Below are 55,414 nucleotides of genomic sequence, written 5' to 3'. Positions count from 1 at the left end.
GTGCTATTGCCGGGCTTCCTCGACGCCGACGTGCGCGCGCAGGGGCTCGCGCGGACCGCCGAACAGGCGCGATTGAAGGCGATGTATCCGGGCGACCCCACGGCCGCCGATGCGGCGCTCAAGGCATGGGACGCGGCGAACCCGGCGCCCACGACCGATGTCGCCAAGGTGGCGGACCATATCGACCATCTCAAGAAGACGATCGGGGTCGATCATATCGGGCTCGGCGGCGATTATGACGGGATGGATTCGGCGCCCGTCGGCATGGAGGATGTGTCGGGTTATCCCGCGCTGTTCGTCGAACTGGCGAATCGCGGCTACACCCAGGCCGAGCTCGAGAAGATTGCCAGCGGCAATATGTTACGCGTGCTGAAGGCGGTCGAGGCTTATGCCGCGAGCCAGAAGGGGCAGCCGCCGATCGAAACGCCGGTCGCGAAATAGGGGATCAGGCGCTGCGGCGGAACGGCCAATCGGTCGCGCCGCTTGCCCACAGCGCCCACCAGATGATCAGCGGCTGCGCGGCGAGGCGCGGGCCGTGATACCACCAGTTGAGCCTCTCGCCGCCGATCGCGATATTGGCGAACGCGTGATGGAAATTGGCCGGCCAGACGCACAGGGCATAGAGCGCGAGGCCCCAGCCGGCGGCCTTCCGCGCCCATGGGATCATCAGCCCGATCGCGCCGGCAATTTCGGCGACGCCGGTTGCGGCAACGATCAGCCCGGGCGCGGGCACCCATGGCGGGGTGATCGCGAGAAAGGGTGCAGGCCGCACGAGATGGCTATAGCCCGCATAGCCATAGGCGAGCGCGAGTAGCCAGCGCAGCGCAGGGCGAAATCGTTCGCTCACCGTCCGATCGCGGCGAGCATCGCCTCCACGCTGGTGAATTTCTCGCGCGGATGGCCGTCGAGCGCGGCAGCAACCTCGGCCTCCTCGATCCGGCGCCAGTCGCGGAAGGTGACGGGCGCGATGTCGCGGCTGGCGAGCAGCGCGTCGAGACCGGCGCGGCCCGCCTTGCCCGCGCCGCGCCCGATATCCTCGAGCACCATTTCGCCGATGCGCGCGCCGTCGGGCTTGTTGGTGCCGATCGTCCCCGACGGCCCGCGCCGCGCCCAGCCGACCGCGTAGAGGCCGGGCAGGATGCGCCCCTCGTCGCTCGCGAAGCGGCCGCGGCCATGTTCGTAGGGCACCCCAGGGATCGGTGGGGTCTGGTATCCGATGCAACTGATCACGAGGCCCGCGTCGACCGCATAGGTTTCGCCCGTGCCATGGCTGCGGAGGTCGGCGTCGAGCGTCGTGCGCTCGACGATGACGCGCTGAACCTTGCCGTCCCCCTCGATCGCCACGGGCATCGCGAAGAAATCGAAGTCGATCGTCACGGGCTTGGCGACCGGATTGGCGGCAAACTGGCGGAGGTGGGTGACCGACTTGCGCATACCCGGCTCGAGCAGCGCATCGTCGCCTTCGCTGGGCAGGTCGGCGGGGTCAACACGCGGGCTCGCGCGGTCGAGATGGCCGAGTTCGCCGAGTTCCTTCGGCGTCATCGCGATCTGGTGCGGGCCGCGGCGACCGAGGATATGGATATGGCGCACCGCGCTGTGCGACAGCGCTTCGCGGGCATGCGCGACGATGTCGCTGCCGGCGAATTCCTGCGGAGTCTTGGCGAGGATACGCGCAACGTCCAATGCAACATTGCCGTTGCCGATCACCGCGACGCCCGGGGCTTCCAGCGGCGGATAGAGATCGGCGAAATCGGGATGGCCGTTATACCAGCCGACAAAGGCGGCGCTGCCGATCACGCCGGGAAGGTCGGCACCGGGGATGTCGAGCGGCCGGTCGTTCGGCGCGCCCGTCGCGAGCACAACCGCATCGTAGAGATATATCAGTTCGTCGATCATCACGTCGCTGCCGACCGAGACATGGCCGACGAAGCGGACATTGTCGGTGAGCGCGGTACCCTCGTAGCGGCGCGACACCGCCTTGATCGACTGGTGGTCGGGGGCGACGCCGGTGCGGATCAGGCCATAGGGGACGGGCAGGCGATCGATGACGTCGACCGCGATATCGTCGGCTTTCTGCAATGTTTCGGCGGTATAATAGCCCGCGGGACCCGACCCGACGATTGCGACATGACGCATCAGCCCACTCCTTGCGGGTGTCCTGCGCCGGGGCGCAGCCCCCTCTGTTGTTGGCGCGATGCTAGCGGCGAATTGCGTCAGGGCAAGCGGACTTGTTCGGGCCGTCCCAGCGGCCTTGACAGCAGCCGCTCGCAATCATATTGCGCCCGCCTCATTGCCCCGTCGTCTAATGGTAAGACTACGGATTCTGATTCCGTCTATTGAGGTTCGAATCCTCACGGGGCATCCATTTCCTCCTTTTCGATTCGCAACGATGAGCGCGGCGCTGCGCTCGAAATTCATCGCTCCTGCCTCCGCTGCGGAAGGAAGGAAGCCGGACAGGTAGGATGCTCGCCTGCTAATTCGTCGGCCATAGGGACAAACCGGAAAAACCCTTATGTTCATCATCCCTGTCGCGTCCGATTGACGGCTTCGCAATTCCGCCGCGGGTCGCGGCGCGGTCGGGAGATGGCCTGCGCGGGGAAGGGGGCGCAATCCGTCTTCGCCGTCCTTTGGGTGAAGGGCGCACCGCCCGTAAGATGCGAGAGCTGACCAGGGCGTTGTACCAAGCCGGCGCTTGCGCGCCAATGGTACATTGGCATTCGCATCTCTCGGGCCTGCACCGCGGTGCGGACGGCGCCTAGCTTTCCCACGACCGGACGCGATCCGCGCCCGCAGATAGGGAAAGGCAAGGCCATGAAGATCGTCGTGATCGGTGGAACGGGGCTCATCGGCTCCAAGGTCGTGAGCAAACTGGGCGAGCGCGAACACGAGGCGGTCGCGGCAGCGCCGAACACCGGCGTCAACACGCTGACCGGCGAAGGCCTGGCCGACGCGTTGGCCGGCGCCGATGTTGTCGTCGATCTCGCCAATTCGCCGACCTTCGACGAAGCCGCAATCGGCTTTTTCGAGACTGCCGGGCGCAATATCGCGGCGGCCGAAAAGGCCGCACGCATCCGCCATCATATCGCGCTGTCGGTTGTCGGCACCGAAAAAATGGGCGTAAGCCCCTATTTCCTTGCTAAGCAGGCGCAGGAAAAGCTGATCCGCGAAAGCGGCATTCCCTATACGATCGTCCACGCGACGCAGTTCATGGAATTTCTTCGCGGTATCGGCCAGTCGGCGGTCGTCGGCGACGAGGTTCATCTGTCGCACGCCTATATCCAGCCGATCGCGGCCGAGGATGTCGCCGACGCGGTGACGGCGGTCGCGCTGGCCGAGCCGGCCAACCGCATCGTCGAGATCGGCGGGCCTGAGAAATTCCACCTCGACGAGATTGTCGGCAAGGTGATGGCGTTCGACGGCGACACGCGCGCGATCGTGGCCGACCCCGAGGCGCGCTATTTCGGCCTGCGGCTCGAGGATGATTCGCTGATCCCTGGCCCCGACGCCAAGCTCGGTTCGACCCGTTTCGACTGGTGGCTTGAAAACGTCCCGCCCCCGCCGAAGAAATAAAAAGCGTCCGCAACCTTTGGGGAGAACATCATGCTCAAGACCATTTGCCTTTGGACGGCTGTCATCCTCGGCATCGGTGCCGAGGCGAACGGACTTTTCATGCTCTGGTCGCCAGGCGACTGGTATCTGGCGGTTCCGGGCGTCACGACCACCGGCCCCTTCAACCAGCATTTCATCCGCGACATCGGGCTGATCTTCCTCTTTGTGGGTACCGCGCTGCTCGTCGGGGCCTATCGCGCGGAGTATCGTGTGCTGCTGTGGACGACGGCCACGCTTTGGCTGTGGGGCCATGCGCTGTTCCATTTCTGGGAAGTGGCGGTCGGCATCTGCGGGGCCGACGCGCTGGCCCGCGACTTTCCTGCGGTCACCCTGCCCGCGATCCTGACCGCGCTGCTGTCGGTCTGGGCCATCGCCGACGCGCGCCGTCCGCCAGCCCCTGTTTGGGACGACATTCGATGAAATCTATTACTGCCCCTGGGCGTGTAGCCTTGTCGCCCATATTCGCGCTGCACGAGGCCGGCGTTCCGTTCGAGACCGAGATGTCGATATCCGGACGAAACTCACGGTGTGGATGAGCACCAGCCGCCCTTCCTCGTCCACGCGATAGAAGGTGTCCGCCGTCGAGCCTTCGGGCAGGTCGAGCTTGAAACAGCGCTTTTCGACATTGTTGATGACTTCGGCGTCCATGGTCGTTCACCTTGCACGAATGAGACGCAGACAATTTAGGCCGCGGATCCTTCGGCAACAGGGCCAAGCACTGTCGATATTCCGGTACCGTTGGCGCGGACGGGGGCGTCCCGCCGGCCGCCCGCCCAGTGTTCGGCGACGATCCTCAATTCGCGCCGGGCGCGGTCCAACGCCCTTTCGCGTTCGATTTCGCGGATGAATTGCAGCGGCTGTGCGTTGACGAACTGCGGCGCGGCGACGCCGATGAAGCCGAAAGCGGCGCGCAGCGCGGGGGTCAGCGCATCCATTGCGGCAAAAGGCGTGCCCGAACGAAGGTCGACGCCGCGCGTCGTCACGAACAGTATCTTCTTGTCGCCGAGCGTGCCGATATAACGCCCGTCGTCGGTCGCGAAATAGGTCAGCCCGCTCCGCACGATAACATCGACAAAGGCCTTGAACGCGGCGGGCATCGTCCAATTGTGCATCGGCATCGCGAACAGCAACGCATCAGCTGCGAGAAGGCGCCGGCACAGCGCGTCGGACGGCGCGAGCGCGGCGCGCATTTCGGCGGTCCGTTCTTCGTCCGGCGTGTAGGTCGCCGCCGTAAAGACTTCGGTCATCGGCGGTATCGTTTCGACCGCAAGGTCGAGATAGTCCACCGACAGCGCGGGAAGGCGAAGGCGCAATTGGTCGGTGAAATAGCGCGACAGCGCACGCGACTTCGACGTCGCACCCTTGGGGCTTGCATCGACATGCAGCAATTTCATCTTCCCTCTCCTCAGGCGGCGCGCGCGGGCGTGTGCGCAGCGGCCGGATCGTCGATCAAGGTGGCGAGCGCGTTGCACGCCTTGTCGAGCAGCTGGGGCCGGACATTGGTGACGCACAACAGCAGACCGGGACGCGCCACGGCCGGATCGGCGTGCCAGACCGACAAGGGACAGGGCGCGATGCCGAGGTTGGGCGCGCGCTGTGCCAGCGCAACGTCGTCGAAGCCGCGCGGCAGGTGCGCGACGATCGCAAGGCCCGCGAAGGCATCGACCGCGATCGACGGATCGAGCCGGGCGTGCAGGTCGTCGCGCCTTTGGCGATACAGCGCCTTCATGTGGCGCAGGTGACGCAGGAAATGTCCGTCGGCGAGGAAATCGGCCAGCGCCAGCTGGGTCGTCACATTCGGCGCGGGGTTCAGGCATCCCGCAATCTCGCCAAAGCGTTCGGCGAGACCCAGGGGGGCGACAACGAAGCCCAGCCCGAGCGACGGGCTGATCGTCTTGCCGAAGGTACCGATATGAATGACCCGCCCCGCGGGGTCGTCGGCGGCCATCGCCGGCGCGGCGCGCCCGCCGAGTTGAAGTTCGCTAAGATAATCGTCCTCGACGATCCACGCATCTTCGCGCGCCGCCCAGGCAAGCAACGCGCGACGCCGTTCGGGCGACAGGGTGACGCCCGTCGGCGCCTGCTGCCCCGGGGTGACGATCGCCAGCGCCGCGTCGGGCGCGGCGCGGATCCCGTGATCGACGCGAATGCCCTTCGCATCGACGGGTATCGGCACGGCTTTCAATCCCGCGAGGTCCAGCGCCATGCGCGTAACGGGATAGCCGGGATCTTCGACCCAAGCGGTCCGCCCCTGGACGCCCAGTGCGAGCAAGGTCAGGCTGAGGCCGTTCCTGTAGCCACTGGTGAGGATGATCTGGTCGGGGTGGCAGCAGATACCGCGCGTGATCGCAAGCTGCGCCGCGACCTGCGCGCGCAGTTCGGGTTCGCCGCGCGGGTCGGGCGGGCCGACGGGCGCCATCGCGTTGGCCCGCACCGCCCGCGCGCGAAGCCGGGCCCACAGCTTGTGTGGAAAGGCGTCCTGCGCGGGGACGCCCATTTGGAAGGGAAGCGGCTTGACCGAGAAGCCGCGTTCGAGGCTTTCGAGCGGGCGCCGGATGACGACCCGTTTGACCGCAGTCGGGCGCGGCGGCGCGCGTTCGGCGACGCGGGTGCCGGCGGCGCCTGCCGAATAGACGAGCAATTCGTCGGCGAGCGTTTCATAGGCCGCCTTGACCGTCCCGCGCGAAACGCCGAGTTGTGCGGCCATGTCGAGCCATGACGGGAGGCGCGTGCCGGGCCGCAAGCGGCCTTCGACGATCGCCGCGCGAAGCATGTTCGTGATCTGCACGGTAATCGGTGTCGGTTGCGACCGGTCGATGGTTATCGCGACCGGTCCTCCGTCCCATGGTGCACTCATCTCATCACCCCTTGGTACTGGCGAAACCTGTTTGGCGGGACGCAGGCTATGCCCCTGCCGCCGCCGCTGTCGAGACGGGGAGACCCTATGCGAAAGTAGGGGGTGGGCTGCCTTGCGGACTAGGGCTGCATGGCGTGGACGGCCCGGCTCGCGGCGTATTGGTACAATCGCCTTTTCAGCTCTCGCGTCTCAACGGCCGACGCGGCTTGGCCTAGGCTCCCCTTCATCGGCCAGCGCCGGGTGTGCGAGGAGCGTCAGAATGGAGAATGAAACCGCCGTCAGCCGCGAAAAGATCCTGCACGCGCAATACGAGGCGGCCGAACTCGAGCAGGATCTGATGTGCACCTATCTCTATGCCGCTTTCAGCCTGAAGGACGGCGGGGGCGAAGGGTTCTGCGCGGAGAAGCTCGAGGCGGTGGCGCGGTGGCGGCGCGTAATCCTCGACGTGGCGATCGACGAGATGAGCCATCTCGTCGCGGTGTGGAACGTCACCCCCGCGCTGGGCGGTGCCTCTCGGTTCGGACCGACAAACTTCCCGCTCGATCCCGGTTATTTGGCCGCGAATATCTTTGTGAAGCTCGCGCCGTTCGATGCGGCGGTCGTCCAGGATTTTATCGTTCTCGAACGGCCTGAAACATCGGACGGGCCGGACGGCGCGGGGTTTGCTCCCACCGCCGCGCCGGCCCGCACCCCCAACCCGCCGCCTGACACCCGCAGGCTACGACTACGCCACCATCGGTGCCTTCTACCGGACGATCGAGGCCGACCTGCGCGCGCTCGCCGCGCTGACCGAAATCTTCGAGGAGGGGGAGGGGGCGCCAGCGTATCGCGAGGGTTCGCATTTCCAGCGGTTCGTCGCGGTGCGGTCCTAAATGCGTCAGCCCGCGGACGCCAATCCCGATTTTGCGCCAGCGCATCCGGCGGCGGTCAACCCGGTGCTGCGCAAGCCGCCGCGGCCCGAAGGTCGCGTCTGGCTGGACGACCCCGATGCGGTGGCAACGGTCGATCTTGCCAAGGCAATTTGTGCGCTCGCGCTGCGCCTGCTCGCCGGGGCCTATACCGTGCCGCAGGCGCATCCCGACAAGGACCGGCGCGGCGGGGCAGAGTGGTTCGCAAGGGCAAAGGCTCTTGCTCCGCGAACCGCCGATTTGTATGATATCTGCCTCGCCCGCGCGGCGTTCCGAACCCCACAGATCTGAAGGCCCGGCCATGACCAGCACCGCCGCCAGCGAAGAAGCGCCGCTTGTCCTGATCGTCGATGACGACGCCGAGGTGCGGACGGCGATCAGCGAACTCATGCTGTCGGTCGGGATCGATTCGACCTGTTACGGATCGACGCGCGAACTGCTCGAATCGCCGCTGCTGGACCGCGCGGGCTGCCTTGTCCTCGACGTTCGCATGCCAGGGTCGAGCGGGCTCGACCTCCAGCAGCATCTCGCCGCAGCGGGCATTTCGAAGCCGATCGTCTTCCTGACCGGCCACGGTGACATCCCGATGTCGGTGCAGGCGATGAAGGCGGGCGCGGTCGATTTCCTGACGAAGCCGGTGCGCGACCAAACGCTGCTCGACGCTGTCGTTGCGGGGGTCGAGCGCGACGTCGCCGAGCGCGCGAGCGCGCGGATCATCCAGCAGCACGTCGAACGCTTCGCGACGCTGACCCCGCGCGAAGGCCAGGTGATGCGCGAGGTCGCGCGCGGGCGGCTGAACAAGCAGATCGCCTACGATCTCGGGATCACCGAGATTACGGTGAAGCTGCACCGCAGCAATGTGATGAGGAAAATGCAGGCTGCCTCGGTCGGCGAACTGATCCGCGCCTGGGAGAAATTGCCGGTCGCCCTGCGCGAAAACGGCGTGGCCTAGACTTTGGTATGGTTCCAATGCCTTACAAGCTCGGCAACTATGGCCCCGTTGACCAATCCGGTCGTGATGAAAAGGGCCGAACCGCTTGCCCCATATTCCTCTTGTCGCAATCGTGGACGACGATGAATCCATCCGCGAAGCGCTATGCGATTTGCTGATGGTGGCGGGGCTCGCCTGTCGCACCTTCGACGGCGCGCCCGCGTTCCTCGCCGATCGGGCCGCCCGCGGGGTCGATTGCCTTATTACCGATGTTCGCATGCCGGGGATGTCGGGGCTCGAACTGCTCGAACGCGTGCGGGCCGATGGCTCGAACCTCCCCGTCATCGTGCTGACCTCCGTCCTCGACCAGGGTGCCCGGGCGCGGGCGCTCGAGTTGGGCGCGCAGGCATGGCTGACCAAGCCGGTCGCCGATGACGCACTGCTCGATCAGCTGAAAGCGGCGATCGGCTCCGAACATTGGCCGGTTGAGCCCGGGCCGTGACCGCCGCCGCGTCCGACGAGCCGGCCCCGTCGGCGCCAACGGAGCCGCTCTACGTCGCGTCGCGGGCCTCTGAGCCCGATATCGCCGATTTTGCTTCCGAAAGCGTCATTATCTTCGACGTCGAAGGGGCGATCCAATATTGGAATCCCGCATCGGAGGCCCTTTATGGCTGGCCCGCGATCACGATGATCGGCCGCGGCATCGCCCATCTGACGACGCGCAGCGAGAATGAGCGCGAACATTGGCGGCTGTTGTTGCAGGAGGGGACCTGGCAGGGCGTGGTCAGCCGCCGCATGCCGTCGGGAATCCATGTCGTCGTCGATATCCGTCAATATGTCCGCTTCGCGCAGGACGGGACACCGCGCGACGTCATCGAATATGGTCGGCAATCGCCGGGCGACAATAGCATCGATAGCGCGGGGTGGCATATCCCCGACCGGTTGATGGCGGCCGGCTGGGAAGTCGACGTGTCGGGTGCGGAGGGGCTGATCGCCGAGATCGCCCAGCTTCGGCAGGACGCCGATGCCGACGAAAAGCTGTTGCATGCGCGCCACGTCGAACTGGTCGAGGCGGCGCGCATCGTCAATGTCAACGAACGCACGATGCGTCTCGTCGGGGGCAACCGCGGGCGCGACCTGATGATCGGCCAGCCCGTCGCCGGCTTCTGGCCGCTCGAAAGCCGCATGGTCGCCGGGCAGTTGTTCGCCGACGCCATGCTGGGTAAAGTCGATGGCGCCGCCTATCGGCGCCAGATGCCGTCCGACGGCATCCTGCGCGATCCGCTGGTGACGGTGTGGCGGGCGGAGAAGCCGGGACGGCTGTATGTCGCGGTCAACGGCACCGTCGACGACGACCGGTCCTATATTTACCTGCGCGCGAGCGAAGCGCGATATCGCAAGCTCGTCCACCATATGCCCGTCGCCTTGTGGCAGGTCGATGCCAGCCATATGGGACGGATATATAATGATGTCCGCGCAACGGGCGTGACCGATTTCGACGCCTATCTCGACGAGCATCCCGAACTTGTCGACCTCGCTGCGACGACGGTGCAGGTGACCGACGTCAACCGTGCCGCGGTGCAAATGCTCGGTGGCAGCGGCCCGCTCGATCTGATGCGGCCGGTCGGATATCTGTTCACCATCGCGCGCGACTCGCTTCGCAATGTGATGATCGGGCGCTTCAAGGGGCAGGAAAGCCACCATGAGGTGACGAAGATCGAGACCTTCGACGGCCGCGTGCGCGACGTGCGGATGTCGGTGACCTATCCCAAGCAGGTTGCTGAACTCGATGTCACCATCTTCAGCTTCGAGGATGTGACCGAGCACATGAGCATCGAGGCCGAATTGCGCCAGCTGCAGGCCGATTTCACCCATGCCGCGCGGATATCGACGCTCGGCGAACTGACGACCTCGATCGCGCACGAGGTCAACCAGCCGCTCGCCGCCATCGTGACCAATGCGGAAACGAGCCTGCGATGGCTGTCGCGCGCCGACCTCAATATCCAAAAGCTCCGCGAACTGACGACCCGCATCGCCGCAAGCGGACGGCGCGCGAGCGATATCGTGCAGCGAATCCGCGGGATGGCGGCGAAGCGCCAGCCCGAGCGCGTGGCGATCGACCTGAACGATGTCGCGCAGGAATCGCTGTTGTTCGTTCGTCACGAGATCGAGTCGCGCTCGATCCGTATCACGACCGACTTCGCGCGCGACCTGCCGCGTGCGGTTGGCGACCGCATCCAGCTTCAGCAGGTGATCGTGAATCTGCTCGTCAACGGGGTCCAAGCTGTCGAGGAGCGGGGCGAGGGCGAGCGTCAGCTATTCCTGCGCACCGGCGACGAGTCGGGGCAATTGATCCTGACGCTCCGCGACACGGGCAGCGGTATCCCCCCCGACGATGTCGAACGGATATTCCAGGGTTTTTTTACGACCAAGGAGAATGGAATGGGGATCGGCCTCGCGATCTGTCAGTCGATCGTGGCCGAACATGGTGGGTCCATCTCGGCATGCAACCATCCCGACGGCGGCGCCGAATTTCGCTTCGCCATCCCGATAGGTCCGGCCTGAAGGGCCGGAAGCCGCCGTTGAAAAAGATTTCGTCCGCCCGTGCATCCACCGGCACCCCTCATGCCGTCCAGTCACTGACCGGTCGCTGTGCCGGTCCCGGCGGCGACGTCGTCCGGCGGCTGATCGGCTCTCCCCGGTGCGGATCATCCTCGCTTGCCCGGCGTCGCCGCCTGCGGTTTCACCGGCCCTGCGCGGCGTGAGGGAGTGAGAGATTTTGGACCAACTGATAGCCACGGCGGCCACCGTCGCCGCGCCGGCGCCCGGCGCCGTCCCCGCAGACCGTCGCTGCCGCACTGGTCACGTTGTCGCCGCAGACGATCAATCCCGCGGACGTCGCCGCCTATATCGCTCCGCGCGACATCGCCGCTAACCTGCCCGCGCCGCCACCAACCACCGGGTCGCGGTGAGCACCCATTCTCGCGCGTGCCTCAGGCAGCGACGCCGACGATCTGGCGCAGGAGGCCTTCGTCGGCGCCTGGCAGCGGGCGGGGGATTTCCGGGGGCAGGGAAGCTATGCCGCGTGGGTCATGGGATCGGCTGGCGCCTGTTCCTCGACCAGCCGCGCGAGGGACTCGCGACGGGCGAGGCGCCGTCGATGCTACCGACCCGCGGCCAGCCAGCGACGCCGCGATCGATGCTGACCGCTTGCTCGCGGGGTTGTCGGTACAGGAACGCGCCGCGCTCTTCCTGTGTTTTGGCCATGGCTGTCGTACGGTGAGGCGGCCGGGATCATAGGTGCCGCTTGGCACGCTTAAATCGCTGATCTTGCGCGCCCACGCTTCTGGCGCAGTTTTGCGTTCGAGGTGCTGGCCATCGGCGCGCTGCTCGCGGCGATTTGGTTTCTGTCTTCGGCGCCGCTGCTGGCACCGCTGGCCGGCGCGTCGCATTGGCGCCTCGCGCCGCCGCTACTGCTCATCCTGCTGCTCTGGTTCGGGACGCAGCGCTGGCGGCAGGCCTGACCCTGCCGGGTCAGGCCGGGTCTTCGCCGTCGACGCCCTGATATTTGAGCTGAAGATAGCGTTCGCGCGTCGCGAGCTTGTCGAGTTCGCCCGCCGCTAGGCTGCGCGCGGCGCTGCCGATCTCGCTTTCGAGCATCTTGAGCCCGCCGACGAGCGTTTCGTCGGGGGTGCGCCCGGCATATGCTTCGCCGCGCAGCCCGGCGGGGATGCGCTGGTAGCCCGCGACGAGTTCGGGGAGGTCTTCGCCGACGAGCTTTCGGATATTGGCGGCTGCGGGGCTCGACGCGTCGAGCGTCTGGAGTTGCGGCGCGAGCAGGTCGAGCTGGACGCCGATCCCGTCGACGAGCTGGCGTGCCGGCGCGGGGAGCGCCGGGCGCTGCGCTTCGAGCCAGATTTCGGCGCGGCCGGCGAGTTGCTTAAGGTCGGTTTTCGGCAGATCTGCCTGACGCGGTTCGGGGAAGGGGGGGCGGCCGAACAGCACCGCGACGCCGACCAGCAGGACGAACAGCGCGAGCAGCCCGGTGAAGCCGAGCGGCTGGATCAGCGCCCCGAACAGCGCGGCGCCAAGCAGAACGACGCCGCCGGCGATCAACATCCGGCCAAGCTTCTTGAACAGATGCTGGCGGCGCAGCGCGACGCTCTTGGTGCCGATCGGGCGGCGGCGCTCGCGCGACCGTTCGATCGCCGATTCGGCCGACAGCCGGATCTTGTCGACTTCGCTCATCGTCATCGCGCGCCTTAGCCTTCGATCGACGCCAGCGGGCTGTCGGCACCGCCGACGCTCGCCTGCGCCTGGCTCGCCCCTTCGGCGCGCGCGATATAGCCCTTCGACTTCGCAACCTCGCCTTCGAGCGCGTTGACCGTGGTCTTCATGCTGTCGAGAGCCTTCAGCTTGAAGGTGTCGATCGCATCCATCGTGTCGTAGATATTCTGGAACGCACGGCTCAGCGTCTCCATCGGGATGGTGCTCGATGCCGCCTGTTCGTGGATGCGCGCCGTATTGTCCTTCAGCATCTTCGAAGTGCCGTCGATGATGTTCGCGGTCGTCGTGTTGAGCGCGGTGATCTGTTCGAGTACCAGCTTCTGGTTCGTCATCGCCTGCGCAACGGTGATCGCGGTCTTGAGCGCGCCGACGGTGGTGGTCGAAGCACGATCGACGCCCTTCACCAGCTCGACATTATTCTTTTTGACGAGGTCGAGCGCGAGATAGCCCTGCACCGTCACCGCCATTTGGGTCAGCAGGTCCTGCGTGCGCTGGCGGGCGTAGAAAAGGGCATTTTCGCGAAGGACCTTCGCCTTGGCGGGATCGGTGCCGTCGAGTTCGGCGGCCTTCATCTCAAGCTTGTCGTCGAGCGTCTGCGCGATGTGGATCATCTGTTCGAGCTTGCCCATCGCTTCCCACAGCTTGCGGCGTTCGACGTCGATCGCGGCATTGTCCATCAGCAGTTCGTCCTTGCCGTTCGACAGGGCGGTGAGGACGCCGCTGATATGCGTCTGGGCGCTACGGTATTGCGCGAAATAATTGGTGACGCTGCTGCCGAAAATCTTGTCGAGGAAGCCGCGTTTCGACAGCAGCTTGCCGTTCGCCGACGGATCGAGCCGCTCGACGGTGTTACGCAGCTCGATCAGGTTCATCCCGATGTCGCTGTCGCGGTCCATCGCCTTGATCGGCCGGTCGAGGAAGCGGTTCGAATGGCTCGCCGCCTCCAGCATTTCCTTGCGGCCCATGTTGGTAATCTGGTCGACCTTTTGCCCAAAGGCGGGCGAATTGACGTCCTGCGCGACGAGGTCGTCGATGAAGCCGTCGACGCGCTCTTCGAGTTTGGATTTCTGCTCGGTCGACAGCGGGACAAGCCCCGCTGCCTTTTCGGGGGCGACGGACGGCACAGGCTCGGGCGGCGTCAGTTTCAAATCGTCGGTTACGGTCGCCGTTGCGGTCACTTCGCTCATTTGTCTTCCTTCCACCCCGATGCCGCATATCCATATGGCATGCGAGCCTGTATTGTTCAAGCACTACACCCGTTAGGCGCGCTTGAGTACGGGTGCGATCCACGCCGACAGGATCAGCTGTGCCATATGATAGACGAGGATCGGGACCAGCACCATGCCGGCGATGGCGGGCGCGAACAGCGTTGCCGCCAGCGGCGCGCCCACCGCAATGCTTTTCTGCGCGCCCGAAAAGAGCAATGTGATGCGGTCGGGCCGTGCGAGGCCGAGCAGCCGGCCGAATAGCCACGCACCGCCGAACGACAGCGCGAGTAGCGCGGCCACCAGCGCGAGGACGATGCCGACCTCGCGCCCATCGAGCAATTGCCAGATCCCGGCGACCACGGCCGCCGAAAAGGCGACATAGACGGCGACCGCGATCGCGGTCCGGTCCATCAGGGTCGCAAGGCCGCGGTGCGCGAGTACCCACGGCCTGAGCCAGCGCTGGACGATCTGCCCGGCGATGAAAGGCAGCAGCATTATGGCGACGATGCGCAGCGCCCCCTCCCCACGGATCGCCCCCGCGCTCCCGGCCAGCGCGGCGAACAACAGCGGCGAGGCGATCACGCCGGTCAGGTTGAGCAGTGCCGCGGCAACGACGCTGGCCGCGACATTGCCGCCGGCGAGGCTCGACGCCGCGGTCGCCGACTGGACGGTCGAGGGCAGGATGCCGAGGAAGAGGAAGCCGAGGGCAAGCGGAGCGGGAAGGAAGGGGGCGGCCGCAAGCTGCGCGCCGAGCCCGAGCAGCGCCATGGCGCCGAAGCAGAACAGGAAGGCGCCGCCCTGCAATGTCCAGTTGCGGATGCCGTGCAGCACTTCGTCGCGCGGCAGGCGGACGCCGTTCAGGAAAAACAGCAGGACGATCGCGGCCGTGGATACGGCCTGCGCGATCGGCACCGCCGGGCCGCGCACCGGCAGCAGGCTGGCGATCAGGATCGTCGCGAGCAGGATGGGGACGAAGCGGTCGGGAAAGATGCGCCCAAGCATGGGGCGAGCGATGGCGGTGCCGCACACGCTTGGCAAGAGCGTACGAAACGATAGACCGGCGCGATGGCCGATATGCTGATTCTCGCCGCGCTGCCCGAAGAGGCCGAAGTGTTGTTCCCCGGCGCCGGGGTGCGAACCGACGGGCCGCTTGGCGTGCGCCGGATCGACGCGCACGGCCGCGCGCTGGTCGTCGCGACCTGCGGGCTCGGCAAAGTCAACGCAGCGCTCGCGGCGGGCCTGCTCGGCGCCGATGCCGACCTGCTGCTGATGACCGGCACCTGCGGATCGCTCGGCGCTGCGCCCGGCGCCTATTGGCTGACCGAGGCGCTGCAGCATGATTATGGCGCGAACGAACCCGGTCGTTTCCGTCGCTATCGCGCCGGCGACTGGCCGATGGGCGAGCCCGGCGAGGCGCATTTTTCGGCGATGCCCGATCCGGGGCTCGGCCTGCCGCATGCGCGCATCGCGAGCGGCGACAGTTTCGTCGCCTGTCCTACGGCGGCGGCGGACCTGAAGGCGCTCGGCGCGACCCTCGTCGATATGGAGGTCGGCGCTGTGGCGCAGGCCGCGATGCGGATGGGCAAGCCGTGGGCGGCGATCAAGGCGGTAACCGACGAGGCGAACGATGCGAGCGGCGGCGATTTCCAGGCGAACCTGCGCCGCGCCGCGCGGGCCGCCGCGCAAGAGGTCGAGCGGCTGGTCGCGATGCTGTGATGCGCCGGCTCATCGTCGGCCTGATTGCGGCCTTGCTGCTGCTGCTGCTGTTCGTAGCGACGCCGATCCGCCATCACTTCGCGCCGCGCGACGCCGACCTGTTCGCAGAATGGCGCGGAGGTGCCGCCAGGGCCGACGTTGCGGCGATCGAGGCCTATTTGAAGGGCGAAGGCGTCGGCGGCGTGCTGCAAATCGCCGATATCCTGCGCAGCGATGCGCGCTGGCGCCGCTGCGAAGCCGCCGAACCGTTCGCCGTGCCGCCGCGGCGCCTGTGGCCCGCGATGGTGCCGACGCTGCGCTATGTCCGCGACCATGTCGTCCCCGCGGTCGGCCCGGTGCGCTTCGCGGTCGGGCTCGGCATCTATAATGCCACGCGCTTCCACATCGATACGGCGGGCTATCGCCGCTGGGGCGCCGACTATCGCGGCGCGACCTCGCCCTGGGCCTGACGCTTCCTGATCTCGGCAATCATGTTGCGCCGCAGCACCACTTCTGTTAGGGGCGCGGCGTTTCGCGGCGCTCCGGGCGCTGCCCTCTCCAAAAGGCTTATTTCCGCATGTCTTTGCGCAATATTGCGATTATCGCACACGTCGACCATGGCAAGACGACCCTCGTCGACCAGCTGTTCCGCCAGTCGGGCACCTTCCGCGACAACCAGCGTGTCGAAGAAAGAGCCATGGATTCCAATGACTTGGAAAAGGAGCGCGGGATCACGATTCTGGCGAAATGCACCTCGGTCGAATGGGGCGAAGGCGCCGGACAGACGCGCATCAACATCGTCGACACGCCGGGCCACGCCGACTTCGGCGGCGAGGTCGAGCGCATCCTGTCGATGGTCGACGGCGTCATCCTGCTCGTCGATGCGGCCGAGGGCCCGATGCCGCAGACCAAGTTCGTCACCGGCAAGGCGCTCGCACTGGGCCTGAAGCCCATCGTCGTCGTCAACAAGATCGACCGCAGCGACGCGCGCGCGGCCGAAGTGCTCGACGAAGTGTTCGAGCTGTTCCTGACCTTGGAAGCCAATGACGAACAGCTCGACTTCCCGATCCTCTATGCCTCGGGCCGCGGCGGCTATGCGTCGGAAAGCCCCGACGCGCGCGAGGGCGATTTGACCCCGCTGTTCGAGACGATCGTCCGTCACGTGCCCTCGCCGGGGCTCGACGAAGACGCGCCCTTCACCTTCCTCGCGACCCTGCTCGACCGCGACAATTTCATCGGCCGCATCCTGACCGGGCGCGTCCAGTCGGGCACGGTCAAGGTCAACCAGCCGATCCACGCGCTCGACATGGACGGCAAGGTCATCGAGACCGGTCGCGCGTCGAAGCTGCTCGCGTTCCGCGGGCTCGACCGCGTGCCGGTCGAGGAAGCGCGCGCGGGCGACATCGTCGCGATCGCGGGCCTCGCGCAGGCGACCGTCGCGAACACCATCGCCGACACCAGCGTCAGCGAGCCGATCGCCGCGCAGCCGATCGACCCGCCGACGCTGTCGATGCGCTTTGCCGTCAACGACAGCCCGATGGCCGGCCGCGAGGGCAGCAAGGTCACGAGCCGCATGATCCGCGACCGCCTGTTCCGCGAAGCCGAAACCAATGTCGCGATCCGCATTACCGAAAGCGCCGACAAGGACAGCTTCGAAGTCGCGGGCCGCGGCGAGCTTCAGCTCGGCGTGCTCATCGAAACGATGCGCCGCGAAGGCTTCGAACTCGGGATCAGCCGCCCCAAGGTGCTGTACCAGACCGACGAGAGCGGCCAGCGCACCGAACCCTATGAAACCGTCGTCATCGACGTCGACGACGAACATTCGGGCACGGTCGTCGAGAAGATGCAGATCCGCAAAGCCGACCTCACCGACATGCGCCCGTCGGGCGGCGGCAAGACGCGCATCACCTTCAGCGGCCCGTCGCGCGGCCTGATCGGTTATCACGGCGAATTCCTGTCCGACACGCGCGGCACCGGCATCATGAACCGATTGTTCGAGAAATATGGCCCGTACAAGGGTGTGATCGAGGGCCGCAAGAACGGCGTCCTCATCTCGAACGGCAATGGCGAGGCGGTTGCTTATGCCCTGGGCCCGCTCGAAGAGCGCGGCATCCTGTTCGTCTCGCCCGGCGAGGCGCTGTACGAGGGCATGATCATCGGCGAGAATGCCAAGCCCGACGATCTCGAGGTCAATCCGATGAAGTCGAAGCAGCTCACGAACTTCCGTTCGACGGGCAAGGACGATGCGATCCGCCTGACCCCGCCGCGCCGCATGACACTCGAACAGGCGATCGCCTATATCGACGATGACGAGATGGTCGAGGTGACGCCGAAGAACATCCGCATCCGCAAGGCGCTGCTCGACCCGCATGAGCGGAAGAAGGCGAGCCGCAAGAAGGAAGCGGCGTAAGACCAATGGGGCGGCCAGCGATGGTCGCCCCTTTCTTTTTGATAGCTTGTCCCAGTCGTTTTCCCGCCTTCGTCATCCCGGGCTTGACCCGGGATCCATTGCAGCGCTGAAGTCATGGACCCCGGATCAAGTCCGGGGTGACGAAGGAAGAGGGAGGCGAGAGGCCATGCGAGGAACGACGCTGTGACCCGCCTCATCCTGTTCAACAAGCCGTACGGCGTCCTGTCGCAATTCACCGACCGCGGCAGCGAAACGGCGCGCGCGACCTTGTCCGACTATATCGACGTGCCGGGCGTCTATCCCGCCGGGCGGCTGGACCGCGACAGCGAGGGCTTGCTGATCCTGACCGACGACGGCGCGCTGCAGGCGCGGATTTCGTCGCCGAAGCACAAGATGCCCAAAACCTATCTTGCGCAGGTCGAGGGCGAGCCGGGCGACGCCGCGCTGGCGGCGCTCGCCCGCGGCGTCACGCTGAACGACGGCCCCACGCGCCCCGCGACCGTCCGCCGCATCGACCCGCCGCCGCTCTGGGACCGCGACCCGCCGGTGCGCTACCGCAAGAGCGTGCCCGACGCGTGGATCGAACTCACCATCACCGAAGGCCGCAACCGCCAGGTGCGGCGGATGACGGCGGCGGTGGGGTTTCCGACGCTGCGGCTGGTGCGGTGGCGGATCGGGGAGTGGGAGATTGGGGATTTGGCGGTGGGGGTGTGGCGGGAGGTTGGGTGAGGAGTTGCGCTCCACAGTTCAGAAACTCTGCGCCAATCAAAAAGAGATCATCGACAGTTTTAAAAGTGCGGTGCACAATCAGATAGTGGACTGCATTTGTGAAGGCTCAAAAGATGTCAGCAAAGCAAGAAAATGGCACTGGCGACGGAGCGGCCGCCGAGGCCAGTCCTGTGGATATGCCGAACCAAGTCTCGATTGTGCCGGACAGTAAAGATGCCCCAAAGAGAGGAGCGTTGGTTGTCCCACCTAAGAGCACAGATATGGGACCAGAACGCAGCGACTTGCCTGGAACGCCAATTGTGCGCCCCCAAATGGCTCGAACGACCCATACAAAAATGGTTTTGAAGAATAGGCGGTTTGACGATTTGAATGCCAACAAGGCGACCTTTGTAGATTGTGATTTTTCATATTGTGTATTTGAACGCGCGTATCTCCGATCTGGCACATTTCGAAATTGTAATTTTGTTGGATGTCAATTTTACGACTCAAATCTTCGTGGTGCATCATTCTATAGCTGCGATTTCCGTTTCGCTACGTTTCATCGAACACTTTTGGAGCCGAAGGAGATTTTGGCAAACCTCCCCCTCGAACCAAACTTGCGTCGAGATTCTCTACAAAATTTGAGGTCGAATGCAGTGGAGATAGGAGATTATAAATCTCAGCGCCTCTATGTATTGAGTGAGATTGAGGCGAGGGCCGACCACCTGACTCGTGCATTCAGCGGTTCGGAATCGTACTATCGGGAAAAATACGGCACCGTCCTCGACAAGCTCCGGGCAGGAGTGGAGCTTGGGACATTGCGACTAGGCGGGGCGATTTGGGGGCACGGTGAAAAGCCTCTGCTGATTGCTGTAAGCGCTACTGTTCTTATTCTTGCCATGACTCTGTTTAATTTTTGGTCCGTTATCCCTCGCGTCGGATGGGAAGAAACCGGATCTGGCCTTCAAATTCTTCGTTATAGTATAGATCAATTTTTGGATGCTCAACCAAATCCCAATTTTCGAGGTTTTTTGATAGTTGATTACTGTCTAATTGCTATGCGATATCTTTATATCGGCTTGTTTATATCAGTGTTGCTTAAATGGCTCTCTCACCGCTGATGGGAGACCTGATAGGCGTATATGTGTTTGGCTCGGTTGCGAGAGGTGAGCGTGACGAGCGTAGTGACTTAGACCTCTTGGCAGTCGTCGAGGACGGAAAAGGTAAGGTCGATGAAAGAGAGGTGCTAGCTTTTGTTCCGAGGGATTGTCGAGAACTGGAGGCTTCGATTTCATGGTACGGCAGGAAACGGCTGAGGCAGATGTTCGCGAATGGTGAACTGTTCGCATGGCATCTGCATGGCGAGGCGAAGCCAATCTTCGAATTTGAGCCTGTCCTAGCCTCCTTTGGGCAGCCTTCGCGATATGTCGATGCTGTTGAGGATATTGCCTCATTCCGAAAGGTGCTCTCTGGTATCCCCGAGCAAATCCAAATGGCCCCCGATAATGCTTCATACGAGTTGGGCTTAGTTTATGTCTGCCTCCGCAATATCTGTATGTCAGCGTCAGCTGTTCTAAATGATAAGCCCGATTTTTCTCGATACTCCCCTTTCAATTTGCGCGGGTTCAAACACGTGCCGCTGAGTGTAGGAGAGTATGATGCAGCCATGGCATGTCGTATGGCTGGCCAGCGTGGTATGGCCCCGCCATCCGTGATGGATCTGCCATCCGCTAACTCGATATTCTCGCGCATCGAGCCTTGGTTGAGCGACCTTCAGGAGCAATTGGAGAACAGAAAATGAATGAACAAGCTTCCCGCCGCACCCGTTTTGAAGAGCGGGTTCGAGTAGAAAGGATGTTTCTTTCTCCGGTGAACCGCGTTTTTGGCACGGTGGCGCCACTCGCTGGAATGACGGGCGATGCCATTGAATCATGGGAAAGTCGGGCTTCGGCAACGGGTTCCGAACGAAATATCCAGCAGATTTCGAAATTGTTGCGCGAAGCTTCTCGTCGGGCAGAACTGTTAGCTGACAACTCGCGGGACGTCTTTGAGCGCGATAAAAATGTTGGCCCTGACGGATTAGCTGAGATTTTTCGGATGCTAGAGTTGGAGCTTGCGTAGTCAGTAGAGCAATTAATCCTCCAAAATTCCGTCTGTTTTCTTAAACGTTCTCCTTCGCCGCGATCCCGAGTGATCTATCGACCCGTGCCGTAGTGATGGGAACAAACCATAAACAAGCCCCTTTCCTACATTCCTCCGCCACGTCATACCCTGTCCGGTTTGGCTAACAGGAGGACGCATCATGCAGAACCGCACCCCCATTGCGAAGGAGGCGCGGCCGCCGCTGCCCGACTTTACGCCGGTGCCGCGCAAATACCGGCACGACGGGTGGACGCCCGAGCGGCAGAAGGCTTTTATCGCGGCGCTCGCCGATACGGGGTCGGTCAGCCGCGCGGCGGCGATGGTCAATATGGCGCAGACGAATTGCTATACGCTGCGCCGCGCGCCGGGGGCGGAGAGCTTTCGGCGGGCGTGGGAGGCGGCGCTCGATTTCGGGGTCGCGCGGCTGAAGGACATTGCGTTCGAACGCGCGATCGACGGCTATCTGGTGCCCGTCTTTGTCGCCGGCAAGCTGATGGGGTTCCGGCGGCGGCACAATGATGCGTTGCTGATGTTCTGCCTGCGCCATTATGGGCAGGACGCGGCGGGCAAGCGGACGACGATCAACTATTTCTCGACGCGGGCCAGCGCGGGGGCGGGCGCTGCGGTCGCGGGTGCCTCGACCGCCTCGACAGGCACGGGACAGGCTTTGCTCGACACGAACGGACATCAAGGTGGGGCCGCGGGCGCGGTGGCCGAAGCCTCGACGACGACGGTGCGGACGGTGATCCATGGTGCCGCGGCGGCGGGTGCGGGCGATCCGGTGGGGGCGCAGGACGCGGCGGCGGCGCTGCTGGGCGGGTTCGACGGGGTGGCGCTCGACGCACAGGCGCAGGCCGAGATCGACGCGGCGCTGCACGCGCTCGCCGAACGGCGACGCGCGCTGATCGCTGCGGCGGACGAGGGCGGGCCCGAGGCGATCGCCACGCAGCTCGACGATCCGGGGGTCGCGCTGGTGCAGCTGCGCGAGCATGACGCGCCCTATCATGGGCCGCTGCAGATGTACGAGGGCGCGCCGGGGGATGCCGAACCGGTGCAGCGCTTTGCGGGCGAGGCCGATTGGGTGAGCGCGGGGGGCGATATTCCCGAGGGCTATCTGGCGTGGATCGAGGCGGCGGAGGCGCGCGGCGAGCCGGTGCCGGCGGTGCCCTTGACCCCGGCCTTGGGCGACGGGGTGGCCGGGGTGAAGACGGTGCCGTCGTGGCGGCAGCGGCGGAAGGCGAAGGCGGCGCAGGGGGATGGCGCGGCGGAATGATCCCCCCGTCGCGCTTTGGCCGGCAGGCCGGCCGGCCGTCCAGGGCCAGCCGCCTTCGGGTTGCGATGGGGAGGGGGGTGCCCTGCGGCCCGGGGGCCGCAGGGGGAGGGGTCACTTGGTCGTGTAGCCGCCGTTGACGAGGATCGTCTGGCCGGTCATCCACCAGCCGTCCGACACGAGCATGCGGATCCACGGCACGATATCTTCGATGTCGGTGAGCCCAGTTTTCGAAAAGGGCGAGAGCGCCGCCGCCGATTTGTGATAGGCGACCGCATCGTCGCCTTCGGCGGGGTAGAAGAAGGGGGTGTCCATCGGCCCCGGTCCGATCGCGGTGACCGAAATGCCGCGCTCGCCGAACTCCTTCGACGCGGCGCGGGTGAAATGTTCGACCGGCGCCTTGGTCCCGGCATAAGCGGCGTAGAAGGGCGTATAGGCACCGAGCAGCGAGGTGACGAGCGTACATACCTTGCCATTGTCGTTCACATGCTTGCCCGCCTCTTTCAGGAAGAAGAAGGCGGTTTTCGAATTGACCGCGGTCATTTCGTCATATTCGTCCTCGCCGATCTCGGTGAAGGGCTTTTTGAGAACCTTGCCGACGGTGTTGATCGCGATGTCGGGGCGGCCGATGGCGGCAATCGTGTCGGCGAACAGCTTTTCGACCGCTCCCGCCGAGGTGAGGTCGGCCTGGAATGCCACGGCTTCGGCGCCCGCCGCGCGGACTGCGGCCAGCGTGGCTTCGGTTTCGGGGGCGGAAGCGGGGCTGTTGTAATGGATCGCGATCGCCTTTGCGCCGTGCGCAGCGAGGTCGCGCGCGATCAGCCCGCCCAGATTCTTGCCGCCGCCGGCGATGAGCACGGTCTTACCCTTGATGCTGTGATCGGCCATACTGGTCTCCTTGGCTGTTGTTTTTCCAAGGCTAAGCGCCTTTCGCCTTGCCCGCTTTCAAATTCCGGCACAGATTCGGAAAAATCGTCATGGCGAGTCGTGGGGGCTTGCAAGGTGGGTGATTGAACGAAGCCGCAACCATATGGGATGGCATCCGCCCGCGATCGCCGCGCGACGTCGTCGCCCGGCATCAGGCGCAGATCGGCCGGCTGGGCGTGCTGGCCGCCACCGAAAATCTGGCTTCGCCGACCGACTGGGCCTTTGAGGAAGCGCATCATGTCGTTGTCCTCCATCTCGGCGGGCGGCTCGACCGGATGGACTGCGAATTTTCGGTCGGACCGTCGGGACCGGCGATGCCGGCGCGCGGCGATATATGGATGATCCCCGCCGCGTGCCGCTATGCCGCGCTGGCGCAAGGCGAACGGGCGGAGTTCGTCGAACTCAGCGTGCCGACGGCGCTGCTCGCCGATGCGCCGCTGGCGGCGCGCGTGAAGCATCGCGACGAGTTTCTCTTTCGCGCGGGCGCGCGCCTTGCCGGGCTTGTTCGCGGGCCGGACGACGATCTGGCGCGGATGGCGGCGCACGAGGCCGGCGACGCGATCGAGCGGCATCTGCGGACCCATTACGGGTACCGCGAGCGGGGCGCGCGCCACCGGGCGCTGTCGGCATCGGAGCGCAACCGGCTGGCCGATGCGGTGCGCGGGCAGCTCGATGCCGAGCATAGTCTGGCCGCGCTCGCAGCGCTGGTCGGCATGGAGGTGCGGCGCTTTACCGATGCGTTTCACGACGCCTTCGGCCTGTCGCCCTGGCAATATGTGATGCGCGCGCGGCTCGACGAGGCGGCGCGGCGGCTGTGGCATGGCGCGGAGCCGGTGACCGAGGTGGCGCTGGCGACGGGTTTTGCCTCGCCCAGCCATTTCGCGACCGCCTTTGCCCGGCGCTTCGGGGTGCCGCCGTCGCGCTATCGGGCTGCGGCCCGATAGCGCGGTCGGCGACCCGCCGGATCAGAACTTCAGCCGCGCGCCGACATAGAATATGCGGCCATTGTCATAGATCGCGCGCGGACGGTCGCGGGTACCCGAATATTGCTCGATCTTCTCGTTGGTCAGGTTCACCGCGTCGGCGGTGAGCGCGATATTGTCGGTGATGTTGACGCTGACCGAGGCGTCGAGCGACGACAATGCGGCCTGGTTGAGCGGCGCCGCGCGGTCGATGTCGATGAAGAATTTCGACCGGTAATTATACGAGAGTCGGGCACTGACGAGGTCGTTCTCATAATAGCCCGTCAGGTTGAGCGAATGTTTCGAATTGCCCGGAATCGGGTCGCCATTGTTCGCCTTGGCGTCCGAGTAAGTGTAATTGACCACCGCGCCGAAGCCGCCCCCGATCGGGCGCGACACCTGGAATTCGAAGCCCTGGTTGCGCCCGCCGTCGCCGTTGCTGCGCCGGTTGATCTGATAGGGGCAGTCGAACAGGTTCGGGTTGCCGCCACCCGCCGCGACGCAGCCTGCGGGCTCGGACCCCGGCACGAAGACGCCCGGCAATATTTCGGTCGAGGTCGTGTTGACGATGTAGGACTGGATATCCTTGTAGAAGGCGGCGAGCGCGACGATCGTCTCGCGGTCGGGATAGAATTCGATCGACAGGTCGTACTGGTTGGCGCGGTACGGATCGAGGTTCGGATCGCCGCCGCGCCCGGTGAGCAGGGTGCCGTTGAGGTCGACGCCGGGGGTGATGTCGACGAAGTCGGGGCGCGTCACCGTCTTGCCCGCGGCGAAGCGCAGCACGACCTGGTCCGACAGGTCGACGGACAGGTTCGCGCTCGGCAGGATGTCGGTGTAGGAGCGCTTGGCGCGCGAGGGGGTGAAGCCGCCGAACGGGTTGGTGAATTCGGGGTTCGCACCGCCGATGGTGAAGCCGTCCGACGTCTGCTTCGTTTCGATCACCCGCACGCCGACATTGCCGCGCCAGCCGTCGCCGCCGAATTTGGCAAGGCCGTACCCGCCCCAAGCCTTTTCGTTGATCGAGTAAGTGTTGCCGGGGACGAGGAAGCGGTCGTTGGAGGGGGACGTCGACGCGCCATAGATGGCGCGCAGCTTCGCGGGATCGACGCGCCAATAATCGCGGAGCGTGCCGGGCGCGGCGATATTGCCCAGAAAGTCGCCGGGCATGCCGCCGCCGGTCGCGAAATCGGCCGCGGTGCACGGCGCCCCGTCGCAGCGGAGGCCCGGCGTAAAGACGCCGCCGTTGGTCGCGAAGCGTTCGGCGGCGCGGTCGTGGTCGGTATATTTGAGCCCGAATTTGAGCGCGGTGAGCGGCCCCCATTCGACCTCTTTCTCGACGTCGAGATAGACATATTTTTCTTCATCGTCGTTGGTCACCGACTGGATGCGGCCGAAATCGGGGTGGATGCCCGCGGGGTCGAGCGGATCGGGGTTCGCGAAGCTGACTTCGGGGCGGCCGCTGGTTAGGTCGTAGCCGAAGGCGCCGGGGCCGGCGAATTCGATGAAATTCTCATTGCTCGTGTCGCCGTTCGCCTTGGTCCAGCCGGCCTTGAAATGCACCGAGAGGCTGTCGGTCGGGCGATAGGTCAGGTCGAAATCGGCGGAGACGGTCTTCGCGACCGCTTGCCGGTCGATCGCGTCATAGACGACGCCGAAACCGGTGGTGCCGCCATTGGCCGAGGCGATATCGCCCGACACGGCGACGCCGCCCTGCACCACGGCATTGCTGATCGTGCCGCCGCCGGCGAGCGCCTGTTCGCCCCATGCGATATAATTCTGGTTGAAGTTGTCGGCGTTGAAGCGGGAATAGAGGCCCGTGATGTTGACTTCGAGCTGATCCGACGGGCGGAACTGGATGCCGATATTGGCGCCATAGCGTTCGCGCGTCTGTTCGAACAAGGTCGAGCCGATCAGCGTCGGGACGAGCGCGTCGCCGCCGCCGACGGGGAAGGAGCGGTAGCCGAAGATTTCGAGCCCGTCGCGGCGCGTGCGGCGCTTCTGGTAGATCGCGCCGACGAGGACGCCGAACGTCTCGTCGGCGTTTTTCCAGCTGACGAGCCCCGACAATTGCGGGTCGAATTTTTCCGACAGGTCCGAATAGGCGCCCTGCACCGAGGCGGAGAGGGTGAGCGGGTCGAGGTCGAGCGGGCTCCGCGTGATGACGTTGATCGTGCCGCCGACACCGCCTTCCTCGACGTCGGCCTGCGGGCTCTTGTAAACTTCGAGGCGGCCGATGATTTCGGCGGGCAGGGTGAGGTAGTTGAAACTGCGCGTCGAAGCGACCTGATCGAGGATGAACCAATCGGCGGTCGCGACGCTGTGGCCGTTGAGGAGGGTCTTGTTAAGGTTCGGAGCGGTGCCGCGGAGCGACACGCGCTCGCCTTCGCCGAACTCGCGGTTGACGACGATGCCGGGGACGCGCTGAAGCGCCTCGGCGACATTCTTGTCGGGGAATTTGCCGACATCCTCGGCGGTGACGACATCGGCGATGACGGACAGGTCCCGCTTGGCGTCGATTGCTTCGCGCAGCGATCCGCGGATGCCGGTGACAATGATTTCGCTTTCGGCCGTAGCGGCGTCGGCGGCGGACGCGGCGGTCTGCGCCTGGGCGGTCGAAGCGGCGAGAAGCATCGTACCAATGCTCGCCGAAGCCAGCCAATATCGGATATTGGTCATGTCAAATTCCCTCCTCGTGGATGCCAATCAGCTATACCTGCTGATTTAGCGCGGAATTTATACGGACCAATCCTCGGGTCAATCTCGTTTCGTCGCGAAATTAGACCCGTTCAAGCGGTTGAATAGCTATTTTTGGTTATATATTGGTTCCATTAGAATGCTTATTAGATTTCTAACCAATTTGCGGTCGCGACTCAATGATCGGGAAGGCGCTGGCTGGCGAAGCCCCAACCTTTGAGGTCGGCGCCGGCGGCGCGTTCGAGCAGCGCGTCGGCGTCTTCGATCGTCCATTGTCCCGCGTTTTCGACATCGGCCAGCGCGTCCCAGCCGATCGGGACCGCGACCGGGGCGTGTTCGCGCGCGCGCGCCGCATAGGGCATGATCGCGGTGCTGCCCCGCTGGTTGCGGAGCCAGTCGATGAAGATCTTGCCCTTGCGCTTCGCCTTGCTCATCGTCGCGACATAGCGGTCGGGTTCGGCGAGGCTCAGCGCCTCGGCGAAGCGTTTCGCGAAACCCTTGTGCGCGTCCCAGCCGTGGCCTGGATCGAGCGGCACGACGACATGCACGCCCTTGCCGCCCGAGAGCATCGCGAAGCTGACGAGGCCGATATCGGCGAGCTGGCGGCGGATGTCGGTTGCGGCCTTTTTCACATCGGCAAAATCGAGTCCTTCGTCGGGGTCGAGGTCGAACACCATGCGGTCGGGCTTTTCGAGCGCACCGACATGGCTGCCCCAGCCGTGGAATTCGATCGTGCCCATCTGGACGCACGCGAGGATGCCGTCGGCATCTTCGACATAGAGATAATCCTCATGCCCCCCGTCCTTCTCGCGGATCGGGACATGGTGGACATGCTCGCCGAAGCTGCCCGAGTCGTGCTTCTGGAAAAAGCATTTCTTCGCGCGCCCCTGCGGGCAGCGAACGAGGCTGATCGGGCGGCGCGCCATGTGCGGGAGCATCAGCGGGGCGAGTGCGGCATAATAGTCGGCGAGGTCGCCCTTGGTCGCCTTCGCTTCGGGGAAGATGACGCGATCGCGGCTGCTGATCTTTACGTCGCTTGCCGCCTGGGGTGCTGGCTGCTGGGTTTCGGGGGTCACCTGTTTCGCCTCCTTGTCGCTGCGCAGGCCGAGAAAGCTGGCGTGGCGCACCGATCCGCTCGCGGTAAATTCGGCGAAGGCGATTTCGGCGACGAGATCGGGCCTGAGCCAATGCGCCTTGCGCGCGGCCGCCGCATCGACGTCGACCGGCGGCGTCTTGCGTTCGAGGCGCGCGAATGTCTTCGCGAGCGCGGCCATTGTGTCGGCGTCGAAGCCGGTGCCGACATTGCCCTTGTAGACGAGCTCGCCCTTTTCATGCTGCGCGAGGAGGAGCGAGGCGAAGGGGCGCGCCCTGGCCGACGAGGGGTTCCAGCCGACGATGACGAACTCCTGCCGCCGCGTGCATTTGACCTTCACCCAATTCTTCGAGCGCCGGCCCGAATAGGCCGCGTCGGCACGTTTCGAAATGATTCCCTCCTGCCCGGCATCGCACATTGCGGCGTAGAGCGTTTCGCCCGCGCCGATGACATGATCGGCGACCGCGACCGGGGGCTGCGCGTCGCAAAGCAGGGCCTCGAGCCGTTCCTTGCGTTCGAGGTTGCCGAGCTTGGCGAGGCTTTTGCCGTCCAGTTCGAGGAGGTCGAAGGCGAAGAAGTGAAGGTCGGTCGCGTCGTCCTGCGCGCCGTGGCCGCGTTTGAGCACCGCCTGGAGCGAGGAAAAGTCGGGGTTGCCGTCCTTGCCATAAGCGACGATCTCGCCGTCGATCAGCGACGGCGGCAGGTCGAGCGCGGCGATGTGCCGCACGAGCGGGGCGAATTTGTCGGTCCAGTCGAGGCCATTGCGCGTGAAGACGCGCACCTCTGCTCCGGCGGCGGCGATCTGGGCGCGATAGCCGTCATATTTGATCTCGTGGAACCAGCCGTTGCCCGACGGCACCGCATCGACGAGCGTCGCGAGCTGAAGCGGACGGAATTTGGGCGGTTTGCGCGTCCTTACGCCTTGGGGCTTCGCCTTGGCGACCTTTTTGTTGTGCGCTGCCGCATCGGCCATCTTCTTTGCAAAGGCCTCGCCCTTCGCGCCCTTCAGCGATTGCTCGCCGCCTTCGTCGCCGGCGATTTCGGCCATGGTGCGGCCGGTGAGGACACTCGTGAGCTGGCGTCCGACGAGGTCGTCGGTGCCGCCTGCAAAGGCGTCGTCGATCTTGCGGAGCAGCCAGTTCTCGCGCTTCTCGCCGGGACGCGGCTTCATGCGGACGAGCAGCCATTCGCCCTTCATGCGCTCGCCGTCGAGGATGAAGTGGAGATGGCCTTTCTCGATATCCTTCGCGCTCTTGCCTTCGACGGGCGCCCAGGTGCCTGTGTCCCACAGCATCACGCTGCCGCCGCCATATTCGCCCTTGGGGATCACGCCTTCGAAATCGGCGTAGCTCATCGGGTGATCCTCGGTGCGCACCGCGAGGCGCTTGTCGGCGGGGTCGGCGCTCGGGCCCCTGGTCACCGCCCAGCTTTTCAGAACGCCATCGACTTCGAGCCGGAAGTCGTAATGCAGCCGCGTCGCGTCATGCTTCTGAACGACGAAACGGTTGCCCTCCTTATCTCTTTTGGCGGCCTTCCGAACCTTGCCCGCCGGCTCAGGGGTCAGCTCGAAATCGCGCTTGGCGTTATATTGGGCGAGGGGGTCAGCGCGCGGCATTCCCATCTTCCTTGAGGCTTTCCTCTGCCTCGGGCAGTCGGCGTTCGACGAAGCGCAGAAGGATGAGTAGCACGAGCGCAAGCCCGGCGGCGATGCATACCACCGCGAAATAGCCCGCGCCGCTTGCGATGCCGATCGCCGCGGTCAGCCAGATATGCGCCGCGGTGGTGAGGTTGCGCACCTCGCTGCCCTTCACGATGATCAGCCCCGCCGCGATGATGCCGATGGCGGCCGCCATGCCCTCGATCACGCGGAGCGGGTCGATCGACGATTCCACACCGCCGAGCTGGTGATAGAGGGCGATCGCGACGACGGTCATCAGCGACGAACTGAGCGCGACCATCCCGTGCGTGCGTAGCCCGGCGTCATAGCCCTTGAGCTCGCGGTCGAGCCCGAGCAGCAGGCCGACAAAGGTCGCGACGCCGAGGCGCAGGAGCACCTGCGCGTCGATCGTTTCCCACCAGAGCGCGGCGTTCAGTTCCATCAGGCGCGCTTGCGTTCGGCGGTCTTTTTGGCCGGGGCCTTTTTCGCGGGCGTTGTCTTCGCCTTGCTTGCCGCCGCCTTTTTCTTGCCGTCGACCGATGCTTTCAAGGCCGCCATCAGGTCGATGACGTTCGATCCGCCGCCGACCGGGCCGGGTTCCTCGACGTCCTCGATCACGCGTTTACCCTTGGCCTTCGCCTTTTTGGCGACCACGCGCTTGATCGCATCGACATAATGATTGTGATAATCCGACGCGTCGAACTTGCCCGACTTCTTTTCGATCAGCGTTTCGGCGAGGTCGAGCAGGTCGGCGTCGGGTTTGCTGCTGCCGACATCGCGGAAATAATTGGCCGCCTTGTTCACCTCGTCGGCGTAGCGCAGCACTTCGAGGACGAGCCCCTTGCCGCACGGACGGAGGCCGACGAGCTGTTCCTGCCCGCGCACCGACAATTGGCCGAGGCCGACCTTCTTCGTGCGTTTCAGCGCTTCGCGCAGGACGATATAGGCCTCTTCGGCGAGTTCGTCGGCGGGGACGACATAATAGGGTTTGGCATAATAGAGGATGTCGATGTCGCTCGCGTCGACGAACTGGAGCAGCTCCAGAGTGCGCTTGCTTTCGAGCTTGACCGCCTCGATCTCCTCCTCGTCGAGCAGGACGTAATTGCCCTTCGAAGTTTCATACCCCTTGACGATGTCGTCGGTGTCGATCGGCCCGATGCCGGGCACGACCTTTTCATATTTGACCGGCTTGCCGCTCGGCTCGTGGATCTGCCGGAAGCTGATCGCGGCGCCCGATTTGGTCGCGGCGTAGATTTCGACGGGGATCGACACCAGCGCGAGCCGGATCTGTCCCTTCCAATAGGCGCGTGCGGCCATGATACTCCCTTTCGCTTTCCCCATTCGGAGTCGGAGTCCAAATGTCCGGCGCGGCGAGGGGTTCCTTAGGGCAGGGTTGGATATCCCTCCCCATGTCTTCGGCGCAGGGAGGATGGGATGGGATCAGAAGTCGATCGATGCCGATGCCTTGAAGGTGCGCGGGGTGCCCTGCAGCAACTGGGTGCCGAACGAACTGAACGCCGACGCCCAATAACGCTTGTTCGCGACATTATCGACGCCGAAGCGCAGCGTCAGTGCGTTGTCGCCGACGACCGCGACGTAGCGAGCGCCAAGATCGAAGCGCGTCCATGATTCGAGTTCGAGCGTGTTCGCCTGGTTCGCCGACTGCTTGCCGGTGTGGACGACGCGGCCGGTCAGCGTCAGCGCGGGCACGAAGGGCAGGTCCCATTCGACATTGGCGTTCGCGGTCCATTCGGGAATGCCCGGGGCGTCGTTGCCCTGATTTGTGGCGCCGGGCGTCCGGCGCAGCTTCGGATCGTTGACGGCGACGCCGCCGATGAGGCGGAGGCCCTGAACCGGCTCGCCGTCGAGGGTAAATTCGACGCCGCGGTTGCGCTGCACCCCGAAGGGCCCGAAGATCAGCTCGCCCGGTGCCGCCGGATTGACGCGGTAGTCCGAGTTCGGGCGATCGATCTGGAACCAGGCGAGCGCGGCGTTGAAGCGGCCGAAGCTGAACTTGCCGCCGACCTCATATTGCACCGAGGCATAGGGCGGCAGCACCTCGCCGCCGTTGGTCACGATGATGTCGGCGCCGCCGCCGGGATCGGCGACCGCCGTCGGCGCGGTCTGGCCCTGCTCGAGCCCCTCGATGCGATTGGCGTAGAGCGAGAGTCCTTCGAGGGGCTTGACCACCAGCCCGGCGACAGGGGTCACGGCGTCCTTTTGGTAGGAGCTGGTGAGGTCGCCCGCCTCGACGCCCGGGCTGTCGCTATAGGCATAGCCCTTGGTGCTGATCTGCTGGAGGCGGAGGCCGCCGGTCAGCAGGATGCGATCGTCCCAGAAACCGATCGTGTTCGACGCGAACAGGCTGGCGACGCGCGTGCGGCCGATCGGGAAGGGATCGTCGATATTGCCGCCGACGAAGCCGCTCGCCGGCCGCGGCACATCGACGGGGTCATAGAGATTGCTGGCGAAGGTGCCCGAGAAGAAATCATAGGCGTTGCGGTTGACCTGCCAGCTTGCGGCGCCGCCGAAGTTGATCTCGTGGCTGATGCCGCCGGCTTCGAGGTTGACGCGCAGCCCGGCGACGGCGGACTCATTATTGTCGGTGCGCGGCACATAGGAGCCGCCGCCGCTGCCGGCGCCGGTCGCCGGGTCGAGCAGGGTGAAGGAACTGGTGATCTGATCCTCGCGCCCGTCGCGCGCGCCGACCCGGGCATAGAGCAGCGCATTGTCGGCGATGTCATATTCGAGGCTGAGCGAACCGAAGACGTCCTCGGTCTCGATCGCTGCCCAGGGCTGGGCATAGTTGACGTCGGCGCGCGGCGGCGCGGGGATGGCGGTGCTGACGGTGATCTTGGGCCGCCAGTTCGACTGGCGCAGCCGCTGGTAATTGACGTTCAGCGAGGCGCGGAAGGCGCCGCCGTCATAATCGACGGTGCCGCCGACCGCGTAGGAGGAATGGAATTCATCGTCGATCGCGATGTCGCCGCGGCGCGCCAACCCGTTGAGGCGGACGCCCCACGCGTCATTGTCGCCGAAGCGGCGCGCGACGTCGAACGAACCGGCGAATTGCGAATCGCCGACGAAACCCAGCGTGACGCGCGACAGGTCGCGCTCGGCGCGCTTGGGGATCAGGTTGACGCTGCCGCCAATGCCGCCGCCGCTGGGCGCCGCGCCGTTGAGGAAGGCGCTGGCGCCACCGATCACCTGAACCGACGAAAAAAGCTCGGGCACGACGAGCTGGCGCGGGGTGACGCCATAAAGGCCGTCGAAGCCGACATCGTCCGAACTGAGCGCAAAGCCGCGGATCACGAAGACCTCGCCCGAGATGCCGAAGCCCAGCGTGGTGCGGATCGTCGGGTCGTTCTCCAGCACTTCGCCGAGCGTATCGGGCTGCTGGTTGAGGATCAGCGCTTCGTTATAGCTGCGGATATTGAACGGGACATCCTCGGCCGCCTTGGTGCCGAAGACGCCGACATTGCCCCCCGCGGTGACTTCGGTCCGGTTACTCCGCTGCGCGGTGACGAGGATATCTTCGGCGGTGCTGTCTTGCGCCATGGCCGGCGCGCACAGCGCGAACGCAGCACTCGCTGCGGAGAGGCCGAGCGCGGTGCGGAAGGTCGGTCTGGTCACGGATGTTCCCCTTGTAAGCGCGGGCTTTCTCCGCGCGTGACGTGATTCAGGTGCGGCGGGCGCGCATCGCCCAGCCGACGGCTAAAACAGGTATCGAAAGCGCCCCCCACGCCGCGGCATCGCGCAGCCCGTCGCCGGTCAGCGCGACGACAAGCCCCGCGATGCTGACGAGCGCGAGCAGCAGCGGCACGGCGAAGATCGCGCGGAGGCCGTTCGCCTTCCTCATTCGGCCGGGATCAGCGTTCCGCCGCTCTCGACCTCGCGCACCAGCGCGTCGGTGCCGAAGCGGCGCTTGCCTAGCCAGAGATAGAGGCCCGAGCCGAGCACGATCATCGTGAAGAGGGTGAGGACCGCCCAGAGCAGCTTGAGCGGCAGCCCGCCATAGTCGCCGAAGTGGAGCGGTTGCGACAGCGCGAGCACCTTCACATACCAGGGCATCGGCCGCGCGTCGGTGAACGCGCCCGTCTCGGCATCGATCAGCGCCGTGGTGAGCAAGCGCTCTGTGAGCGGCGTGTCGCCCTGAAAGAAGACCGCATAATGATGTTTGCTGCTGAACGCGCCGCCGGGGAAGGCGATGAACTGCGGATTGTTGCCGGGGATTTCCTTGCGCGCCGCGGCCATCGCCTTGTCGATCGATCCGTAACGCTCGGGCGCCACCGCGCCCTTCCCGGCATAGGCGCGCGTCATCTCTGCCAGTTCGGTCATCTGCCAATATTGGAAAATCGGGGTCGCCAGTGCGTTGATGACGCCGGTCGCGCCGACGACGGTCATCCACGCGAGCGCGACGATGCCGAGCAGATTGTGATAGTCGAGCCATTTCACGCGGCGGCTGCGCGAGGTGCGCAGCGTACCGAAGTCGAGCTTTTTCATGAAGGGGGCGTAAAGTATGACCCCCGAGACGATCGCGATCACGAAGAGCAGCCCCATCAGCCCGAGGAAGAGCATGCCCGGCAGGCCGAGGAACATGTCGGTGTGGAGCTGGAGCAGGACGTGCATCACGCCGCTTTCGTCGACGGTCGAGGTCGCCTTGCCGGTCGAGCGGTCGAGGATCTGGATCGTCATGTCGGCTGCGGGCGAGTCGGGGCGCGGCGCGGTGGTGACCGTCATCGACGGCTGCTCATTGTCGAACGCCATGAACACGGGGACTTCGCCCGGGCGCGCGGCGAGGGCCGTGGCGAGCATGTCGTCGAGCGGTTTGAGGCCGGGCGCTTCGCCCGACGATGCGACCTCCGGCAGGCCATAGGCCGGCGCATCTCCGGCCAGTTCGTCGATCTCGTGATGGAAGATCAGCGGTAGCCCGGTGACGCACAGCATCAGCAAAAAGGCGGTGCAGACGATGCTCGTCCATTTGTGGATGAGGAAACATGTCCGGATGGTCGCGCGATGCATGGGCAAAGGTTGCTGCTATTGCGAAGGAAAATCAATAGCGCCCTATGGCTTGCAACCCCGGTTGGCAACCGGATTTGCATGCGGGATGCCATCGTTCGGGCCAGCTATGCCATTGATCGGGCCAAGGGTGCGGAGGCGGCCCGATGGGACGATTCACTTTCCTTTCACGCCGGGCCGCTTAAGATGCGGGCCGGGGGACCGCTCGCATCGTTGGAGGCGCTATGGCCTTGAGCCGCGAGATGCAGCGACTGCGCGCCGAACATGCGGCGCTCGTCGCGCTGTCGCGGATCATCCTCGCCATGACCGAGGCGAGACACCCGCCGCCTGCGAGCGAGTTGACGTCGGCGCGCGGTGCGCTTCGCGAGGCGCTGGTCCGGCACCTGAAATGCGAAGACTGGATATTATACCCGCGGCTGATGGCGTCGGGCGATCCTGGCCTGATGCGGACCACGCGCGCGTTCGAACTGGAAATGGGAAATCTGTCGGCGGATTATGTCGCCTATGACGAGATGTGGAGCGGCGCGCGGGTCGCGGCGGACTGGCCCGGTTTCTGCCGCGAGACGCGACGCATATTCGAACAGCTCGCGATGCGGATCGAGCGCGAGGAGCGCGAGCTTTATCCGCTGGCCGACACACTCCATAGTGCCGCTGCGGCGCTCGACCTCCCGGTCAGGGCCGGATCGACAATTTCCAGCTGAGCGCCACGCGCCAGTCCTGACCGAACCCCGCGACCGGCTGTTTCCAGGCATCGGTGAATTCGAGCCCGATGGTGGCATTTTCGGCATAGGACAGGCGCACCCCGCCGCCCCAGCTGCCGAGGCGGAAATCGCTCCGGGGGATCGCCGTCCGTTCGAGCAGGGTGATGTCGGCGTAGTCGGCGAAAGTGTAGATCTCGCTTTTGGCAAGCTTGCCGCCGCGCAGCGGCCGCCATGCGACTTCGCCGAAGGTCGCGACACCGCGGTCGCCGTTGACCAGCCCGTCGTCGAAGGCGCGGCCGAAGCTGGCGCCGCCAACGCTGAAGCGCTGCGCGGCGGGCAGCCGGTCGCGGGTCCAGCGCCCCGTTGCTGCGAACCGCACGACGGCGACCTTGCCGATCGCCTGGTTCGCCTCGACGCTGGCATCGGCATAGAGGAAGCCCGCCTCGCCCGCGCCCGGATCGACACGCGCCCCCGCGATGTCGAGCCCCTTGGCGCCGCCGATCCGCGCGCCGATGACAGTGCGGTCCTCGGTGAGGCGAAAGGCGAGGCTGCCGCTCGCGGTCCAGGTTTTTTCGGCGGCGATCGTCGATCCGAACAGCGCATTCTTGGAATCGAGATAGTCGATCCGCGCCGAGGCGATCAGATTGCGCCGCGTCGCGCGGATCAGCGGATGGGTGACGCCGGCGCCGGCGCTCCACGCCTCGCCGTCGATCGCGGGGCCTTTCGGCCGGGTGCGCAGCGCCGCCGCAGTCAGTTCGAAGCGGGTGCCGTCGGCGCCGATCGGGGTTGAGTGGTTCGCCGCAATATAGAGCAAAGATTTGAGATTGAGCGCCGCGGCGCCGGTCAGCCGCGTTTCGTCGCCGCTGCGCAGCAGGCTGGTTCCGCGCGCATTGGCTTCGACGATCCCGTCGTCGACGAACGGGCTGGTACGCGTCGTGAAGCCGAGGCCGATGGTTGGCTTTTTCGCGTCGAGCGCGAGGTCGAGTGCGACCGCACCGGGCTCGCTACCGAGCGCGAGCGTCGGGGTGACGGTGACGCCGGGGACGTCGCCGATATTGCCGAGCGCGCGTTCGAAGCGGGCGCGCGGTAAGGGTTGCTGGCTGCGCAGCGGTGCGGCCATTTTTTCGATCAGCGGCGCGGGGCCGCCTTCCTTTTCGCCGCTGAGCGTGACCGCGCCGACATGGCCTTCGGCCGAGGCGACGGTGACAACGCCCTCCGACAAATCCTGTTCGGGAATGACGAGGGTGAAAAGCGCGACGCTCGACCGGTTGTAGGCGCGCGTCATCGCGGCGGCGAGTTTGGCAAGATTGTCCGCGGATGCGCGCTTGCCGACGAAGCGCTGCGCCGCGCGGGCGACATTGGCGGGAACGCCGGCGCCGACGAACCGGATTTCGCGGATCGTCACGTCGGGGCGCGCGCCGAGGTCGACCTTGCCGAAGGACAGGCTGTTCGTTTCGGGATCGGGGAGCGGCTCGCGTTCGCTCGAACCGGGAGCAAGCGGCGGGCGCCCGTCGAGCGGCGTTGCCGCCGGCTGGGCGGCGAGCGCCGCGGCGGGAAGGAACAGGGTTCCTGCCGCCGCGGCACAGGCTTTGCGCCACATACACATGGGCGGTATCAGTTGCCGCCCTTGGGGTTGAGACCACCAAGCAGTGTCCCGACGGTGTCGGTAACGCCGGTGACGAGGCCGGTCACGGGAAGGGCAGCGGGGCCGCCGGTCGTGCCGCCGCCCGCCGTTCCGTTCGTCACCTGTCCGAGCGCGCCGGTCGCCGTCGCGACGACATTGCCCACGAGCGTCGTTGGCGATCCGGCGGCACGGCCGGGAGTCCCGCCGGCCAGGCCGCCGGTGACGCCGCCGAGCAGATTGCCGCCGGTGCCGGGTTGCAGGGTGACGAGCTGGCCGGCCGATCCGACGCCGACGGTCAGCAGGCTGCCGTTCTTCTGGCCGGGCGACAGGATGCTCGCGCCGATCAGCGGCGAGGCATCGGGGCTGCCCAGCGCGATTGCCTTGCCGATCGTCGCGGTCACGAGTTGGCCGGGGGCGGCGGTCAGGCCGTCGACAAGATATTGCTGGCCATTGCCGGTCCGGACGAGGGCCACGCCCGTCGCTTTGACGACGCCGATGACGGTGCCGACGAGATTGGCGCCGCCCGGCACCTTGCCATCGACTGCATTGGCGAGCAGCAGCCCCTTGTCGGCGACGACGTTGACGAGGCCGCCCGTCTTGACGAGCACCCCGCCGATCACCGGATTGCCGTTTTGCGAGTCGCCGGTGTTCGCGAGCAGGCCGGTGCCGGCGACGCCGCCGGGGCCGACAAGGCCGCCGACCGCGAGCGCGCCGGCGTCGCCGAGGCCGAGACCGCTGCCGGCGGGGCCGGCGGGGCCGGTTGGACCCGCGGGCCCTGCAGGACCAGCCGGCCCGGTCGCGCCAGTGGGGCCGGCCGGGCCTGCGGGCCCGGTCGCGCCCGTCGCTCCGCCGGGACCGACGCTGCCGACGCGGTAGCTGCCCGACGATTCGCAGGCGGCGAGGGTCAGGCACGCCGGGATCAAAAGCAGGCAGGCCGGGCGAAATTCAAGACGGGGCAAGCGCATGAAATCTCTCCTTGATTCTGGGGTCCTCCCCCGAACCATAAGAAGAGCCAGTCAAAATTAGTTCCGTTGTTTCAATTGGTTAATCTTCAGCAACCCTGTTTGGAAGCCATTATACCAGCCGGATGAAGGCAATTTCGCCGCTGCGGCACTTTTTTCCGCTTAACCCTCTTTTTCGGGATGCCGTGCCCGAATTGCGACAAAAAGAGCGCAGCCGCGATGGCCCGCGACGGTAGTGGTGCTGCCGCCGATACTTCATCATTCCGTCATCGACGCGCCACGCTTCCGCCGCCGCAAAGCAATATCGCATCCCTAAAGCCCCCGCGACCCCGGGCCATTTCGGTGCCGGGTCAAGGGGATTTCACGCCATGACCTATCAGTTCAGGAACCGCCTGCAGGCCGGGGCCGCCGCGATTGCCATGCTGGCCGCGACCCCGGTCCTTGCCGACGAGGCGGCCGTCGAGGCCGCCGATGCGGCGGGCATCGACGATGTCGGGGAGATCGTCGTGCTCGGGCGCGGGCAGGCGCGGCAGGTGCAGGAACTCGGCGCCGCCGATATCGCGCTCGAAGTGTCGGGGATCAGCCCCTTGAAGGCCATCGACAAGCTGCCGGGGGTCAATTTCCAGGCGGCCGACCCGTTCGGCGCCTATGAATGGTCGGCGCGCATCTCGATCCGTGGTTTTTCGCAGAACCAGCTGGGCTTCACGCTCGACGGCATTCCGCTCGGCGACATGAATTACGGCAACCATAACGGCCTCCACATCAGCCGCGCGATCATCAGCGAAAATGTCGGCCGCGTCGAAGTGGCGCAGGGCGCGGGCTCGCTGGCGGCGGCATCGACGAGCAACCTTGGCGGTACGATCGAATTTTTCTCGCGCGAGCCGGCCGATATGTTCGGGCTCGAGGCGTCGGGCACCTATGGCAGCGAAGACACCAAGCGTGCCTTCGTCCGCCTCGACAGCGGCGACATCCTGTCGGGCGGACCGCGCCTGTCGCTGAGCTATGCTTGGGCTGATGCCGACAAGTGGAAGGGCGACGGCGCCCAGCGCCAGCATCAGGCCAATGCGCGCATTGTCCAGCCGGTCGGCGACGGGCAGTTCTTCGGCTTCGTCAACTATTCGGACCGCCGCGAGAACGACTATCAGGACATGAGCGCCGACATGATCGGCCGCCTCGGCTATGGCTGGGACAATTACGCCAAAAACTGGAATCTCGCGGTCGACGTCGCCAAAATCTATCAGAACCAGCTCGCGCAGAATGGCGGGGCCCCGCTGCCTTATCCGTCGGCGGGGCTGGTCTTTCCCGCGCCGGTCGCGACGGTCGACGACGCTTATTATGACGCCGCGGGCCTGCGCAAGGACTGGCTTGCCGGCGTCGGGGTCGATGCGCCGCTGAACGACTATTGGACGATGAAGGTCACCGGCTATTATCACGGCAACAAGGGGCGCGGGATGTGGTTTACCCCCTATGTCACCACCCCCGGCGGTGCGCCGATCACGATCCGCACCACCGAATATGAGATCGAACGCTATGGCATCGTCGCCACCAGCCTGTTCACGCTCGGCGCCAACACGATCGAACTCGGCACGTGGTACGAGGACAACGACTTCAACCAGGCGCGCCGCTTCTATGGCCTCGCCGACACCGCCGGCGCGCCGAGCCGCAGCAGCCTGAAATTCCCGAACGATCCGCTGGCGACCCAGTGGGAATTCGATTTCAACACGCAGACGCTGCAATATCATGTGCAGGATACGCTCGACCTCGGCCGATTCCAGCTCAATGCCGGATGGAAAGGGCTGCGCGTCACCAATATCGCGACGCCGGTGGTCAGCGGTGGCCTCGCCTCGGGCCGGACCGAGGCGAAGGACTGGTTTCTGCCGCAGGCCGGCCTGCTCTATCGCCTGAACGACGATAACGAGCTATTCGCGAGCTATACCGAGAATATGCGCGCGTTCGAATCGTCGGCGACCGGCGGCCCGTTCGCCACCACGCAGGCGGGTTTCGACGCGCTCGACCTGAAGCCCGAAACCTCGACTACCTATGAATTGGGTTTCCGGACCAAGTCGTCACGATTCCAGGCGGTGATCGCGGGCTATTATGTCGACTTCAAGGACCGCATCATCGCCTTTGCCAACGGGTCCGGGATCCAGGGCAACCCGGCGATTCTCAGCAATGTCGGCGATGTGCGCTCGTGGGGCGTCGAGGCGGCGGGAACGGTCCGCGTCACCCCCGAACTGTCGCTCTTCGCCTCCTACGCCTGGAACGACTCCGAATATCGGGACGACGTGGTGACCGCCGCGAATGTCGTCGTTGCAGCAACCGCAGGGAAAACGGTGGTCAATTCGCCGAGGCATCTCGCCAAGGGCGAAATCACCTGGGACAATGGCGATTTCTTTGCGCGCGTCGGCGCCAATTACACGTCGAAACGCTATTATTCCTATGAAAATGACGCCGAAGTCGGCGGCTTCATCATCGTCGACGCGAGCATCGGATACCGGCTGAACGATCGCATTTCGATCCAGGCGAATGCGACCAACCTGTTCGACAAGGAATATGTCTCGACGATCGGCACCAACGGTTTTGCCAACAGCGGTGATGCGCAGACCCTGCTCGCCGGCGCGCCGCAGCAGTTCTTCGTGACGCTGAAGGCGGGTTTCTGAACCTCTGCAGGGGCGGTGCCGGGCCCGGTGCCGCCTCTCAATGATTGACGATCATGGCGCGGTCCAGCTAGGGCCGCGCCATCATTTTTTGGGAAATAAGTTCATGACCGATACGCCCCCCGATCATCTGTCGACCAATCCGCGCTCGCCGCATTTCGACATGGAGGTGCTGCAGCGCGGCATCGGAATCCGCTTCAAGGGCAAGGAGCGCACCGACGTCGAGGAATATTCGATCTCCGAAGGCTGGATCCGCGTCGCGGCCGGCAAATCGAAGGACCGTTTCGGTCAGCCGATGACGATCAAGCTGTCGGGCGAGGTCGAGGCCTGGTTCGAGGACAAGGACGACGAAGGCGAAGCGCCCGCGGCCGATTGACGCCCGCCGTCCCCTGACGGGCCAAGGCGTTCGAGACCCGTCGATCTCTCATAAATGGGAAACCACCCGGAGCGGCGGACCGCCCCGAGTGGCTTCGTCGCTCGCCGAGCCCGAGGGGGGGGGGAGGGCTCAGTTGCCGAGCGAAGCAACGACCATTTCGAGGTCGTTGCCGGGTTTCCAATCATTCTGTGCCCACACGGGCGCTTTGAAGCTGGGGGCGGAGTTCGGAGCGCCCGCATCGCCATTGGCGTAAATGAAGCCCTGCACCGGGTTGGCGCGCAGGCCGAGGTCGGCGATCGGGGCGTACCACACGCGGACCATGCTCCAGTCGCCGGCATCGCTGACGTCGACGACGCGGACGTCGCGCTCGATCTGTCCGCGGCGGCCGTTGATCGGCGACCAATTGGCATGGTCGATCAGGATTTCGCGGTCGCTGACGACCTTTTTCACCACAGCGACATGGCCCATGGGCATGCCGCGGGTGCCGGCGAACGCCATGACCGCACCCTTGCGCGGTTCGGCCCCGCGTTCATAGCTGCCGGCGGCCTGCGACCACCAGGTCTTCGCATTGCCGCGAATTTCGACGCCCGATTCGGCGCGAGCGAAGGGAACGCATTGCAGATAGTCGCGGGCCGCGGCGGGAACGCTCGCGATCAGGCCGGTGATGGTCATCACGGACGCGACGGCGGCTGCCAGATAGCGACGATAGAGCATGAGATGCGACCCCCGATGGCTTGTCTTCAAGCGTTGGAGCGTCTTTGCTATGGCTGGCGCCGGCGACCAACAGCCTAGCGACGAATTGCGCCTGCCGTGCGGTGGGCGGGGGAACCTTTTGTTAAGTCCTTCCATTCGTCGCCCCGAGACTTCGCTCCGTCGCGTCAGGCGGCAACGGTCGCGATATCGTCGGGACGGCGGAACAGGGTCAGCACGTCCGCGGCAGGCATCGGGCGTCCATAATAATAGCCCTGGATGTTGCTGCAGCCGAAGCTGCGCAGCGTTTCGACCTCGAGTTCCGTTTCGGCACCCTCGGCGGTGGTGGACATGCCGAGGCTGTCGGCCAGGGCGACGACGGCGCGAATGATCGCAATCGATTCGATGCTGCCTTTGGCGGCCCCGACGACGAAACTGCGGTCGACCTTGATCGTCGAAAATTGCGTCTTGCGCAGATAGCCGAGCGACGAATAGCCGGTGCCGAAATCGTCGAGCGACAAGCGAATGCCGAGCCCGATCAACTGGTCGAGCAGCTGCGCCGCGCCGCCGCCGTCGCGCAGGAAGACGCTTTCGGTAACTTCGATCTCAAGCCGCTGCGGCGACAGCCCGCTTTGCGCCAGCGCCGAGACGACGACCGAGGCGAAACTCGGGTCGGTCAGCTGGTCGGCCGAGACGTTGATCGCGACCTTCAGGTTTGAGGGCCATTTCATCGCTTCATGGCATGCCGTGCGCAGCACCCATTCGCCGATCGGCGAAATGAGGCGCGCATCCTCGGCAAGCGGGATGAAACGCGCGGGCGATACATTGCCGAGCCTCTGGTTGTTCCAGCGGATCAACGCCTCGAAGCCGTTGAGCGTGCCGTCGGCGGCGGTTACCACCGGCTGGTAGTAGAGTTCGAATTCGCCGCGTTCGAGCGCGCCGCGCAGTTCCTGTTCCATCACGCGCCGTTCCTCGGCCTGCGCGTGCAGCGATGCGACATAGGCGGCGACGACGTTGCCGCCCTTGTCCTTCGACTTGTAAAGCGCGAGGTCGGCGTTGCGCGTCAGCGTTTCGACCGTCGCGCCGTCGGTCGGGCCGATCGCGAAACCGACGCTCGCCCCGACGAACAGCTGGTGGTTGTCGACCACATAGGGCCGACTGATCGTCGTAATGATCCGCTGCGCGAGTTCCTCCGCCGTTTCGGCCGAGGGCAAATTATGGAGCACGACGGCAAATTCGTCGCCGCCAAGGCGGCCGCACGTCATCCCGCGTTCCATCAGCCCCTTGAGCCGCGCCGCGACCTGCGCCAGCAATTTGTCGCCGACGGGGTGGCCCAGCGTATCATTGACCGCCTTGAACCGGTCGAGGTCGATCATCAGCAGAGCGCAACGCGACTTGGCGTCGATCGCATGCGCCATCGCACGCGCCAGATCCTCGTTCAGGCTGAGGCGGTTGGGTAGACCCGTGAGATTGTCGAACCGCGCCATCTTGGCGATCTGCTCGGCGCTCGCACGCTGTTCGGTCACGTCGGATCCGACGCCGCGAAAGCCGAGAAACTTCCCCGTCTCGTCGAGGCGGGGCGAGGCGGACAACTCCCACCAGCGCGGAGCGCCGTCGATCGTCACCGGAACGATCAGGTTGGAAAAGCTTTCGCGCCGTTTCATGCGTTCGGCCATGTCGTGCAGGCTCTTCGGAAAGAGACCTGTTTCCCACGCATCGCCCGACAAGGCCTGGAGCAGTGGAATGCCCTCCAGCCCTTCGGCCGTGCCGCCGAGCGCATAGGCGAGGCGCGGCGAGACATGAATCAGGCGGCGGCTGTTGTCGGTCTGCCACAGCCAGTCGGCCGAGGTTTCCTCGAATTCGCGGAGCAGCAGGCTGACCGTTTCGGTCTTTTCGTGCAGCACCTCTTCGGCGCGGCGAAAGCGGATATGGCTTTGCGCGAAGCGGACGCAAAAGGCGCAGAGCAGCAGCCCCGCGACGAGCGCCACGCCCGCCAGTTGGGGTGCGTCGGCACGGACGAGAGCGACTGCGGCCGACAGGGTTACTGGACCGATGAACAGCACGCAGGCCAGCGGAACGCTGTGCGCGACGATCGCCAGCGTCACCATCATCAGCACGGCGATCGTCCACATCGACAGCACATGGTCGAGCGTCGGGGTTGGTCCCTGCAACCAGAAGGGCGACCCCCAGAGAAGCGCGGAATAGAGCGCATGCCGCGTGCAGAGCCGATATTCGGCGACGCCCGAAAGCTTGGGGTCGCCGAGCGGCAGGTCCCGGAACTTTCGGTGCGACCAGAGACCGAAAATCAGCGCAGAGGCCAGCCAGCCGCCCGCGATCGGCAGCGGCACGCCGAGGATCATGGTCAACGCCGCGACCAGCGCCATGCCCATGCCCATCACAAGGCGCAGCGACCCGCGGCCGCGAAGCGGCGCGAGTTGGAGCTGGCGGAGGTTGCCGATGTCTTCGCCCTGCGGGCCCAGCCCCAACAGGGTCCGCGCAGGAATCACTTCGGCAGCTATCGGGTCGGTCAACAGGCTCTTCACCTGCTCCGTTTAGCGCGCGGGTATTACCCGAAGGTAACTACCCGTCTGTTCCTGCGCGAATTTCTGTCCCGCCCGGGGACAATGATCGGGATCGGGCGGAACGGCGGTTGGGGGTGGTGAGCGGACGTTGAGATTGTGAACTGATTTCCCTTCCCGCTTGCGGGAGGGGAATCAACGGCCGCCTCCGGCCGGTTCCGGACGCGCCCGGTCCTAGGCCGCTATCGCTAAGGGCTGGATTTCGCCGGCCAGATATTGCGCGCGCGCCTTCGACCGGCTCAATTTGCCCGAACTCGTGCGCGGCAGTGTGCGGGGCGGGATCAGTTCGATCAGACAGTTCATGCCCGTGATCGCACGCACGCGGTCGCGGATCGTTTCGCGCAACGCGAGCCGTTCGGCCTCGTCGCTGGTGCGGCACTGGACGAGCACGGCAGGGGTTTCCTCGCCGCCCGGCGTCGTGATCGCAAAGGCCGCGATGTCGCCCGACTTGAAGCCCGGCAATTGCTCGACCGCCCATTCGATGTCCTGCGGCCAGTGATTCTTGCCGTTGATGATGATCATATCCTTGGCGCGGCCGACGATATAAATGTAACCGTCTGACAAATAGCCCATATCCCCGGTGTCGAGCCAGCCGTCGACCATGCAGGCGGCGGTCGATTCGGGGTCGCGGTAATAGCCGGTCATCAGTGAGGGGCCGGTACACCACACCTTGCCGACCGTCTGGTCGGGCAGGGGATTGCCGGCTTCGTCGCGGACCTCGATTGTCATGTCTTTCACCGCTTTGCCGCAGTTGACGATCGCGCGGTAGCGGGTCGGACGGCCGCTGTCGTTCGCGGCGCCCGACAATTCGGTTTCCTCGACCAGTTCGACGACGATGCCTTCGCCCGGCGGCATGATGCTGACCGCGAGCGTCGCCTCGGCAAGGCCGTAGCTCGGCAAGAAGGCGCTCGCCTTGAAGCCCGCGTCGGCAAAGGCATCGACGAAGCTCTGCATCACATCGGGGCGGATCATGTCGGCGCCATTGCCCGCGACGCGCCAGCGCGACAGGTCGAACCGGTCGGCGACATGGCTCTGGCTCGAGATGCGGCGCGCGCAGATGTCATAGCCGAAGGTCGGCGAATAGCTGAGCGTCGTGCCGCTGTTGCGGCTTATCAGGTCGAGCCAGGCAAGCGGGCGGCGGGCGAAATCCTCGGTCTTGAGGTAGTCGACCGACACCTGGTTCGCGACCGGCGAGAGCAGGCAACCGACGAGGCCCATGTCGTGATACCAAGGAAGCCAGCTGATGCAGCGATCGCTGTCCCGCAGTTCCATGCCGTGCGAATGCGCCGAGAGATTGTTAAGCAGCGCGCCATGCGTCACCGCGACGCCGTGCGGGAAGCGCGTCGAGCCGCTGCTGTACTGAAGGTAGCAGGTTTCGTCGGTCTTTTGCCTGGGCAGATCGGCGACGGGGGCGGCGCGTTCGGCAAAGGCGCTCCAATCGATCGGCGTGACGCCGCGCTGCTCGGCCGCTTCGACCGCCATCGCGGCGATTTCGGGCGGGAAAAACAGCATCTTGGGGTCGCAGCTGGTGAGCTGGACGACGAGCTGGCCGACATAGCTATCGCGCCCGCCGAAGCTGGTGGGCAGCGGCAGCGGCACCGGCCAGGCGCCGGCATAGATGGTGCCGAAGAAAAGCGCGGCGAATTCGGCACCGGTTTCGGCGATCAGCGCGATGCGGTCGTTCGGCTGCACACCTGCGGCGATCAGGCGGTAAGCGGTCGCCAGCGCGTCGGCCCTGAGCTCGCTATAGGGATAGGGGCGTACCAAACGCCCGCGCGGATCGTGGAAATTGAGCCCGCGCACGCCGCTGGCGGCATAGTCGAGCGCTTCGCCCACGGTGGCGAAGTCGGAAAAGCGGCGCGGCTGCACGCATTCGGTCGGAGTCGGCACGAGCGCGTCGGCCGAAGCAGGTTCGATATCGGTCATAGGGGCTGCGACATCCCGCGATAGAGGCCGCGCGGCAACAAGCATGTCATCTTTTTGAGCCATGTCAGCGTGCGCGAACCTTATTGTTTGAACAAATCGCCCATTTCCGGGCTTTGATGTCCCGATATGGCGGTGTTGATCGTTCTCAATCGGGCCCGACTGTGGCACAAACATGGCATGTCGCGCCGTTCTGCACCGTCCGACCGTTCGAAAAGGCCGCTCGGCGCAGCGCGGCTCGACGAACTGGCACTGGCCTATGTCGCGCGATTCGCGACGAGTCGCGCCAAACTGACGCGTTATCTCGCCCGAAAAATACGCGAATCCGAATGGATAGACGATGTCGACGCCATGACGGCGTGCGAAGCGGTCGCCGATCGGATGGAGAAATTGCGCTACCTTGACGACCGGCAATATGCCGCGATGCGCGCCGGGGCGATGACGCGGCGCGGGCTGGGCGTACGGCGCGTGAAGGCGCAGCTTTATAGCGACGGTATCGCGGAAAAAGACAGCGGCGAGGCGATCGAGGCGGCCGAAGGTGCTGCCACATCGGCGGCCATCGGTTTCGCGCGGCGGCGGCGGCTCGGGCCCTTCGCCGTCAACGCCATCGACGATCCAAAACAGCGCGAGCGGCAAATCGCCGCTTTTTTGCGCGCCGGACACAGCATGGCGATCGCGCGCCGCATCCTTCGCGTCCCGCCGGGGGACGAGGCGGCACTGGCGGCGCTGGACGACGAAGCGGCGCTCGATTAGGGCACGACAAGCTGTTGCCGGGATAAGGATCTGCCGATGCGCGCCATATTGACCGCCCTTGCCCTGTCGTTTGCCTTGCCGATCGCGGCGTGCAGCAGCGCTCCTGCCGAGCAGGCCGAAACCGCGGCCACCATCCCCGTGACGATCGAGATGGCGGGCAAGGCGCACCGGTTCGACGTCGAGGTCGCGCGCACCGCCGCCGAGCAGGATCGCGGGTTGATGTTCCGTACCGGCCTGCCCGAGCGCGGCGGGATGATCTTTCCCTTCGAAAAGCCGCAGATCGGCAGTTTCTGGATGAAGAACACGCTGATTCCGCTCGATATGATCTTCATTCGTGCCGACGGCAGCATCGACCGTATCGCCGAAAATACCATCCCCGAATCGCTCGAACCGGTGGTCAGCGGGGGCGAGGTGAGCGCGGTTCTCGAACTCGCGGGCGGCACCGCGGCCCGGCTCGGTATCGATGAGAGTGCCAAGGTGACGTGGAAAGACCGATAAAGCGGCAGAAAGAGCCGGCCAGCGCGGTTTGCCGCTTGCGAAGCGCCTTGGCTTGCCTGTAAACGCCGCAGCCATGAGCATTTTGGGCAAGATTTTCACCTGGTGGGACGGCGCGACCGTCGGCACGCTGCTGAACAGTTGGAGCACGGGCGAGAAGGTCGGCGAGGACAGTCTCGGAAACGGATATTTCCGCGCCAAAAAGGGCGGCCGCCGCTGGGTGATCTATAATGGATCGAACGACGCGAGCCGCGTGCCGCCCGAATGGCACGGCTGGCTGCACGGCACGTTCGACGACTTGCCGACCGACATCCTGCCCGCGCCGCGCGCGTGGGAAAAGGAACCGAGCGCGAACCTGACCGGCAGCACGGGCGCCTATCGCCCCGCCGGCGCGCTCGAACGCGGCGGCCACCGGGCCGCGGCGACCGGCGACTACGAGGCCTGGCGGCCCGGCGCCGACTGAGCTTCAGTGCGGCCGCAACCCCTCCGTATCGCGCTCCTGACGCTTGTCGCGGCGACCGCGCTGGCCGCGTGCGACCGGACGCCGACCAAAAGCGGCGGCAGCGACAAGGCGCCCCAGATCGCCAAATCCGAACGTGTGCCGCAGGAAATCGGCGGGATCGAAGGCGCGACGCCAATGGCCGAGCGCGTTGCCGTCGTCGGCCTGCTCAACAAGCGCAACGGCCTCGTCCGCGAACTCGAGATGAAGCCCGGCGACGCGGCTCGGGTCGGGCGCGCGATCGTCCGCCTGCGCGCTTGTGAACAGACCGCGCCGTGGGAAGATCCGCCCGAAACCGGCGCCTTCGTCCAGCTGACGGTGCAGGATCAGCGCGACGACAAATGGTATCGCGTCTTTTCCGGCTGGATTTTCCGCGAGCGGCCCGACCGTAATGTGATCGAGCATCCGATCTATGACGTCTTCGTCAAAAGCTGTGCGATGACATATCCGGGCGGCGAACCCGTCGCGCGGTCGGCGCCGAAATCGGGTGCCGCGCCCAAGGCGTCGAGCGCGCGCCAGTCGCCCGCGACGAACGGCGGCGAAGGCACCGCCGCGCCGGCGCCGCCAGCCGTTCCGGCGCCAGCTGCGACGCCCAAGGCGGCGCCGTCGTCCCCCGCCAACACCGAATAGAGCCGCGCGAGATAGTCGGCCTGGCGGATTTCGATCGCGCCCAGGCTCGCGAGGTGCGGAGTGAGGAACTGGCAGTCGAGCAGTTTCCAGCCGCCCGCGATCAGCCTTGCGACGAGATGCGCGAGCGCGACTTTCGATGCGTCGCGCTCGCGGCTGACCATCGATTCGCCGAAAAAGGCGCGACCGAGCGTGACGCCGTAGAGCCCGCCCGCGAGCTCGCCATCGAGCCAGCATTCGACGCTGTGCGCGTGGCCGATCTGGAACAGGCGATCGTAGCTCGCCTTGATCACGGGATTGATCCACGTCGTCGGACGGTCGTCGGCCGGCGCGGCACAGAGCGCGACCATTTCGGCGAAGGCGGTGTCGGTGGTGACGCGGAACCGGTCAGAGACGATCACCTTCTTCAGGCTGTGCGACAGGTGGAAGCCGTCGAGCGGCAGGATCGCGCGCAGCCGCGGCTCGACCCAATGGACCGACGGGTCGTCCGCCCCGTCCGCCATCGGGAAAATGCCCTGCGCATAGGCGCTCAGCAGCAGCGCCGGATCTATGGACTCAAAATGTTTCAGCTCGCGGGCTTCACGAATTTCAGCGTCATGCGGTCCGATTCGCCGATCGCGACATATTTGGCGCGGTCGGTTTCGCCTTCGCGCAGCACCGGCGGCAGCGTCCAGACGCCCTTTGCATAATCCTTCGTGTCGTTGGGATTGGCGTTGATCTCGCTCTTGCCCGCGAGTTGGAAACCGGCGGCTTCGGCAAAGGCGATGATCGAACTTTCCTTCATATAGCCCGATTTTTCTTCCTTCGCGGCATCGTCGCTCTCGTTCAGCCGATGCTCGACGACGCCGAGCGTGCCGCCGGGTTTGAGCATCGCGAAAATCTGGTTGAACGCGTTCGCGGTGTTGTCGGCGCCGTCGAAACGCCAGTTGTGGACGTTGCGGAAGGTCAGGACAACATTGGCGCTGCCGTCGGGCACCTTGGGGTTGGCGCCGGCATTGGGGAATTCGGCGAGCTTTACCGCGCCATAGGTGGCGGCGTCGGCAGCCTGCTTTTCCTTGAGCCGGTTGAGCCCGCGGTCCCATGGCGCCGCAGCGTAGAGCGTCCCGCCGCCCGATTTGGCGAGGGGAGCAAGGATTTCGGTGTACCAGCCGCCGCCGGGCCACAGCTCGACCACCGTGTCGCCGGGCTTTACGCCGAAGAAAGCAAGCGTTTCGGCGGGGTAGCGATATTTGTCGCGCGCGACATTTGCGGGCGTGCGGGTCGGGGCCGCGACGGCCGCGGCGATCGCCTGACCTTGATGGGCGGCATGACCGGCATGGCCGTCATGCTGCATCGCTGCGGCGGGGACGGCGATTGCGATGGTGGCACTTGCAACTATCGACAGCGGACGCATATGGGGCACCTCTCTCCAGGGGAAGGCCCCTGTTTGCGAAGGGATGCGCGGCAATGCAAGTGTCGATGCTGTCGGTGGGGGTCGGAGCCGCGATGCTATTCTGCTTCGCGGAGGTCGCCAACTGGCGCCGCAACAACCGCCGCGACGTCGACGACGTCGGCTTCATGCCGTGGCGCGGGATCGCGCTCGCGGCCGCCGCCGTCGCCCTGTTCGCAACGGCGTTCTGGCTGGGTGGGCTCTAGACCTTTACAGGCAGGCTTCGAGATAGGGCTGGTCGAAGCCGTACTGGCGCGCCTTTTCGAGCGTATAGGGACGCAGGCCCATCGAACGGTATTCGCCGACGATCTTGCCATCCTTGTCCTCGTCGAGATATTCGAACTTGAACAATTCCTGGGTGACGATGACGTCCCCTTCCATCCCGATCACCTCGGTGACGTTGGTGACGCGGCGCGAACCGTCGCGCAGGCGCTTGATCTGGACGATCAGGTCGACCGAGTCGGCGATCTGTTTCGAGATCGCTTCCTTCGGGATCTTGATGTCGCCCATCAGCACCATATTTTCCATACGGCCGAGGCATTCGCGCGGGCTGTTCGAGTGGAGTGTACACATCGAACCGTCGTGACCCGTGTTCATCGCAGCGAGAAGGTCGAAACATTCCGCGCCGCGAACCTCACCCATGATGATGCGGTCGGGACGCATACGCAGCGCGTTCTTGACGAGGTCGCCCATATGGATCGCACCATTGCCTTCGAGGTTCGCGGGGCGCGTTTCGAGCGGCAGCCAGTGCGGCTGCTGCAGGCGAAGTTCGGCGGCATCCTCGATCGTCAGCACGCGCTCGCCGGGGTCGATCATCTTCGACAGCGCGTTGAGCATGGTGGTTTTACCCGAACCCGTACCGCCCGAGATCACGATATTGAAACGGCTGGCGCCCGCGATCTTCAATGCGGTACACATTTTCTGACTCATCGCGCCCCACTGACAGAGCATGTCGAGCGTGATCGGCTTGGCCGAGAATTTACGAATCGAGATCGCGGTGCCGCGCAAGGACAACGGCGGCACGATCACGTTGACGCGGCTGCCGTCCTTCAAACGGGCGTCGGCGAGCGGCGTCGTCTGGTCGACGCGGCGGCCGACCATGTTGCAGATGCGCTGCGCGATCTGGAACAGATGCTGTTCGTCGCGGAACTGGATCGGCGCGATGACGAGTTGGCCTTTGCGCTCGACATAGGTCTGGTACGGCCCGTTGACCATGATGTCGCTGATGTCCGGGTCGGACAGCAGTTCTTCGAGCGGACCGAAACCGAGCAATTCGTCGACGAGCACCTTTTCGAGCGCGAACTGTTCGCGGCGATTGAGCGTGATTCGCAGCTCGGCGAGCACTTCGAGGATGATCGGGCGGAATTCCTCGGTCAACTCGTCCTTGCTGAGCGTTGCCGCCGCCTCCGGGTCGACGCGTTCGAGCAGGCGCGGCAGCACCTGTTCCTTGATCTTGTGGACGCTGGCCTCGAAACCCTGTGCTTTTTCAGGCTCGGCCATCTCGGCGGTCGAACGCTGGTTAAGTCGCTCCATTGCCTCGTCTTCGGGCGACAGGTTCGAGGGGATCGAGGGCGGCAGAGGTGCCTCGACGGGCGTGTCGAGCGCAGGAAATTGCGAGCCGCCACCCATTCCCGGGCCAGTCTGCATCGGCTTCGCAACGCCAAAGGCGGGGCGGCCAGCGGTTCCGGGTCGGCGTCCGAATGCACTCATGTCTTTGTCCTGCCTCAAATCAACCGTCGTGGAGCGCGTCGCCCATTTGGCGAAACCCCCCATCCGACACGGTGAATAAAGTGGAAACTTTGACATTGTCCTAATGCGACGGGACGGGGAATAGGCGGGGAAGGCGGTTTTGCGCCACGCCGGTGGCTGTTTTGGGGAAGCTGCCCTACGCAATGACGAAGTCATGCGATACGCAGCGAGCGCAATCGGCCGAAACTCGACAGGGTCCCGAACTGAAAAAGCCCGCCTCCTTCCGGAAGCGGGCCTGTTGTGCGTTGTGGCTTGCGCTCAGCGGGCGATATGCTCGGCGAGCACGGTGAGGCCGGCTTCGTTCACCTCGGCGAAGCCGCCCTCGACCTCGATCACCTCGGGCGCGGCGCCTGCGGACGCATAGATCGTCAGCGGGCCGTTGCGCAGCGTCGCCATGAAGGGGGCGTGGCCTTCGAGCACCGAGAAATCGCCCTCGGTCCCCGGCACGGTGACCATATGGACGTCGGCGGTCCGCTCGAGGCGGGCGGGGGTGACGAGTTCGAACTTCAGGGCCATTGATCTGTCCTTTGACCCCTCCCGCTTGGGGAGGGGCACAGGTTATTACGCTTCTTCGGCGAGCTTCGCGGCCTTGGCGACCGCTTCGTCGATGCCGCCGACCATGTAGAAGGCCGCTTCGGGCAGGTGGTCATATTCGCCGTCGACGACAGCCTTGAACGACTTCACCGTTTCCTCGATCGGCACGAACTTGCCGGGGATGCCGGTGAAGACTTCGGCGACGTGGAACGGCTGCGACAGGAAGCGCTGGATCTTGCGCGCGCGGGCGACAACCAGCTTATCTTCTTCCGAAAGCTCGTCCATGCCGAGGATCGCGATGATGTCCTGCAGCGACTTGTATTTCTGCAGCGTTTCCTGAACGCGGCGGGCGGTTTCATAATGTTCCTGGCCGACGGTCGCGGCGGTGAGCACGCGGCTCGTCGAGTCGAGCGGGTCGACCGCGGGATAGATGCCGAGTTCCGAAATCGCGCGGCTCAGCGTCGTCGTCGCGTCCAAGTGGGCGAACGAGGTTGCGGGAGCGGGGTCGGTCAAGTCGTCCGCGGGGACGTAAATGGCCTGCACCGAGGTGATCGAGCCCTTGGTGGTCGAGGTGATGCGTTCCTGCAGCGCGCCCATGTCGGTCGACAGCGTCGGCTGGTAACCCACGGCCGAAGGAATACGGCCGAGCAGCGCCGACACTTCCGAACCCGCCTGCGTGAAGCGGAAGATGTTGTCGACGAAGAACAGAACGTCCTGGCCTTCCTGGTCGCGGAAATATTCGGCCATGGTCAGGCCCGACAGCGCGACGCGGGCGCGGGCGCCCGGGGGCTCGTTCATCTGGCCGAACACCAGCGCCACCTTCGACCCGTCGGGGGTCGGGTTGCCGTCGGCGTCCTTCGCGATAACGCCGGCGTCGAGGAATTCGTGATACAGGTCGTTGCCTTCGCGGGTACGTTCACCGACGCCCGCGAACACCGACACGCCGCCGTGGCCCTTGGCGATGTTGTTGATCAGTTCCTGGATGAGAACGGTCTTGCCGACGCCGGCGCCGCCGAACAGGCCGATCTTGCCGCCCTTGGCATAGGGGGCGATCAGGTCGATGACCTTGATGCCGGTGACGAGGATCGCGGCTTCGGTCGACTGGTCGACGAATTCGGGAGCCTTGGCGTGGATCGGCGCGGTCATGCCGGCGTTCACCGGGCCGCGCTCGTCGATCGGGTCGCCGATGACGTTGAGGATGCGGCCGAGCGTCTGCGGACCGACGGGGACCGAGATCTGGGCGCCGGTGTCGGTGACGGGCTGGCCGCGGGTCAGTCCGTCGGTCGCGTCCATCGCGATCGTGCGGACGGTGTTTTCGCCGAGGTGCTGCGCGACTTCGAGGACGAGGCGGTTGCCGTTGTTATCGGTTTCGAGCGCATTCAGGATTGCGGGCAGCTCGCCCGTGAACTGGACGTCGACGACGGCGCCGATGACCTGTGCGACGCGGCCGGTCGCGGTGCCGGTGCTCGCGGCCTTGGGGGCAGCGGCCTTCTTCGGCGCGGCGGCCTTAGGAGCTGCCGCCTTCTTGGCGGGAGCCTTCTTTTCAGGGGCGGGTGCGGTTGCCATTGTCTTCTTCCTTGCTGGGATAGCTTACAGCGCTTCCGCGCCTGCAATGATTTCGATGAGTTCGGTGGTGATCGCCGCCTGACGCGTGCGGTTGTAAACGATGGTCAGCTTGTTGATCAGGTCGCCCGCGTTGCGCGTCGCATTGTCCATCGCGGTCATCGACGCGCCCTGTTCGGATGCGGCGTTTTCAAGGAGGCCCTTGAAGATCTGGATGGTAACATTGCGCGGCAACAGATCGGCGAGGATCGCTTCCTCGTCGGGTTCGTACTCGACCGCTGCACCGCTGGATGCAGGGACGTCGGCGGGCGGCGGAACCGGGATCATCTGCTGCCCGGTCGCGATCTGGAGCAGCGCCGAACGGAACTTCGAATAGAAAAGATGCGCGACGTCGAAGGCGCCCGCTTCGTAAAGCTCCATCACCTTTGCCGAGATGTCGCTCGCCTGTTCGAAGCCGATGTCGCGGATGCCGGTGGTCTCATACTGTTCGATGATCTGGCCGGGGAAGAGGCGCGCGATCACCGGGCGGCCCTTGCGACCGACGAGGTAGAAGAGAACCTTCTTGCCCTCGGCCTGCAGTTCGAGCGCCTTGTCGCGCGCGGCCTTGACGATGTTCGAGTTGAACGCGCCGGCAAGGCCGCGGTCGCTGTTGAGCACGACGAGCAGGTGCGTGTCGCTCTTGCCCGTGCCCGACAACAGCTTCGGCGCCGAATCCGACGCGCCGACCTTTGACGCGAGGCTGGCGACGACGCCTTCGAGCCGCTCGGCGTAAGGACGCGCGGCTTCGGCGGCGGCCTGCGCCTTGCGCAGCTTGGCGGCGGCGACCATCTTCTTGGCCTTGGTGATCTTCTGGGTCGATTTGACCGAGACGATCCGCCCTTTGAGTTCCTTAAGCGATGCCATTACGGCCCCTCTTGTTCGTCAGCCCGGCGCGGGTGGCCGGGCTCACGGTAACTTGGCTTACGCGAAAATCTTGGCGAAGGCGTCGAGTGCGGCGACCAGACCCTTCTTGGCATCGTCGCCAAGGTCCTTGGTGTCGCGGATCGTCTTCAGCACATCGGCGTGATCGCTGCGCAGATAGGCGAGCATCGCCTGTTCGTAGCGCGACACGTCGGTCGTCGCGACATTGTCGAGATAGCCGTTGGTGCCGGCGAAGATCGACGCGGTCTGTTCCTCGAACGGCATCGGCTGGAACTGCGGCTGCTTGAGCAGCTGCGTCAGGCGCGCGCCGCGGTTGAGCAGCTTCTGCGTCGAGGCATCGAGGTCCGAACCGAACTGTGCGAAAGCTTCCATTTCGCGATACTGCGCGAGCTCGAGCTTGATCGAGCCCGACACCTTCTTCATCGCCTTGGTCTGCGCGGCCGAGCCGACGCGCGACACCGACAGGCCGACGTTGATCGCCGGGCGGATACCCGCGTTGAACAGGTTGGTTTCGAGGAAGATCTGGCCGTCGGTGATCGAAATCACGTTGGTCGGGATGTACGCCGAAACGTCGCCCGCCTGCGTTTCGATGATCGGCAGCGCGGTGAGCGAGCCCGAACCATTGTCGCTGTTCATCTTCGCGGCGCGCTCGAGCAGGCGGCTGTGCAGATAGAAAACGTCGCCGGGATAGGCTTCGCGGCCCGGCGGGCGGCGCAGCAGCAGCGACATCTGGCGATAGGCGACGGCCTGCTTCGACAGATCGTCATAGACGATCACGGCGTGCATGCCGTTGTCGCGGAAAAATTCGCCCATCGTGCAGCCGGTGTAGGGCGCGAGGAACTGCAGCGGAGCGGGCTCCGACGCGGTCGCGGCGACGACGATCGAATATTCCATCGCGCCATTTTCTTCGAGCTGGCGGACGATCTGCGCGACGGTCGAACGCTTCTGGCCG

Annotated in this window: 54 protein-coding genes, 1 tRNA gene and 2 pseudogenes (2 of these 57 only partly in view); 29 read left to right on the top strand and 28 right to left on the bottom strand. The window is 65.2% G+C overall.

The features are described from left to right. Positions 1-441 carry the end of a dipeptidase gene (locus HDC35_RS09010; protein ID WP_184645854.1) on the top strand. It extends 831 nt beyond the left edge of the window, so the window shows 441 of its 1,272 coding nt (coding positions 832-1,272); its start codon lies off the left edge, out of view; its stop codon occupies positions 439-441. A 4-nt stretch (positions 442-445) separates the two neighbouring features. Here the strand turns inward: HDC35_RS09010 and HDC35_RS09005 are convergent, their stop codons facing one another. Both HDC35_RS09005 and HDC35_RS09000 read right to left on the bottom strand, forming a co-directional pair. Further along, positions 446-847, bottom strand: coding sequence for a DoxX family protein (locus HDC35_RS09005; protein WP_184645852.1), 402 nt, complete (start codon positions 845-847; stop codon positions 446-448). Then, a complete protein-coding gene (locus tag HDC35_RS09000; protein WP_184645850.1) occupies positions 844-2,136 on the bottom strand; it encodes an FAD-dependent oxidoreductase in 1,293 nt (430 codons plus the stop codon). The genes HDC35_RS09005 and HDC35_RS09000 overlap by 4 nt, the downstream gene beginning before the upstream one ends. A 155-nt stretch (positions 2,137-2,291) precedes the next feature. Between HDC35_RS09000 and HDC35_RS08995 the strand changes: the two genes are divergently transcribed. The 3 genes from HDC35_RS08995 (at position 2,292) to HDC35_RS08985 (ending at position 4,029) form a co-directional block, all read left to right on the top strand. After that, positions 2,292-2,365: transfer RNA gene (locus HDC35_RS08995), tRNA-Gln, on the top strand. A gap of 446 nt (positions 2,366-2,811) precedes the next feature. Then, a complete protein-coding gene (locus HDC35_RS08990; RefSeq protein ID WP_184645848.1) occupies positions 2,812-3,570 on the top strand; it encodes an SDR family oxidoreductase in 759 nt (252 codons plus the stop codon). A 30-nt stretch (positions 3,571-3,600) separates the two neighbouring features. Next, positions 3,601-4,029 (top strand): hypothetical protein, encoded by a 429-nt coding sequence (locus HDC35_RS08985; protein WP_184645846.1) that lies wholly within the window; start codon positions 3,601-3,603, stop codon positions 4,027-4,029. 6 nt (positions 4,030-4,035) lie between these two features. Here the strand turns inward: HDC35_RS08985 and HDC35_RS08980 are convergent, their stop codons facing one another. From HDC35_RS08980 to HDC35_RS08970, 3 genes are read right to left on the bottom strand one after another with little or no spacing between them, the layout of a single operon-like run. Continuing rightward, positions 4,036-4,257 (bottom strand): hypothetical protein, encoded by a 222-nt coding sequence (locus HDC35_RS08980; RefSeq protein ID WP_184645843.1) that lies wholly within the window; start codon positions 4,255-4,257, stop codon positions 4,036-4,038. 35 nt (positions 4,258-4,292) lie between these two features. Then, the gene (locus HDC35_RS08975) at positions 4,293-5,003 is read right to left on the bottom strand and encodes an FMN-dependent NADH-azoreductase (protein ID WP_184645841.1); all 711 of its coding nucleotides are present in this window, start codon (positions 5,001-5,003) and stop codon (positions 4,293-4,295) included. A gap of 11 nt (positions 5,004-5,014) precedes the next feature. Beyond that, complete coding sequence (locus HDC35_RS08970) at positions 5,015-6,466, bottom strand: PLP-dependent aminotransferase family protein (RefSeq protein WP_184645839.1); 1,452 nt, start codon at positions 6,464-6,466, stop codon at positions 5,015-5,017. Between HDC35_RS08970 and HDC35_RS19945 the strand changes: the two are divergent. The 8 genes and pseudogenes from HDC35_RS19945 to HDC35_RS08940 all read left to right on the top strand — a co-directional run. Further along, positions 6,381-7,106: pseudogene (locus HDC35_RS19945) on the top strand (ferritin-like domain-containing protein); the annotation flags it as partial. The gene HDC35_RS08970 and the pseudogene HDC35_RS19945 overlap by 86 nt on opposite strands. 22 nt (positions 7,107-7,128) lie before the next feature. Continuing rightward, complete coding sequence (locus tag HDC35_RS19635) at positions 7,129-7,338, top strand: ferritin-like protein (protein WP_260397632.1); 210 nt, start codon at positions 7,129-7,131, stop codon at positions 7,336-7,338. After that, the gene (locus HDC35_RS19630) at positions 7,339-7,665 is read left to right on the top strand and encodes a hypothetical protein (RefSeq protein WP_260397631.1); all 327 of its coding nucleotides are present in this window, start codon (positions 7,339-7,341) and stop codon (positions 7,663-7,665) included. It begins immediately after the preceding gene. A 10-nt stretch (positions 7,666-7,675) separates the two neighbouring features. Beyond that, a complete protein-coding gene (locus HDC35_RS08960; RefSeq protein WP_184645835.1) occupies positions 7,676-8,326 on the top strand; it encodes a response regulator transcription factor in 651 nt (216 codons plus the stop codon). 85 nt (positions 8,327-8,411) lie between these two features. Next, positions 8,412-8,807, top strand: coding sequence for a response regulator transcription factor (locus HDC35_RS08955; protein ID WP_221438185.1), 396 nt, complete (start codon positions 8,412-8,414; stop codon positions 8,805-8,807). Further along, on the top strand, positions 8,804-10,870 hold the full coding sequence (locus tag HDC35_RS19845; protein ID WP_184645833.1) for an ATP-binding protein: 2,067 nt from the start codon (positions 8,804-8,806) through the stop codon (positions 10,868-10,870). The genes HDC35_RS08955 and HDC35_RS19845 overlap by 4 nt, the downstream gene beginning before the upstream one ends. A 413-nt stretch (positions 10,871-11,283) precedes the next feature. Continuing rightward, positions 11,284-11,511, top strand: coding sequence for a sigma factor (locus HDC35_RS19940; protein ID WP_184646515.1), 228 nt, complete (start codon positions 11,284-11,286; stop codon positions 11,509-11,511). Positions 11,512-11,673: 162 nt separating this feature from the next. After that, complete coding sequence (locus HDC35_RS08940; RefSeq protein ID WP_184645831.1) at positions 11,674-11,829, top strand: hypothetical protein; 156 nt, start codon at positions 11,674-11,676, stop codon at positions 11,827-11,829. Between the two features lie 10 nt (positions 11,830-11,839). Here the strand turns inward: HDC35_RS08940 and HDC35_RS08935 are convergent, their stop codons facing one another. From HDC35_RS08935 to HDC35_RS08925, 3 genes are all read right to left on the bottom strand, one after another. Beyond that, a complete protein-coding gene (locus HDC35_RS08935; RefSeq protein ID WP_260397630.1) occupies positions 11,840-12,553 on the bottom strand; it encodes a hypothetical protein in 714 nt (237 codons plus the stop codon). 14 nt (positions 12,554-12,567) lie between these two features. Then, positions 12,568-13,779: a toxic anion resistance protein gene (locus HDC35_RS08930; RefSeq protein WP_184645826.1), complete on the bottom strand. Its 1,212-nt coding sequence runs from the start codon at positions 13,777-13,779 to the stop codon at positions 12,568-12,570. Positions 13,780-13,851: 72 nt separating this feature from the next. Beyond that, positions 13,852-14,802: a bile acid:sodium symporter family protein gene (locus HDC35_RS08925; RefSeq protein ID WP_184645825.1), complete on the bottom strand. Its 951-nt coding sequence runs from the start codon at positions 14,800-14,802 to the stop codon at positions 13,852-13,854. Positions 14,803-14,865: 63 nt separating this feature from the next. Between HDC35_RS08925 and HDC35_RS08920 the strand changes: the two genes are divergently transcribed. From HDC35_RS08920 to HDC35_RS08885, 8 genes are all read left to right on the top strand, one after another. After that, on the top strand, positions 14,866-15,516 hold the full coding sequence (locus HDC35_RS08920; protein WP_184645823.1) for a purine phosphorylase: 651 nt from the start codon (positions 14,866-14,868) through the stop codon (positions 15,514-15,516). Continuing rightward, a complete protein-coding gene (locus HDC35_RS08915) occupies positions 15,516-15,965 on the top strand; it encodes a hypothetical protein (RefSeq protein ID WP_184645821.1) in 450 nt (149 codons plus the stop codon). Before HDC35_RS08920 ends, HDC35_RS08915 begins: the two co-directional genes overlap by 1 nt. Positions 15,966-16,072: 107 nt before the next feature. After that, positions 16,073-17,905, top strand: coding sequence for a translational GTPase TypA (typA, locus tag HDC35_RS08910; RefSeq protein WP_184645819.1), 1,833 nt, complete (start codon positions 16,073-16,075; stop codon positions 17,903-17,905). Positions 17,906-18,088: 183 nt separating this feature from the next. Continuing rightward, the gene (locus HDC35_RS08905; protein ID WP_184645816.1) at positions 18,089-18,634 is read left to right on the top strand and encodes an rRNA large subunit pseudouridine synthase E; all 546 of its coding nucleotides are present in this window, start codon (positions 18,089-18,091) and stop codon (positions 18,632-18,634) included. A gap of 113 nt (positions 18,635-18,747) precedes the next feature. After that, complete coding sequence (locus HDC35_RS08900; protein WP_184645814.1) at positions 18,748-19,734, top strand: pentapeptide repeat-containing protein; 987 nt, start codon at positions 18,748-18,750, stop codon at positions 19,732-19,734. Beyond that, positions 19,716-20,414: a nucleotidyltransferase domain-containing protein gene (locus HDC35_RS08895; RefSeq protein WP_184645811.1), complete on the top strand. Its 699-nt coding sequence runs from the start codon at positions 19,716-19,718 to the stop codon at positions 20,412-20,414. Before HDC35_RS08900 ends, HDC35_RS08895 begins: the two co-directional genes overlap by 19 nt. Continuing rightward, positions 20,411-20,734 (top strand): hypothetical protein, encoded by a 324-nt coding sequence (locus HDC35_RS08890; protein ID WP_184645809.1) that lies wholly within the window; start codon positions 20,411-20,413, stop codon positions 20,732-20,734. Before HDC35_RS08895 ends, HDC35_RS08890 begins: the two co-directional genes overlap by 4 nt. Before the next feature lie 181 nt (positions 20,735-20,915). Further along, positions 20,916-22,028 (top strand): hypothetical protein, encoded by a 1,113-nt coding sequence (locus HDC35_RS08885; RefSeq protein WP_184645807.1) that lies wholly within the window; start codon positions 20,916-20,918, stop codon positions 22,026-22,028. A gap of 111 nt (positions 22,029-22,139) precedes the next feature. Here the strand turns inward: HDC35_RS08885 and HDC35_RS08880 are convergent, their stop codons facing one another. Then, complete coding sequence (locus HDC35_RS08880; RefSeq protein ID WP_184645805.1) at positions 22,140-22,913, bottom strand: SDR family oxidoreductase; 774 nt, start codon at positions 22,911-22,913, stop codon at positions 22,140-22,142. Positions 22,914-23,035: 122 nt separating this feature from the next. Between HDC35_RS08880 and HDC35_RS19840 the strand changes: the two genes are divergently transcribed. Beyond that, the gene (locus HDC35_RS19840) at positions 23,036-23,896 is read left to right on the top strand and encodes an AraC family transcriptional regulator (protein WP_311770741.1); all 861 of its coding nucleotides are present in this window, start codon (positions 23,036-23,038) and stop codon (positions 23,894-23,896) included. A 21-nt stretch (positions 23,897-23,917) separates the two neighbouring features. Here the strand turns inward: HDC35_RS19840 and HDC35_RS08870 are convergent, their stop codons facing one another. From HDC35_RS08870 to HDC35_RS08840, 7 genes are all read right to left on the bottom strand, one after another. Further along, a complete protein-coding gene (locus HDC35_RS08870; protein WP_260397629.1) occupies positions 23,918-26,593 on the bottom strand; it encodes a TonB-dependent receptor in 2,676 nt (891 codons plus the stop codon). Positions 26,594-26,787: 194 nt separating this feature from the next. Further along, positions 26,788-29,319, bottom strand: coding sequence for a DNA ligase D (ligD, locus tag HDC35_RS08865; RefSeq protein ID WP_184645803.1), 2,532 nt, complete (start codon positions 29,317-29,319; stop codon positions 26,788-26,790). After that, positions 29,306-29,803 carry an MgtC/SapB family protein gene (locus tag HDC35_RS08860; RefSeq protein ID WP_184645801.1) on the bottom strand — a complete coding sequence of 166 codons (498 nt, stop codon included), beginning with the start codon at positions 29,801-29,803 and terminating at the stop codon, positions 29,306-29,308. Before HDC35_RS08860 ends, ligD begins: the two co-directional genes overlap by 14 nt. Then, positions 29,803-30,678 (bottom strand): Ku protein, encoded by an 876-nt coding sequence (locus tag HDC35_RS08855; protein ID WP_184645798.1) that lies wholly within the window; start codon positions 30,676-30,678, stop codon positions 29,803-29,805. Before HDC35_RS08855 ends, HDC35_RS08860 begins: the two co-directional genes overlap by 1 nt. Before the next feature lie 123 nt (positions 30,679-30,801). Then, a complete protein-coding gene (locus HDC35_RS08850; protein ID WP_311770740.1) occupies positions 30,802-32,994 on the bottom strand; it encodes a TonB-dependent receptor in 2,193 nt (730 codons plus the stop codon). 46 nt (positions 32,995-33,040) lie between these two features. Then, positions 33,041-33,220, bottom strand: a complete 180-nt coding sequence (locus HDC35_RS08845; RefSeq protein ID WP_184645796.1) for a hypothetical protein — start codon at positions 33,218-33,220, stop codon at positions 33,041-33,043. Further along, the gene (locus HDC35_RS08840; RefSeq protein WP_184645794.1) at positions 33,217-34,383 is read right to left on the bottom strand and encodes a PepSY domain-containing protein; all 1,167 of its coding nucleotides are present in this window, start codon (positions 34,381-34,383) and stop codon (positions 33,217-33,219) included. Before HDC35_RS08840 ends, HDC35_RS08845 begins: the two co-directional genes overlap by 4 nt. A gap of 221 nt (positions 34,384-34,604) precedes the next feature. Here HDC35_RS08840 and HDC35_RS08835 point away from each other — a divergent pair, with 221 nt between their 5' ends. Next, the gene (locus tag HDC35_RS08835) at positions 34,605-35,081 is read left to right on the top strand and encodes a hemerythrin domain-containing protein (RefSeq protein WP_184645792.1); all 477 of its coding nucleotides are present in this window, start codon (positions 34,605-34,607) and stop codon (positions 35,079-35,081) included. Here HDC35_RS08835 and HDC35_RS08830 read toward each other — a convergent pair. Beyond that, positions 35,053-36,687 carry a ShlB/FhaC/HecB family hemolysin secretion/activation protein gene (locus HDC35_RS08830; RefSeq protein WP_184645789.1) on the bottom strand — a complete coding sequence of 545 codons (1,635 nt, stop codon included), beginning with the start codon at positions 36,685-36,687 and terminating at the stop codon, positions 35,053-35,055. The genes HDC35_RS08835 and HDC35_RS08830 overlap by 29 nt on opposite strands. Before the next feature lie 8 nt (positions 36,688-36,695). Then, a complete protein-coding gene (locus HDC35_RS08825; protein ID WP_184645787.1) occupies positions 36,696-37,670 on the bottom strand; it encodes a hypothetical protein in 975 nt (324 codons plus the stop codon). Between the two features lie 365 nt (positions 37,671-38,035). Between HDC35_RS08825 and HDC35_RS08820 the strand changes: the two genes are divergently transcribed. Then, a complete protein-coding gene (locus HDC35_RS08820) occupies positions 38,036-40,327 on the top strand; it encodes a TonB-dependent receptor (RefSeq protein WP_184645786.1) in 2,292 nt (763 codons plus the stop codon). Between the two features lie 103 nt (positions 40,328-40,430). Continuing rightward, complete coding sequence (locus HDC35_RS08815) at positions 40,431-40,700, top strand: DUF3297 family protein (RefSeq protein ID WP_184645784.1); 270 nt, start codon at positions 40,431-40,433, stop codon at positions 40,698-40,700. Between the two features lie 129 nt (positions 40,701-40,829). On the opposite strand, the gene HDC35_RS08810 is transcribed toward HDC35_RS08815, so the two are convergent. The 3 genes from HDC35_RS08810 to HDC35_RS08800 all read right to left on the bottom strand — a co-directional run bounded on the left by HDC35_RS08810 (position 40,830) and on the right by HDC35_RS08800 (position 45,895). Further along, positions 40,830-41,414, bottom strand: coding sequence for a CHAP domain-containing protein (locus HDC35_RS08810; RefSeq protein WP_184645782.1), 585 nt, complete (start codon positions 41,412-41,414; stop codon positions 40,830-40,832). A 164-nt stretch (positions 41,415-41,578) separates the two neighbouring features. Beyond that, a complete protein-coding gene (locus HDC35_RS08805) occupies positions 41,579-43,933 on the bottom strand; it encodes an EAL domain-containing protein (RefSeq protein ID WP_184645780.1) in 2,355 nt (784 codons plus the stop codon). Between the two features lie 210 nt (positions 43,934-44,143). Then, positions 44,144-45,895, bottom strand: coding sequence for a fatty acyl-AMP ligase (locus tag HDC35_RS08800; RefSeq protein WP_184645778.1), 1,752 nt, complete (start codon positions 45,893-45,895; stop codon positions 44,144-44,146). Positions 45,896-46,072: 177 nt separating this feature from the next. Between HDC35_RS08800 and HDC35_RS08795 the strand changes: the two genes are divergently transcribed. From HDC35_RS08795 to HDC35_RS19620, 4 genes and pseudogenes are all read left to right on the top strand, one after another. Next, positions 46,073-46,645: a RecX family transcriptional regulator gene (locus HDC35_RS08795; protein ID WP_184645776.1), complete on the top strand. Its 573-nt coding sequence runs from the start codon at positions 46,073-46,075 to the stop codon at positions 46,643-46,645. A 36-nt stretch (positions 46,646-46,681) separates the two neighbouring features. Next, on the top strand, positions 46,682-47,143 hold the full coding sequence (locus HDC35_RS08790) for a DUF192 domain-containing protein (RefSeq protein WP_184645774.1): 462 nt from the start codon (positions 46,682-46,684) through the stop codon (positions 47,141-47,143). A gap of 73 nt (positions 47,144-47,216) precedes the next feature. Further along, positions 47,217-47,603, top strand: coding sequence for an NADH:ubiquinone oxidoreductase subunit NDUFA12 (locus tag HDC35_RS08785; protein ID WP_184645772.1), 387 nt, complete (start codon positions 47,217-47,219; stop codon positions 47,601-47,603). Between the two features lie 174 nt (positions 47,604-47,777). After that, positions 47,778-48,014: pseudogene (locus HDC35_RS19620) on the top strand (DUF2155 domain-containing protein); the annotation flags it as partial. A 35-nt stretch (positions 48,015-48,049) separates the two neighbouring features. Here HDC35_RS19620 and aat read toward each other — a convergent pair. Then, positions 48,050-48,835, bottom strand: coding sequence for a leucyl/phenylalanyl-tRNA--protein transferase (gene aat, locus HDC35_RS08775; protein ID WP_184646507.1), 786 nt, complete (start codon positions 48,833-48,835; stop codon positions 48,050-48,052). Next, positions 48,832-49,659, bottom strand: coding sequence for a class I SAM-dependent methyltransferase (locus HDC35_RS08770; RefSeq protein WP_184645771.1), 828 nt, complete (start codon positions 49,657-49,659; stop codon positions 48,832-48,834). The genes aat and HDC35_RS08770 overlap by 4 nt, the downstream gene beginning before the upstream one ends. A gap of 53 nt (positions 49,660-49,712) precedes the next feature. Between HDC35_RS08770 and HDC35_RS08765 the strand changes: the two genes are divergently transcribed. Next, the gene (locus tag HDC35_RS08765; RefSeq protein WP_184645769.1) at positions 49,713-49,901 is read left to right on the top strand and encodes a hypothetical protein; all 189 of its coding nucleotides are present in this window, start codon (positions 49,713-49,715) and stop codon (positions 49,899-49,901) included. A 4-nt stretch (positions 49,902-49,905) separates the two neighbouring features. Here HDC35_RS08765 and HDC35_RS08760 read toward each other — a convergent pair whose 3' ends face one another. From HDC35_RS08760 to atpA, 5 genes are all read right to left on the bottom strand, one after another. Next, positions 49,906-51,405, bottom strand: a complete 1,500-nt coding sequence (locus tag HDC35_RS08760) for a CpaF family protein (RefSeq protein ID WP_184645767.1) — start codon at positions 51,403-51,405, stop codon at positions 49,906-49,908. Positions 51,406-51,702: 297 nt separating this feature from the next. Beyond that, positions 51,703-51,960, bottom strand: coding sequence for an ATP synthase F1 subunit epsilon (locus tag HDC35_RS08755; protein WP_184645765.1), 258 nt, complete (start codon positions 51,958-51,960; stop codon positions 51,703-51,705). A gap of 45 nt (positions 51,961-52,005) precedes the next feature. Beyond that, positions 52,006-53,544 (bottom strand): F0F1 ATP synthase subunit beta, encoded by a 1,539-nt coding sequence (gene atpD, locus HDC35_RS08750; protein WP_184645763.1) that lies wholly within the window; start codon positions 53,542-53,544, stop codon positions 52,006-52,008. A gap of 24 nt (positions 53,545-53,568) precedes the next feature. Then, complete coding sequence (locus HDC35_RS08745; RefSeq protein ID WP_168454264.1) at positions 53,569-54,444, bottom strand: F0F1 ATP synthase subunit gamma; 876 nt, start codon at positions 54,442-54,444, stop codon at positions 53,569-53,571. Positions 54,445-54,501: 57 nt separating this feature from the next. Continuing rightward, positions 54,502-55,414 carry the 3' portion of a F0F1 ATP synthase subunit alpha gene (gene atpA / locus HDC35_RS08740; protein WP_184645761.1) on the bottom strand. Its footprint extends 617 nt past the window's final position, so the window shows 913 of its 1,530 coding nt (coding positions 618-1,530); its start codon lies beyond the right edge, outside the window; the stop codon is at positions 54,502-54,504.

It is taken from the genome of Sphingopyxis sp. JAI128, assembly GCF_014207235.1.
Lineage (GTDB): Bacteria > Pseudomonadota > Alphaproteobacteria > Sphingomonadales > Sphingomonadaceae > Sphingopyxis.
Note: the sequence above shows the minus strand (reverse complement) of the source record. Positions and strands in the feature narration are given on the sequence as shown.

What these genes read in the sequence shown, in the direction of transcription:
- HDC35_RS08970 (WP_184645839.1), bottom strand. Translation starts at nt 6,466, where the DNA reads ATGAGTGCACCATGGGACGGAGGACCGGTCGCGATAACCATCGACCGG.
- HDC35_RS08930 (WP_184645826.1), bottom strand. Translation starts at nt 13,779, where the DNA reads ATGAGCGAAGTGACCGCAACGGCGACCGTAACCGACGATTTGAAACTG.
- atpD (WP_184645763.1), bottom strand. Translation starts at nt 53,544, where the DNA reads ATGGCAACCGCACCCGCCCCTGAAAAGAAGGCTCCCGCCAAGAAGGCG.
- HDC35_RS08895 (WP_184645811.1), top strand. Translation starts at nt 19,716, where the DNA reads ATGGCTCTCTCACCGCTGATGGGAGACCTGATAGGCGTATATGTGTTT.
- HDC35_RS08745 (WP_168454264.1), bottom strand. Translation starts at nt 54,444, where the DNA reads ATGGCATCGCTTAAGGAACTCAAAGGGCGGATCGTCTCGGTCAAATCG.
- HDC35_RS08880 (WP_184645805.1), bottom strand. Translation starts at nt 22,913, where the DNA reads ATGGCCGATCACAGCATCAAGGGTAAGACCGTGCTCATCGCCGGCGGC.
- HDC35_RS08760 (WP_184645767.1), bottom strand. Translation starts at nt 51,405, where the DNA reads ATGAGTGCATTCGGACGCCGACCCGGAACCGCTGGCCGCCCCGCCTTT.
- HDC35_RS08845 (WP_184645796.1), bottom strand. Translation starts at nt 33,220, where the DNA reads ATGAGGAAGGCGAACGGCCTCCGCGCGATCTTCGCCGTGCCGCTGCTG.
- HDC35_RS09000 (WP_184645850.1), bottom strand. Translation starts at nt 2,136, where the DNA reads ATGCGTCATGTCGCAATCGTCGGGTCGGGTCCCGCGGGCTATTATACC.
- HDC35_RS19630 (WP_260397631.1), top strand. Translation starts at nt 7,339, where the DNA reads ATGCGTCAGCCCGCGGACGCCAATCCCGATTTTGCGCCAGCGCATCCG.
- HDC35_RS08785 (WP_184645772.1), top strand. Translation starts at nt 47,217, where the DNA reads ATGAGCATTTTGGGCAAGATTTTCACCTGGTGGGACGGCGCGACCGTC.
- HDC35_RS08790 (WP_184645774.1), top strand. Translation starts at nt 46,682, where the DNA reads ATGCGCGCCATATTGACCGCCCTTGCCCTGTCGTTTGCCTTGCCGATC.
- HDC35_RS08990 (WP_184645848.1), top strand. Translation starts at nt 2,812, where the DNA reads ATGAAGATCGTCGTGATCGGTGGAACGGGGCTCATCGGCTCCAAGGTC.
- HDC35_RS08830 (WP_184645789.1), bottom strand. Translation starts at nt 36,687, where the DNA reads ATGTGTATGTGGCGCAAAGCCTGTGCCGCGGCGGCAGGAACCCTGTTC.
- HDC35_RS08920 (WP_184645823.1), top strand. Translation starts at nt 14,866, where the DNA reads ATGGCCGATATGCTGATTCTCGCCGCGCTGCCCGAAGAGGCCGAAGTG.
- HDC35_RS08985 (WP_184645846.1), top strand. Translation starts at nt 3,601, where the DNA reads ATGCTCAAGACCATTTGCCTTTGGACGGCTGTCATCCTCGGCATCGGT.
- HDC35_RS08900 (WP_184645814.1), top strand. Translation starts at nt 18,748, where the DNA reads ATGTCAGCAAAGCAAGAAAATGGCACTGGCGACGGAGCGGCCGCCGAG.
- HDC35_RS08885 (WP_184645807.1), top strand. Translation starts at nt 20,916, where the DNA reads ATGCAGAACCGCACCCCCATTGCGAAGGAGGCGCGGCCGCCGCTGCCC.
- HDC35_RS08890 (WP_184645809.1), top strand. Translation starts at nt 20,411, where the DNA reads ATGAATGAACAAGCTTCCCGCCGCACCCGTTTTGAAGAGCGGGTTCGA.
- HDC35_RS08755 (WP_184645765.1), bottom strand. Translation starts at nt 51,960, where the DNA reads ATGGCCCTGAAGTTCGAACTCGTCACCCCCGCCCGCCTCGAGCGGACC.
- HDC35_RS08825 (WP_184645787.1), bottom strand. Translation starts at nt 37,670, where the DNA reads ATGCGCTTGCCCCGTCTTGAATTTCGCCCGGCCTGCCTGCTTTTGATC.
- HDC35_RS08800 (WP_184645778.1), bottom strand. Translation starts at nt 45,895, where the DNA reads ATGACCGATATCGAACCTGCTTCGGCCGACGCGCTCGTGCCGACTCCG.
- HDC35_RS08815 (WP_184645784.1), top strand. Translation starts at nt 40,431, where the DNA reads ATGACCGATACGCCCCCCGATCATCTGTCGACCAATCCGCGCTCGCCG.
- typA (WP_184645819.1), top strand. Translation starts at nt 16,073, where the DNA reads ATGTCTTTGCGCAATATTGCGATTATCGCACACGTCGACCATGGCAAG.
- HDC35_RS08855 (WP_184645798.1), bottom strand. Translation starts at nt 30,678, where the DNA reads ATGGCCGCACGCGCCTATTGGAAGGGACAGATCCGGCTCGCGCTGGTG.
- HDC35_RS08840 (WP_184645794.1), bottom strand. Translation starts at nt 34,383, where the DNA reads ATGCATCGCGCGACCATCCGGACATGTTTCCTCATCCACAAATGGACG.
- HDC35_RS08870 (WP_260397629.1), bottom strand. Translation starts at nt 26,593, where the DNA reads ATGACCAATATCCGATATTGGCTGGCTTCGGCGAGCATTGGTACGATG.
- HDC35_RS08935 (WP_260397630.1), bottom strand. Translation starts at nt 12,553, where the DNA reads ATGAGCGAAGTCGACAAGATCCGGCTGTCGGCCGAATCGGCGATCGAA.
- HDC35_RS08765 (WP_184645769.1), top strand. Translation starts at nt 49,713, where the DNA reads ATGCAAGTGTCGATGCTGTCGGTGGGGGTCGGAGCCGCGATGCTATTC.
- HDC35_RS08835 (WP_184645792.1), top strand. Translation starts at nt 34,605, where the DNA reads ATGGCCTTGAGCCGCGAGATGCAGCGACTGCGCGCCGAACATGCGGCG.
- HDC35_RS08960 (WP_184645835.1), top strand. Translation starts at nt 7,676, where the DNA reads ATGACCAGCACCGCCGCCAGCGAAGAAGCGCCGCTTGTCCTGATCGTC.
- HDC35_RS08820 (WP_184645786.1), top strand. Translation starts at nt 38,036, where the DNA reads ATGACCTATCAGTTCAGGAACCGCCTGCAGGCCGGGGCCGCCGCGATT.
- HDC35_RS08795 (WP_184645776.1), top strand. Translation starts at nt 46,073, where the DNA reads ATGTCGCGCCGTTCTGCACCGTCCGACCGTTCGAAAAGGCCGCTCGGC.
- HDC35_RS08860 (WP_184645801.1), bottom strand. Translation starts at nt 29,803, where the DNA reads ATGGAACTGAACGCCGCGCTCTGGTGGGAAACGATCGACGCGCAGGTG.
- HDC35_RS08925 (WP_184645825.1), bottom strand. Translation starts at nt 14,802, where the DNA reads ATGCTTGGGCGCATCTTTCCCGACCGCTTCGTCCCCATCCTGCTCGCG.
- HDC35_RS08810 (WP_184645782.1), bottom strand. Translation starts at nt 41,414, where the DNA reads ATGCTCTATCGTCGCTATCTGGCAGCCGCCGTCGCGTCCGTGATGACC.
- HDC35_RS08975 (WP_184645841.1), bottom strand. Translation starts at nt 5,003, where the DNA reads ATGAAATTGCTGCATGTCGATGCAAGCCCCAAGGGTGCGACGTCGAAG.
- ligD (WP_184645803.1), bottom strand. Translation starts at nt 29,319, where the DNA reads ATGCCGCGCGCTGACCCCCTCGCCCAATATAACGCCAAGCGCGATTTC.
- HDC35_RS08915 (WP_184645821.1), top strand. Translation starts at nt 15,516, where the DNA reads ATGCGCCGGCTCATCGTCGGCCTGATTGCGGCCTTGCTGCTGCTGCTG.
- HDC35_RS08980 (WP_184645843.1), bottom strand. Translation starts at nt 4,257, where the DNA reads ATGGACGCCGAAGTCATCAACAATGTCGAAAAGCGCTGTTTCAAGCTC.
- HDC35_RS08770 (WP_184645771.1), bottom strand. Translation starts at nt 49,659, where the DNA reads ATGCGTCCGCTGTCGATAGTTGCAAGTGCCACCATCGCAATCGCCGTC.